This is a genomic window from Prosthecobacter fusiformis (genome assembly GCF_004364345.1).
GTDB lineage: Bacteria > Verrucomicrobiota > Verrucomicrobiia > Verrucomicrobiales > Verrucomicrobiaceae > Prosthecobacter > Prosthecobacter fusiformis.
This window is the reverse complement of the sequence record NZ_SOCA01000016.1, coordinates 1-57,671: the sequence shown is the minus strand read 5'-3', so window position 1 is coordinate 57,671 and position 57,671 is coordinate 1. Positions and strand designations below refer to the sequence as shown.

At 56.6% G+C, this 57,671-nt stretch carries 48 protein-coding genes and 1 rRNA gene; 24 read left to right on the top strand and 25 right to left on the bottom strand.

What is annotated here, in order from left to right; translation table 11 throughout:
• The first annotated feature begins 93 nt into the window (after positions 1 to 93).
• The 4 genes from EI77_RS24045 (at position 94) to EI77_RS22135 (ending at position 5,771) form a co-directional block, all read left to right on the top strand.
• Positions 94 to 858 (top strand): PH domain-containing protein, encoded by a 765-nt coding sequence (locus EI77_RS24045; RefSeq protein ID WP_133797500.1) that lies wholly within the window; start codon positions 94 to 96, stop codon positions 856 to 858.
• Between the two features lie 469 nt (positions 859 to 1,327).
• Positions 1,328 to 2,050, top strand: coding sequence for an RDD family protein (locus EI77_RS22145; RefSeq protein WP_133797499.1), 723 nt, complete (start codon positions 1,328 to 1,330; stop codon positions 2,048 to 2,050).
• 15 nt (positions 2,051 to 2,065) lie between these two features.
• A complete protein-coding gene (locus EI77_RS22140; protein ID WP_133797498.1) occupies positions 2,066 to 3,037 on the top strand; it encodes a stage II sporulation protein M in 972 nt (323 codons plus the stop codon).
• On the top strand, positions 3,027 to 5,771 hold the full coding sequence (locus EI77_RS22135; protein WP_133797497.1) for a DUF4350 domain-containing protein: 2,745 nt from the start codon (positions 3,027 to 3,029) through the stop codon (positions 5,769 to 5,771). The genes EI77_RS22140 and EI77_RS22135 overlap by 11 nt, the downstream gene beginning before the upstream one ends.
• 249 nt (positions 5,772 to 6,020) lie before the next feature.
• Here the strand turns inward: EI77_RS22135 and EI77_RS22130 are convergent, their stop codons facing one another.
• The 4 genes from EI77_RS22130 to frr all read right to left on the bottom strand — a co-directional run bounded on the left by EI77_RS22130 (position 6,021) and on the right by frr (position 10,247).
• Positions 6,021 to 6,656 carry a TPM domain-containing protein gene (locus EI77_RS22130; protein ID WP_133797496.1) on the bottom strand — a complete coding sequence of 212 codons (636 nt, stop codon included), beginning with the start codon at positions 6,654 to 6,656 and terminating at the stop codon, positions 6,021 to 6,023.
• A 91-nt stretch (positions 6,657 to 6,747) separates the two neighbouring features.
• Positions 6,748 to 8,811 carry a carbon starvation CstA family protein gene (locus tag EI77_RS22125; RefSeq protein ID WP_133797495.1) on the bottom strand — a complete coding sequence of 688 codons (2,064 nt, stop codon included), beginning with the start codon at positions 8,809 to 8,811 and terminating at the stop codon, positions 6,748 to 6,750.
• Positions 8,812 to 8,933: 122 nt separating this feature from the next.
• Positions 8,934 to 9,611 (bottom strand): acyltransferase, encoded by a 678-nt coding sequence (locus EI77_RS22120; RefSeq protein ID WP_133797494.1) that lies wholly within the window; start codon positions 9,609 to 9,611, stop codon positions 8,934 to 8,936.
• 63 nt (positions 9,612 to 9,674) lie between these two features.
• Positions 9,675 to 10,247, bottom strand: coding sequence for a ribosome recycling factor (gene frr / locus EI77_RS22115; protein ID WP_243839008.1), 573 nt, complete (start codon positions 10,245 to 10,247; stop codon positions 9,675 to 9,677).
• A gap of 225 nt (positions 10,248 to 10,472) precedes the next feature.
• Here frr and EI77_RS22110 point away from each other — a divergent pair, with 225 nt between their 5' ends.
• Positions 10,473 to 11,480: a TerC/Alx family metal homeostasis membrane protein gene (locus tag EI77_RS22110; protein ID WP_133797493.1), complete on the top strand. Its 1,008-nt coding sequence runs from the start codon at positions 10,473 to 10,475 to the stop codon at positions 11,478 to 11,480.
• A gap of 61 nt (positions 11,481 to 11,541) precedes the next feature.
• On the opposite strand, the gene EI77_RS22105 is transcribed toward EI77_RS22110, so the two are convergent.
• Complete coding sequence (locus EI77_RS22105) at positions 11,542 to 12,831, bottom strand: outer membrane protein assembly factor BamB family protein (protein ID WP_133797492.1); 1,290 nt, start codon at positions 12,829 to 12,831, stop codon at positions 11,542 to 11,544.
• A gap of 280 nt (positions 12,832 to 13,111) precedes the next feature.
• Here EI77_RS22105 and EI77_RS22100 point away from each other — a divergent pair, with 280 nt between their 5' ends.
• The 3 genes from EI77_RS22100 to EI77_RS22090 are packed head-to-tail and all read left to right on the top strand — an operon-like array spanning position 13,112 to position 16,103.
• On the top strand, positions 13,112 to 13,825 hold the full coding sequence (locus tag EI77_RS22100; protein ID WP_133797491.1) for a hypothetical protein: 714 nt from the start codon (positions 13,112 to 13,114) through the stop codon (positions 13,823 to 13,825).
• A gap of 2 nt (positions 13,826 to 13,827) precedes the next feature.
• A complete protein-coding gene (locus tag EI77_RS22095) occupies positions 13,828 to 15,333 on the top strand; it encodes a thermonuclease family protein (protein ID WP_133797490.1) in 1,506 nt (501 codons plus the stop codon).
• Positions 15,330 to 16,103 (top strand): hypothetical protein, encoded by a 774-nt coding sequence (locus EI77_RS22090; protein WP_133797489.1) that lies wholly within the window; start codon positions 15,330 to 15,332, stop codon positions 16,101 to 16,103. Before EI77_RS22095 ends, EI77_RS22090 begins: the two co-directional genes overlap by 4 nt.
• A 20-nt stretch (positions 16,104 to 16,123) precedes the next feature.
• On the opposite strand, the gene EI77_RS22085 is transcribed toward EI77_RS22090, so the two are convergent.
• A complete protein-coding gene (locus tag EI77_RS22085; protein WP_133797488.1) occupies positions 16,124 to 19,348 on the bottom strand; it encodes a UvrD-helicase domain-containing protein in 3,225 nt (1,074 codons plus the stop codon).
• A gap of 204 nt (positions 19,349 to 19,552) precedes the next feature.
• Here EI77_RS22085 and EI77_RS22080 point away from each other — a divergent pair, with 204 nt between their 5' ends.
• The 7 genes from EI77_RS22080 (at position 19,553) to EI77_RS22050 (ending at position 26,101) form a co-directional block, all read left to right on the top strand.
• Positions 19,553 to 20,356, top strand: coding sequence for an alpha/beta fold hydrolase (locus EI77_RS22080; RefSeq protein WP_133797487.1), 804 nt, complete (start codon positions 19,553 to 19,555; stop codon positions 20,354 to 20,356).
• Positions 20,357 to 20,471: 115 nt separating this feature from the next.
• A complete protein-coding gene (locus tag EI77_RS22075; protein ID WP_133797486.1) occupies positions 20,472 to 20,981 on the top strand; it encodes a hypothetical protein in 510 nt (169 codons plus the stop codon).
• Between the two features lie 74 nt (positions 20,982 to 21,055).
• A complete protein-coding gene (locus EI77_RS22070) occupies positions 21,056 to 22,150 on the top strand; it encodes an SPFH and helix-turn-helix domain-containing protein (RefSeq protein WP_133797485.1) in 1,095 nt (364 codons plus the stop codon).
• A 91-nt stretch (positions 22,151 to 22,241) separates the two neighbouring features.
• A complete protein-coding gene (locus EI77_RS22065) occupies positions 22,242 to 23,123 on the top strand; it encodes a sugar phosphate isomerase/epimerase family protein (protein WP_133797484.1) in 882 nt (293 codons plus the stop codon).
• Positions 23,124 to 23,243: 120 nt separating this feature from the next.
• Entirely contained in the window at positions 23,244 to 24,872 is a 1,629-nt protein-coding gene (locus tag EI77_RS22060; protein WP_133797483.1) for a hypothetical protein, read from the top strand.
• A gap of 74 nt (positions 24,873 to 24,946) precedes the next feature.
• On the top strand, positions 24,947 to 25,276 hold the full coding sequence (locus EI77_RS22055) for a hypothetical protein (RefSeq protein WP_133797482.1): 330 nt from the start codon (positions 24,947 to 24,949) through the stop codon (positions 25,274 to 25,276).
• A 141-nt stretch (positions 25,277 to 25,417) separates the two neighbouring features.
• On the top strand, positions 25,418 to 26,101 hold the full coding sequence (locus tag EI77_RS22050) for an ABC transporter ATP-binding protein (RefSeq protein WP_133797481.1): 684 nt from the start codon (positions 25,418 to 25,420) through the stop codon (positions 26,099 to 26,101).
• Between the two features lie 17 nt (positions 26,102 to 26,118).
• Here EI77_RS22050 and EI77_RS22045 read toward each other — a convergent pair whose 3' ends face one another.
• Positions 26,119 to 26,520 carry a peptide chain release factor family protein gene (locus EI77_RS22045; RefSeq protein WP_133797480.1) on the bottom strand — a complete coding sequence of 134 codons (402 nt, stop codon included), beginning with the start codon at positions 26,518 to 26,520 and terminating at the stop codon, positions 26,119 to 26,121.
• 194 nt (positions 26,521 to 26,714) lie between these two features.
• On the opposite strand from EI77_RS22045, the gene EI77_RS22040 reads away from it, so the two are divergent.
• The 5 genes from EI77_RS22040 to EI77_RS22020 all read left to right on the top strand — a co-directional run bounded on the left by EI77_RS22040 (position 26,715) and on the right by EI77_RS22020 (position 32,401).
• Entirely contained in the window at positions 26,715 to 27,428 is a 714-nt protein-coding gene (locus EI77_RS22040) for a succinate dehydrogenase cytochrome b subunit (protein ID WP_133797479.1), read from the top strand.
• A gap of 49 nt (positions 27,429 to 27,477) precedes the next feature.
• Positions 27,478 to 29,394 carry a fumarate reductase/succinate dehydrogenase flavoprotein subunit gene (locus EI77_RS22035; RefSeq protein ID WP_133797478.1) on the top strand — a complete coding sequence of 639 codons (1,917 nt, stop codon included), beginning with the start codon at positions 27,478 to 27,480 and terminating at the stop codon, positions 29,392 to 29,394.
• A 305-nt stretch (positions 29,395 to 29,699) separates the two neighbouring features.
• Entirely contained in the window at positions 29,700 to 30,281 is a 582-nt protein-coding gene (locus EI77_RS22030; RefSeq protein ID WP_133797477.1) for a DUF6036 family nucleotidyltransferase, read from the top strand.
• A gap of 39 nt (positions 30,282 to 30,320) precedes the next feature.
• Positions 30,321 to 31,109: a succinate dehydrogenase/fumarate reductase iron-sulfur subunit gene (locus tag EI77_RS22025; RefSeq protein WP_133797476.1), complete on the top strand. Its 789-nt coding sequence runs from the start codon at positions 30,321 to 30,323 to the stop codon at positions 31,107 to 31,109.
• 164 nt (positions 31,110 to 31,273) lie between these two features.
• Positions 31,274 to 32,401, top strand: a complete 1,128-nt coding sequence (locus EI77_RS22020) for a Gfo/Idh/MocA family protein (RefSeq protein WP_133797475.1) — start codon at positions 31,274 to 31,276, stop codon at positions 32,399 to 32,401.
• Positions 32,402 to 32,429: 28 nt separating this feature from the next.
• Here the strand turns inward: EI77_RS22020 and EI77_RS22015 are convergent, their stop codons facing one another.
• The 4 genes from EI77_RS22015 to EI77_RS22000 all read right to left on the bottom strand — a co-directional run bounded on the left by EI77_RS22015 (position 32,430) and on the right by EI77_RS22000 (position 36,174).
• On the bottom strand, positions 32,430 to 33,491 hold the full coding sequence (locus EI77_RS22015; RefSeq protein ID WP_133797474.1) for a zinc-dependent alcohol dehydrogenase family protein: 1,062 nt from the start codon (positions 33,489 to 33,491) through the stop codon (positions 32,430 to 32,432).
• Between the two features lie 124 nt (positions 33,492 to 33,615).
• Positions 33,616 to 34,296: a response regulator gene (locus EI77_RS22010; RefSeq protein WP_341806125.1), complete on the bottom strand. Its 681-nt coding sequence runs from the start codon at positions 34,294 to 34,296 to the stop codon at positions 33,616 to 33,618.
• The gene (locus EI77_RS22005; protein ID WP_133797473.1) at positions 34,287 to 35,462 is read right to left on the bottom strand and encodes a sensor histidine kinase; all 1,176 of its coding nucleotides are present in this window, start codon (positions 35,460 to 35,462) and stop codon (positions 34,287 to 34,289) included. The genes EI77_RS22010 and EI77_RS22005 overlap by 10 nt, the downstream gene beginning before the upstream one ends.
• Complete coding sequence (locus EI77_RS22000) at positions 35,452 to 36,174, bottom strand: sensor histidine kinase (RefSeq protein WP_133797472.1); 723 nt, start codon at positions 36,172 to 36,174, stop codon at positions 35,452 to 35,454. The genes EI77_RS22005 and EI77_RS22000 overlap by 11 nt, the downstream gene beginning before the upstream one ends.
• A 110-nt stretch (positions 36,175 to 36,284) precedes the next feature.
• Here EI77_RS22000 and EI77_RS21995 point away from each other — a divergent pair, with 110 nt between their 5' ends.
• On the top strand, positions 36,285 to 36,878 hold the full coding sequence (locus EI77_RS21995) for a L,D-transpeptidase family protein (protein ID WP_133797471.1): 594 nt from the start codon (positions 36,285 to 36,287) through the stop codon (positions 36,876 to 36,878).
• A gap of 138 nt (positions 36,879 to 37,016) precedes the next feature.
• Here the strand turns inward: EI77_RS21995 and EI77_RS21990 are convergent, their stop codons facing one another.
• The 5 genes from EI77_RS21990 to EI77_RS21970 all read right to left on the bottom strand — a co-directional run bounded on the left by EI77_RS21990 (position 37,017) and on the right by EI77_RS21970 (position 40,462).
• Positions 37,017 to 37,658 (bottom strand): putative molybdenum carrier protein, encoded by a 642-nt coding sequence (locus EI77_RS21990; protein WP_133797470.1) that lies wholly within the window; start codon positions 37,656 to 37,658, stop codon positions 37,017 to 37,019.
• A 120-nt stretch (positions 37,659 to 37,778) separates the two neighbouring features.
• Positions 37,779 to 38,675, bottom strand: coding sequence for a DUF4328 domain-containing protein (locus EI77_RS21985; protein WP_133797469.1), 897 nt, complete (start codon positions 38,673 to 38,675; stop codon positions 37,779 to 37,781).
• A 106-nt stretch (positions 38,676 to 38,781) separates the two neighbouring features.
• A complete protein-coding gene (locus EI77_RS21980; RefSeq protein ID WP_133797468.1) occupies positions 38,782 to 39,621 on the bottom strand; it encodes a hypothetical protein in 840 nt (279 codons plus the stop codon).
• Between the two features lie 48 nt (positions 39,622 to 39,669).
• Entirely contained in the window at positions 39,670 to 40,071 is a 402-nt protein-coding gene (locus EI77_RS21975) for a VOC family protein (RefSeq protein WP_243839004.1), read from the bottom strand.
• Between the two features lie 58 nt (positions 40,072 to 40,129).
• Complete coding sequence (locus EI77_RS21970) at positions 40,130 to 40,462, bottom strand: hypothetical protein (protein WP_133797467.1); 333 nt, start codon at positions 40,460 to 40,462, stop codon at positions 40,130 to 40,132.
• Positions 40,463 to 41,046: 584 nt separating this feature from the next.
• Here EI77_RS21970 and EI77_RS21965 point away from each other — a divergent pair.
• Positions 41,047 to 41,607: a hypothetical protein gene (locus EI77_RS21965; RefSeq protein ID WP_133797466.1), complete on the top strand. Its 561-nt coding sequence runs from the start codon at positions 41,047 to 41,049 to the stop codon at positions 41,605 to 41,607.
• A 76-nt stretch (positions 41,608 to 41,683) separates the two neighbouring features.
• On the opposite strand, the gene EI77_RS21960 is transcribed toward EI77_RS21965, so the two are convergent.
• Positions 41,684 to 43,201 (bottom strand): amidase, encoded by a 1,518-nt coding sequence (locus tag EI77_RS21960; RefSeq protein WP_133797465.1) that lies wholly within the window; start codon positions 43,199 to 43,201, stop codon positions 41,684 to 41,686.
• Between the two features lie 85 nt (positions 43,202 to 43,286).
• On the bottom strand, positions 43,287 to 43,847 hold the full coding sequence (locus tag EI77_RS21955; protein WP_133797464.1) for a redoxin domain-containing protein: 561 nt from the start codon (positions 43,845 to 43,847) through the stop codon (positions 43,287 to 43,289).
• 222 nt (positions 43,848 to 44,069) lie between these two features.
• Between EI77_RS21955 and gap the strand changes: the two genes are divergently transcribed.
• A complete protein-coding gene (gap, locus tag EI77_RS21950; protein ID WP_133797463.1) occupies positions 44,070 to 45,119 on the top strand; it encodes a type I glyceraldehyde-3-phosphate dehydrogenase in 1,050 nt (349 codons plus the stop codon).
• A gap of 110 nt (positions 45,120 to 45,229) precedes the next feature.
• Here gap and EI77_RS21945 read toward each other — a convergent pair whose 3' ends face one another.
• The 6 genes from EI77_RS21945 to EI77_RS21920 all read right to left on the bottom strand — a co-directional run bounded on the left by EI77_RS21945 (position 45,230) and on the right by EI77_RS21920 (position 54,226).
• Complete coding sequence (locus tag EI77_RS21945; protein WP_133797504.1) at positions 45,230 to 46,270, bottom strand: sugar ABC transporter substrate-binding protein; 1,041 nt, start codon at positions 46,268 to 46,270, stop codon at positions 45,230 to 45,232.
• A gap of 45 nt (positions 46,271 to 46,315) precedes the next feature.
• The gene (locus EI77_RS21940; RefSeq protein ID WP_133797462.1) at positions 46,316 to 46,813 is read right to left on the bottom strand and encodes a low molecular weight protein-tyrosine-phosphatase; all 498 of its coding nucleotides are present in this window, start codon (positions 46,811 to 46,813) and stop codon (positions 46,316 to 46,318) included.
• 112 nt (positions 46,814 to 46,925) lie between these two features.
• Positions 46,926 to 48,884: a threonine--tRNA ligase gene (gene thrS / locus EI77_RS21935; protein ID WP_133797461.1), complete on the bottom strand. Its 1,959-nt coding sequence runs from the start codon at positions 48,882 to 48,884 to the stop codon at positions 46,926 to 46,928.
• A 178-nt stretch (positions 48,885 to 49,062) separates the two neighbouring features.
• A complete protein-coding gene (locus EI77_RS21930; RefSeq protein ID WP_133797460.1) occupies positions 49,063 to 50,529 on the bottom strand; it encodes a glycoside hydrolase family 130 protein in 1,467 nt (488 codons plus the stop codon).
• Complete coding sequence (locus EI77_RS21925) at positions 50,526 to 52,811, bottom strand: glycosyltransferase (protein WP_133797459.1); 2,286 nt, start codon at positions 52,809 to 52,811, stop codon at positions 50,526 to 50,528. The genes EI77_RS21930 and EI77_RS21925 overlap by 4 nt, the downstream gene beginning before the upstream one ends.
• 338 nt (positions 52,812 to 53,149) lie before the next feature.
• On the bottom strand, positions 53,150 to 54,226 hold the full coding sequence (locus tag EI77_RS21920) for a zinc-binding metallopeptidase family protein (RefSeq protein WP_133797458.1): 1,077 nt from the start codon (positions 54,224 to 54,226) through the stop codon (positions 53,150 to 53,152).
• Positions 54,227 to 54,677: 451 nt separating this feature from the next.
• Between EI77_RS21920 and priA the strand changes: the two genes are divergently transcribed.
• Positions 54,678 to 57,113: a replication restart helicase PriA gene (gene priA, locus EI77_RS21915; protein ID WP_133797457.1), complete on the top strand. Its 2,436-nt coding sequence runs from the start codon at positions 54,678 to 54,680 to the stop codon at positions 57,111 to 57,113.
• Positions 57,114 to 57,364: 251 nt separating this feature from the next.
• On the opposite strand, the gene rrf is transcribed toward priA, so the two are convergent.
• Positions 57,365 to 57,480 (bottom strand): 5S ribosomal RNA (rrf, locus tag EI77_RS21910).
• Positions 57,481 to 57,671 lie beyond the last annotated feature (191 nt).

Genomic DNA, 57,671 nt, shown 5'->3' with positions numbered 1-57,671 from the left:
TCAAGCACTGAAGGTTGATGGCTGAGGTGGGAGGAGTACTTTGTGTTTTGCATGTGGGGCGGGGTTCCTCTATGACTGGGGGGCTTTTCAATCATGCGTTATCGTTTGCACGAACATCCGGCGTTTCCGGGGCTGCTTTCTAAGGAGGATTTGTTTCTTCTGGTGGAGAGGGGGTCGCTGGCGCGGGGGGATCTGTGCGCGGATACGGTGACGGGGCGGGATCATACGGTGGGGGATGTGATCGGGGAGATGCGGGAGGCGCGGGCACGGGCGGGGGCGAGGATCGACCGGCCGATGTTTCGGGAGATCCGGGCGGATGATCCGGGGGAGGTGGAGGAGGAACTGCCAGGTGATGATGAGGCTGAGGAGGAGGGGCTGCTGGACCCGGAGGTGTATACCCCTGCGGGGGAGCTGATCCTGCACCGGTCCCACCCTTCGTGGTTGGGGGCGGGGAAGGCGCTGTTTCTGGTGATGCTGCTGTGGATCACCACAGGGATGCTGATGAGGGTGGAGCCTGATTATGCGCCGCTTTCCGCGATGCTGGGGATGGGGGTGCTGGTGGCGGTGTGGGTGGCGCGGGCGACGCGGGTGTATCTGGTGACGGAGGAGCGGGTGGAGGTGGTATGGGGGATTTTGGGGAAGAGCTCGAAGGAGGTGAGGATCTGTGATATCCGCAGCATCGATGTGTATGAGAGCGGGCTGAAGGGGTTGCTGGGCCTGGGCACGGTGGATTTTTCTTCGGCGGCGAATGCGGGGATCGAGGTACAGTTTCGCGATATCCGGGGGGCGCATGCGGTGAAGGAGCTGGTGAGGCAGTTGCAGCGGGGGACGGGGAGGTCGGAGGGAGGAGGGCTGTAGATTTTTTGGGGGAGGAGCGGAGGGACTGGGGGACGCTGTTTTTACAGGATTAACAAGATTGACAGGATTGACAGGATTTTTGGGAGGGGGTGTTGTCGGAGGGCGGGAATTTGGAGGGATGTCGATTAGATTGGCGGCGGAGCCGCGGGGGATGGAGAGGTGATTTGAGAGAAGCGGACGGGGGGTTCAGAACGGTCTTGCGCGGGACGCACAAGACTGCACGCGAGACGCGTGCGCTCCATGGGGGACGGGAGGCGGAGTGAAGGAAGGTGGTTTTTGAATGCCGACGGATCGTCGGCGCTCCATGGTTGAGGGGCGGACGAGGGTTTGAGAACGGTCTTGCGCGGGACGCGCAAGACTGCACGCGAGACGCGTGCGCTCGATGGGGGAGACGGGGATTTTGGGGTGGGGGTGAGTTTAGGTTGTCAAAAGGGGTGCATACGGCTTCATTCGTAGGCGTTCTCGCTGCATGGCTGCTCTTCCCCCCGCTGATACTCTCCAACCTGTGGAACTCGCTGATGGCGTGGAGATCCATCTGCGGGTGGCTGGCCCGGGGCCGCGCAGTGTGGCGTGGCTGGTGGATCTGATCATTTTTATCCTGACCCTCATCGCCATCATCATTGTGCTGGGGGTGCTGACCTCCAGCCTGGGGGATAAGACGGTGCAGGGCATCCTGCTGCTGTGCATGTTTGTGCTGGGGTGGTTTTACAATGTGTTTTTCGAGATGGGGAAACGGGCGGCGACGCCGGGGCAGCGGATGATGAAGCTGAAGGTGGCGAGTGTGTCCGGTGCGCCGGTGCGGCTGCCGCAATCCATCATCCGCAATCTGCTAAGGGTGATCGATTTTATGCCGGGGTTTTACCTTTTCGGGCTGACGTGCTGCCTGTTTACGCAGCGCTTCCAGCGGCTGGGGGATCTGGTGGCGGATACGGTGGTGGTGTATGCGGAGCCAGTGCTGGTGAAAAAGGCGACGCATGCGGTGAATGCACTGCCGCTACCGCCGCCGGTGCCGCTGTCCCGTGTGGAGCAGGCGGCGCTGCTGCAATTTCTGGAGCGGGCACCGCAATGGTCTGATGCACGCAAGACGGAACTGACGGATCTGCTGGAGCCGCTGACGGGGGAGACGGGGATCGCGGGCCTGAGGCAGGCCTGCGGGATGGGCCTGTGGATCCAGAAGGGTGGGCAAGAATAAACGGAGGATGCGATCATGAGCCCGAGCCAATTTGAAAAAGAAAATGAGCAACGCTGGCAGCGGCTGGACAGGCTGCTGACGGAGGTGGAGGCGGGTAAGAATAATGAGGGGGTGGAGGAACTGCCGCAGCTTTTCCGCCAGGCGTGCCATGACCTGAGCGTGGCCCAGCACCGGATGTATGGGGGGCACCTGATCGCGCGGCTGAATACGCTGGCTATTGATGGCTACAGGGCGATCGAGCGGCGGACGAGTGGCGGGGGGGAGAAGATGGTGAAGATGGTTTTCACGGAGTTTCCCCAGGCGGTGCGGCGGGAGCGGGGGCTGTTTTGGTTTTGCATGGCGATGTTTTGGCTGCCGTTTTTGTTTCTGGCGATCTGGTCGCCGTTTGACCCGGAGTGGGCGATGTCCATCCTGGGGCCGGAGGGGATGATCCAGATGGAAATGATGTATGGGAAGGATACCTCGCCGCTGGATTATATGCGGGAGGAGTTCGGATCGAACTTTGGGATGTTCGCTTTTTATATCTTTAACAATGTGGGGATCGACCTGCGGACTTTTGCGGGGGGGCTGCTGGGCGGGGTGGGGTCCATTGTGATCATGGTTTTCAATGGGGCGCATCTGGGTGCGGCGACGGGGTATGTGCACCATGCGTGCAATCCGGAGACGTTTTATTCCTTTGTGGCGGGGCATTCGGCACCGGAGCTGATGGGGGTGGTGATCTCCGGCATGGCGGGGATGCGGCTGGGGCTGTCCCTGGTGAAGCCGGGGGTGTATGACCGGAGGACGGCGCTGGTGCTGGGGGGGAGGAAGGCGCTGGTGCTGATCACGGGGGCGGCGCTGATGACGGCGTTTGCGGCGGTGATCGAGGGGTTTTGGTCGGCGAATCCTTTTCCACCGATGGTGCGCTATGTGGTGGGGGGAATGATGTGGATGCTGACGCTGGGGTATCTTTTTCTGAGCGGGAGGGAGCGGGAAAATGAGGCTTGAGGATCTGACGGTGGCCCTGCGGCCACGACAACCCTGGGAGGCGGTGGACCTGGGCTGCACGCTGGTGCGGCGGGACTATGGGCGCATCCTGCTGCTGTGGATGATCACGGTGGTGCCGGTATGGGCGGTGCTGGCGGTGCTGCTGTGGGAGCACCCGCTGTGGTTTGGCAGCATCGTGTGGTGGCTGAAGCCGCTGTATGACCGGCTGCCGCTGTATCACCTGAGCCGGGCGGCCTTTGGCGCGCGGCCGACGCTGAAGGAGACGCTGCGTGCGTGGCCGGGGCTGTGGTCGCGCTTTTTGTTATCCGCGCTGATTTTTCGCAGATTGTCTTTTATCCGCAGCTTTGCCCTGCCGGTGTGGATGCTGGAGGGGCAGCGGGGGAAGGCTGTGGGGAAGAGGCTGACGGCGCTGGCGACGGATGGTGGCAGCAGCGGTGCGATGCTGACGTGGGTTTTCGTGAAACTGGAAATCGCGGTCTGGCTGGGGCTGGGGGTCCTGGTGAGCACTTTTGGCCCGGCATCAGGCCTGCCTGAATGGAATGAATTTTTCCTCAACCCGGAAGCGATGATGGAGACTTCCAAGTCGCAGTTCTGGTTTAGCAACCTTCTGTACCTGGGGGCGGTGACGATGATGGAGCCGTTTTATGTGGGCGGGGGTTTTGGGCTGTACCTGAATTCGCGCATCAAGATCGAGGGCTGGGACATTGAGCTGACTTTTCGTCGGCTGGCGGCGAGGCTGCGGCCAGTGATGACGGCGGTGATCCTGGCGTGCGGGCTGCTGGGTGCGCTGGTGGGGAATGCGCAGGAGGGGGAGCCGAAGGAGGAGGTGAAGACAGCGCTGGAGGAGATCCTGGCGAAACCGGAATTTAAGGAGCATACACGCACGCAGCGGGTGTGGGTGCCGGAGGAAGTGGACCTGGGCGATGGACCGACAATAGGCGCGGGGGCTGGCTATGTGCTGGGGTATTTGTTTTACGGGGTGGTGATCCTGGTGGTGGCGGTGCTGCTCTTCCTGGCGGTGCGGTGGCTGGTGCTGAACCAGCATTTGTTCGGCTTTGCCAGACGGGTGAAGCGGGTGGCGGAACCGGCGGGGCCGCGTGTGGTGATGGGCATGGACATCGCCAGTGAGAGCCTGCCGGATGACATCACGGCGGCGGCGCGGGCGGCCTGGGCGGCGGGCAGGCTGAGGGAGGCGCTGAGCCTGCTGTACCGTGGGGCACTATCCCGACTGGTGGAGCAGCAGCGGCTGCCGATCCGTGACAGTGATACGGAAGATGACTGCCTGATGAAGGTGGCGGACCTGGGGGATGCGCCGGTGACGGAATTCTTCCGCGCGCTGACGATGATCTGGGTGCGCGCGGCGTATGCGGGCGAGGAGGCGAGGGAGGGCGAGTTCGAAAATTTATGCCGTACGTGGCCGTTCCTGGCAGGGGCTACGCGGGGGGCTAAACGGCCGGGTTTATTCCCGAGCACGGCGCTGCTTTTCATCCTGCTGCTGCCGTGGCTGGGGGCGTGCTCCAAGGGGGAGTGGGAGGATGTGACGCTGGATCTGGGCTATAAGGGGAAGGCGCGGACGGACCCATTTTTGGCGGCGCAGCAGCTGCTGGAGGAGTATGGGCATGAGACGGAGAGGAAGCCTTCTTTCAAAGAACTGCCGGAGGCTGAGGGGGTGGTCTTTGTATCGGGTGAATCCGGGATGCCGGAGGCGCGGGCGACGCAGCTCCTGGACTGGGTGGCGGATGGAGGTCATGCGGTGTATTTCCTGGCGGGATGTGCGCCGTACAATGACTGGAGCTATTTTGACGGGATGAGCACTTTTGGTTATGCTGGCAATGAGGACCGGGCGGACCCGATGCTGGAGAAGCTGGGGATCGAGGTGAAAGCGGAGATGGAGGAGGAGGACCTGAAGGAGATGTTCAAGAACAAGCTGCTGGAGGAGACCCGGCCTAAGAAGAAGAAAAAGGAGGAGGCCAAAGAAGCAGCGCCAGAAGGTGAGAAAAAGAAGATCGAGCAGCCGGAGGAGGTGCCGACGACGAACAGCATGATCCAACTGGACGGGGAGAGCTACGAGGTGGAATTCCCCAGCCTGCATACGATGGCCCTATCCCGGGAACTGGAGTATGGGGAGAGCCTGAGCGGGAGCCTGAAGCAGGCGACGATGCTGGACCTGAATTACGGCATCGGCCGGGTGACGGTGATCTCTCATGCGCGGCCTTTTAGAAACCGGTATGTGGATGAGAATGATCACGCGAGATGGCTGCTGGCGCTGGTGGGGGAGAGGGCGCAGGAGGTGCATTTCATCACCACTTTGCAGAGCAGCTTTTGGAATCTGCTGTGGAACCGAGCGTGGATGCCGCTGGTGGGGCTGGCGCTGGTGACGGTGGTGTGGCTGTGGCTGAACATGCCGCGCTTTGGCCCGCTGCGGCAGGTGCAACTGCATGATACGAAGCACTTTGCGGAGCACATCGGTGCGCTGGGGCAGTTTTTCTACCGGCTGAAGAGGCCGGATGTGCTGCTTTCCGCTGCGGCGGATGCGGTGCGCGTGAAGGCTGCGCGGAGGCACCCTTACCTGCTGCAGCAGGATGATGAGGCGATGATCCAGTTTCTGGTGGAGGCGACGGAGATGCCGGTGGAGCGCATCCGGTCAGCTTTCATGAGCGGTGGCAAACCGGCGGCGCATGAGATGGTGCGGCGTTTGCAGGATCTGCAGAGTTTGAAGACGGCGCTGGGGTGAGGGGGGACTTTTTTACAGGATTAACAGGATTGCAGGATTTACAAGATTTTGGGCGGGGTGGGTTGGATAGGTCCTGTGGCTGAATTGAGGGGCGTTCATTCTGAGGACTGTGTACTGAGGACTGAGCACTTGTTTTTGAATGCCGACGGGGCGTCGGCGCTCCAGGGTGGCGGACGGGGGCGCTAGAACGGTCTTGCGCGGGACGCACAAGACGGCACGCGAGACGCGCGCGCTCCAGGGCGGACGGGCTCAATAGAGATCCTCGGTGCCGATGTGGGCGGGGAGGGAGGGATCGGGGGTGCGGGTGGCGGAATCGGCCCAAAGGGTGTCTTCGGAATAACCAAAGGTGCGGGGTAGCGGGTGCAGGAGGGTGGTGAGCTGGCGCTCGAGCTCACGAACGAAGGCTTCGATGGCGGCTCCGTAGCGGGATTTGGCCAAGGATAATGAGGCGGCGGTGAGGCAGACTTCGAGGGTCAGCTCGCTGACGAAGGGCTCGAGGCCGTAACCGATCATGGCGACGGCGCGGTCACGCGGGGTATCGATGAGGAGCAGGACGCCATGGTTGTCCCCTGCCCTTTCGACGGCGCTGAAAAGGCTGCCGCGGTTGAAGAGCCAGAAGGCATGGACGGCGGGTGCGACCTCGGGTGTGAGGTCAAAGAGCACGGCGGCGAAACTGACCTGCGGAAAGCGCTGGTGGAGGATGTGGATGGTGCTGAGGGCGGCGCGGCGCTCGCTGGCGGAAAGCACATTGGACAGGTCGGCCAGCGGGGCCTCCAGCATGGGTGGGATGCCCATGGTGGGTGCGATGGCCTCCAGGGAGAATCCGCACCGGGAGCAGGCTGGATCATGCTCCAGCGCGGGATGTCGGCAGGCAGGGCAGCGCATGGCGGATAAGGAAGGGCGGGACGGGGATGCCGCAACGTCTTTCTAACGCCGGACGCGCCCGGACGGGGCCGGGACACGCAAGAAGGATGGATCAGGCGATTTCGCCAGTCACGGGGATGTAAGGATCTTCGTGGAGAACGGCGCGCTTGGAGCCGCTGAGCAACTTGATCCACTCGATGAGGCAACCGAGGAAAATGATCCCCACGGCCACCAGGAAGAAGCCGGTTACCCAGGAGTTCACAATGCCATCATAGCGCTTCTGCGTCCACAGGGCTATCTCTGCAGCCGTGCCGCCACCAGCCGCCAACTGAGCTCCAGCAGCCTTGGCCTGAGCCAGGAAGCCCATTTTTGGATCAGCATCAAACAGCTTTATGTAGCCGGCTGTAAAGGTGGCGCTCATGAGCAGTGCCAAGGGAAGCAGCGTTACCAGTAAGAAACGCGCTTTACCCATCTTGATCAGAAGCGTAGTACCAAGACAGAAGGCGATCACCGCCAGCAACTGGTTGGCGATTCCAAACAGCGGCCAGAGGGAATTGATGCCGCCCATTGGGTCCACCACACCTTGATAGAGGAAGTAACCCCACATGGCCACAAGGAGGGCGCTGGCGAAGACGTTGGCGGGGAGACTTTGGGTATTGCCCAGCGGTTTCCACATGTTCCCCATGAAATCCTGCAAAATGAAGCGTCCCACACGCGTGCCAGCATCAATCGTGGTCAGAATAAACAACGCCTCAAACATGATGGCAAAGTGGTACCAGAAGCTCATCCAGCCTGGGCCAAAAGCGCGGGAGAAAAGCTCGGCCATGCCCACGGCAAACGTGGGCGCACCGCCGGTGCGGCCGAACATGGTGTCCTCCTTGATGTTTTTGGCCAGCAGGGCCATGTGCTCTGCTGTGACCGGGAAACCAGCGTCTGTAATGGTCTTCGTCACCGCAGCAGCCTGACTCGGGTCAGTCTGCACGATCTTGGCCGCACCAGAGTTAATGGCGAAGTATTCACCGGGAGCGATTGTGCAGGCGGCAACCAGGGCCATCAGCGCTACCAGCATTTCCGTCACCATGGCGCCATAAGCCACACTGCGGATGGAGTCTTCACGATCCAAAATCTTCGAGGTAGTACCACTTGAAATCAGAGCATGGAAACCGGAGATGGCACCGCAGGCAATGGTGATGAAGAGGAATGGAAAGACTTTGCCTAATACTACTGGGCCAGTGCCGTCGATGTAGCGGGTCAGCTTCGGCATCTGCAACTCAGGTGCCACCCAGAGCACTACTAACGCCAGCACGGCCACCGTGCCGATTTTCATGAAAGTGCTCAAGTAGTCACGCGGAGCCAGCAACATCCACACCGGCAGTACGGAAGCCGTAAAACCATAAACCATGATGGCCCAAGCCACGTGGGTATCCTTCCATCGAAACGCTGCCTCCATGCCCCAGTCCGCCAGGTAATTGCCACCCCAGACACTGGCAATCAGGCCTACGATGCCAAAAATGGTCACGGTGCGCACACTTACCTTAAAGATAGTATGGCCGACGCCCATGATGAAGGCCAGGGGGATGGTCATGGCGATGGTGAACAGACCCCAAGGGCTATGGGCCAGGGCCTTCACCACCACCAAGCTCAACACGGCGAGCAGAATGGTCATGATGAGCAGCACGGAGATCATGGTCACGAAGCCGACGACTGAATTGACTTCATCCTTCAGCATCTGGCCGATGGATTTTCCACCGCGGCGGATGGAGGCGAACATCACGATGGCATCATGGACGCCACCGCCCAGGGTGGCACCGACCAGGATCCAGAGCATGCCAGGGAGATAACCGAACTGGGCTGCGAGCACGGGGCCGACCAGGGGGCCAGGGCCTGCAATGGCAGCAAAGTGGTGGCCGAAGACGACCCACTTGTTCGTAGGCACAAAGTCTTTGCCATCCTGTTTGGTATGGGCTGGCGTGGCGCGCTCTGCATCCAGGACCAGCACTTTGGTGATGAGCCACTTGCTGTAAAAGCGGTAGGCAACGGCAAAGGAGCACACCCCTGCGACCACCAGCCAGAGGGCATTGATGGTTTCACCTTCATGAAAGGCGGAAAATGCCACGGCTCCTGCGCCCAGCGCAGAGATGGCGGTCCAGAGGAGAATGCGAAGAACTTTTGGCATGGTGGGGCGTGGAGATTAGCTGGCCGATGGGATTTGAGCAAGGGCGAAGGCCGGGGGAAATGACGGGATGGACAGAAAGATCGCACCGGGCAGGGCGGCTCTTTCGCGATCTTCTAGACGGTCTAAACAGTGCGTTTGACGATGACCTGCTGCTGTCGGGTCTTGAGGATGCTGTCGTTGGGCAGAATGCCGCTGAAGCTGCTGAGGGGATAGATGATGCTGCGACGGCCGATCAGGGAGCCGGGATTGATGACGCTGTTGCAGCCAATCTCAGCATGGTCGCCAATGATGGCTCCAAATTTCCGCAAGCCGGTGGAGATGGGCTTTTTGGAATCTGCAATGGTGACTTCCCCGCGATCCAGGCGGACATTGGAAAGGACGACGCCGGCACCGAGATGGGCTTTGTATCCGAGCACGGAATCGCCTACGTAGTTATAATGGGGGACTTCGCAGTGGTCGAAAATGACGCAGTTTTTGAATTCGCAGGAGTTTCCGAGGACGCAGGCATTGCCGACGATGACGTTTTCCCGGATGTAACATCCGGCGCGGATCATGCAGTTTTTACCAATCCAGGCGGGGCCTTTGATGACGGCGCCGGGCTCGATGGTGGTGCCTTCATCAATGAATACATCCTCGCCAATGAATGCGCCCTGGGGGATGCTGCAGCGCATTTCCCGCTGGAGGCGGAAGTCCAGGTAAGAGACGATTTTGGTCAGGGCGGCCCACACCGGTTCATTGGCCGGGAAGAGGATGCTGTGCTGGGTGTGGTTGAGATCGAGAAAATCTGCGGGAGCGTGCATGGCAAAAAAGCGGGAGGTTTTTGAGGTGCAGGATTGGAGCCATGTAGCCCTCAACCTGAGGATTTACACCGTCAGGACTTCCTTTTCCTTGGAGGCCATGTGCTGGTCCAGATCGGCGATTTTTTTATCCGTCATGGCCTGTACTTCTTTTTCCAGGCGGTGCAGATCGTCCTCAGTGATGATGCTATCCTTTTCGCCTTTTTTGAGTTCTTCGATGGCATTGCGGCGGGCGGCACGGACGCGGACCTTGGCCTCCTCCCCCATTTGCTTGACGAGTTTTACCATCTGCTCACGGCGCTCCTGGGAGAGGGCGGGAATGGGCAGGCGGATGACTTTTCCTTCGATGCTGCCATTGAGACCGAGGCGGGATTCGCGGATGGCGCGGTCGATGTCATGAAGGGTGGCGGAGTCAAAGGGCTCAATGCGGATGAGGCGGGAATCCGGCGTGGTGATCATGGCGAGCTGCTTCAGCTTCATGTGGGAGCCGTAGCTATGGACGTGTACGTCCAGCCCTTCGACCAGGCCTGGGGAGGCTTTGCCGGTGCGCACGGCTGCAAATTCATGAATGGCGAATTCGACCGCTTTGGTCATCGAGTCTTCGCATTCCAGCATCGTCATTTCAGGGTCCATGGACATAGCAGTGTGAGGGGGTAAAGAGGGGAAATATGGGGTGAAGGATGCCCGCCAGAGCGGCGTGTGTCCACTGCGGAGTTGATGCAGTTCAACTTCCTGGGAGCTATGAGCGGGCGGTAGGTACCCTGACGAATCGTTTGCAATGATAAAATTGAGCGGCAGTTCTAATCGCCGACGGGGTCATTCCTGCTTTGGAATCCGTATTCATTGTCAGCCAAATCATTGTTTATGTTTGAAGATTCCCTCAGCGCATTCAAAGCCATCACCGCCCTGGACATCTTGGCTTTCCTGATTCCATTTGTGGTGGCTGTCTTGGTGGACCTGCTCACTCACAAAAAGGGTGAAAAAATCACCATGGGCAACGCGCTCAAGTGGTCATTGATCTGGGTGGGCTGTGCAGCGGCATTCGCCGGCTATGTGTGGTGGAGCTTTGAAAACAATCCACGTGAAGAAAACTTCGGCGGGATGACGCGGATGCTGGATGGATCTGGTGCCGTGAGCCTATACGCGACGGGGTATGTACTGGAGAAGGCGCTAGCGCTGGACAACCTGTTTGCTTTTTATCTGATCTTTAAATCCTTCGGGCTGACGTTGGAAAAGAACCAGCACTACCAGCACCGTATTCTGTATTGGGGTATTTTAGGAGCCATCGTGTTCCGGGTGTTTTTCCTGGGCCTGGGGGCTTTCATTGCTAATACGAGCCCGTATGTGCTCATCGCCTTCGCGCTTATCGTTCTGTGGACGGTGCGGAAGATGTGGAAGAGCTCCGGCCATGCAGTGGAGATCGACTATACGAACCACTGGTCAGTGAACCTGATGCGCAAGGTGACGAAAACGAATCCTTCCATCGAAAGCGGCCATTTCTTTTCCCATGGGGTGACGCCTTTGTTCCTGTGCCTATTCTGCATTGAGATCTGCGATGTGGTCTTCGCCTTTGATTCCATGCCGGTCATCGTGGCCGTGGTGCGGGACCCGTATCTGATGATCACCTCCAGCCTGTGGGCCACGGCTGGTCTGCGCAGTCTTTATTTCCTCCTCGTGGCCGCGCAGAGCCGGCTGTGGGCGCTGGACAAGGCGATCATGATCCTGCTCATCTTTGTTTCCTTCAAGCTCATCGCCAGTGCCTTTGGTTACCATCTGGATCCGGCCGTAAGCGTTTCCATCGTGGCCTTCATCCTCACCGCAGGCGTGATTATGTCCATGGCGGTGCCTGATCCGAAGGTTTTGAAGGAGTAATGGCTAGCCCGTTACGAGGAAGTCCAACTCATCTGGGTGCTTTGGTCATGAGATGCAGAGCTTACTTGGCGCGGATGCAGTAGATGGCTTTCTCGCTGCGGAGGATGAGGGAATCGTTGGCGATGGCGGGGGTGCCGTGGAATTGGGTGTCATCGCCAGCAATGACATTGTGGGCGAGTTTTTCAAAGGTGGGCTTGGCCGCAATGACGTAAGTACCACCGCGACGGGAGACGCAATAAAGGCGGTCGCCGATGAGCACGGGGGAGGCATAGAAAGGCTTGCCACGGCCGCGTCCGCCGCCGGAATCAATGGCGCGCTCGCGGTAAATATCTTCTCCGGTTTTGGCATCCATGCAGAGGGCGAAACCCTGGTCATTGATGACGTAGAGACGGCCCGCGTGAAGGATGGGGGTGGGGACATAGGAACTGCTTTTGCTAGTCCATAGAATGTGGCTGGAGGTGACATCCCCCTCGCCACCAAGGCGGATGGCGGCGCTGCCCTGAGTGGGATAACCGCCATATAGATAGAGGCGGTCATTGTCCTGAATGAGGCATGGAGAAATGTTACCGGGGAGGTTATGCGTGGCAAACCAGCGCATCTTGCCAGTCTCTGGGTTCATTCCCCAAATCTCGTCAGCGATGGCGAAGACGAGATCCGTCCGGCCTCCAGATTCCATGATGGAAGGGGTGCCATAGGCGAGGTCAATTTTGTCCCCACCGGCTTTCCAGATTTGTTTACCGGTCTTTTTATCCAGAGCATAGAGCGCCTTGCTTTCATCGGTAGCATTGACGATGACGGTATCCTTATAAAGAATGGGGCTGCCACCGGAACCCCAATGGCGGCTACCAGAACCCGTGCCCAAGGGAGTATGCCAGAGCTGGCGACCTTCCAGATCAAAAGCATAAGCACCGCTTTTGCCAAAGAAAGCATAGATGCGCTCCCCATCGCTGACAGGAGTATGGGTGGCGTAGCCATGCTCTGTAATGAATCCCTCATAAGGATCCTCCGTGGCATTGGAGGCAATGATGGCTTCCCAGTTTTTTTTGCCATCGGCCAGATTCAGGCAGATGAGGTGGCGTTGGAGTTTCGAGGGGTCTTTAGCCTCCGCTTTATCCCCATAACCGGTCCAGCAGGTGAAAAAGACTTTGTCCCCGACAACGATGGGGCTGGAGGAACCTGGGCCTGGGGACTCAAATTTCCATGCCATGTTTTCGGTCTCGGACCAAGTCAACGGTACGGCGGATTCCTTCACGATGGCTGCCCCTGTGGGTCCGAGGAAGCGGGGCCAGTCTGCTGCCTGAATGGCTGCGGTAGAAGCAAGGAGAAGGGCGGGCAGGAGAGGGATTTTCATGGAGCTGGAGCTGAAACCAAGGGAATGGGGAGAAGTTGCTGCGGGGATACGCAGGACTGAAGTGGGAGGGAACGGGTCTTTGTGCCAAGCGCAGATTGTTTTCTCAATCCTGCTTTAAACCGAGGCATAAACTTATGAATTCAGCCAAAATACTCTTATTCAAATTATCAAGAGCAGGACTGAGCGCATAAGCCCCTTGCCACAGGGCTGAGCATGGCTAACTTCAAAAAGGCCGATCCTGAGTTGGGAACGGCAATATTTCTGATCTATTCTCATTTTTGTGAATCTCGCGCTCGTCTCCGGCTGTTGGTTGTGGCTTGGCGGGCTGGCGTTGCTAGCCCCAGCGAGAGCCGTACCTGCTGCCGAGCCAGATGCGAAGCATACGCTGGATGTGACGAGGCTGGCTTTTCAGCGAAGCATCCTGGAAAGCAGTCTTGCACCATTGAAGAAGCATCTATCTGAGCTCATCCTACTGGAAAAGAGCCGGGTGGAGGCCAGAGATTACGCGGGAGCCATCGAAGCACGAGATCTGCGCAAGCGCTTGGAAATGGAGCTGGAACGACTGGACAAGGAACTGCTGCTGCTGCAAACGCGGGAGCAATCCATCGCGGCGAGCCTGCTGCCTGACCGTATCCGCCTGCCGATTGATGCGGCTGTGCTCAAAGACATACGGAGAGAAGGCGGAGCGCTGACCGGCTGGTCCAAGCCGGGTGCGGCGGCAGAATGGAAGCTGGGAAACCTGCCGCCGGGAGGCTACGAGGTGATTTTGCGCTACCGATGCAGCCCCTTGGAAGGCGGTGTTTTGACTGTGGAAGAAACTCGCTTCAGTTTGAAAGCCGAGGTGGAAACGACGTTAAAGGGTCCGCAGGAAAAGAATCTGGGCACATTGAAGATCACTGAGGGATCCGGCCCATTAAAAATCACTGCCCAGACGGTGTTGAAAGACAACCTGATGCACCTGCTTTCCGTAGAACTGGTGCCTGCCAGCAAATGATCATGTCTTCCCTGACCTCCAGATTTGATTCCCTTTGGCGAGCCATTACCATGGCAGGTATCGTCATGGGCATCGTGGGAGTGGGAGGGGCACAGACCCCAGATCCGGCACCACTGGCGGTGGCGCGAGCAGGGTTTCTGAGATCTGTCATGACGGATTCGCAGACGCTGACGGACCAATATGAAAGGGCGCTGGCGAAGATCGAGCAGGAGCTGGCGGAGACTGCGGACTATGAAGAGGCGCGTCTAGTGCAGCAGAGGCGCGCGGAGCTGAAAGCGCTTTACCTAACCAATGATACCACACTGGCACAAAACCTGTCGTTTCCTCTCCTGCCATCGCAGGCAAGGTTGATCGGCTCGGCAGAAACTCGTGGGGACCTGATCACAGGTTGGCGGACCAGCGGCAGCGGGGCGGAGTGGGCCAACCTGCGGCTTTCTCCTGGTAAATATTATTTGGAACTGGAAGCCAATTTGGTGGAACTGCCTTCCCTGCCCGGAACGCTGGTACCGGGGAGGTCGCAACCGCAAGAGAGTGCGGCATTTGATTTCTTCGAGGTGTCCTTGCTGCCGGGAGCGGCGGAAAACCGGCGATCCTTTGAACTGAGGCTCAGCCATGATGACACAACTTTTGAATCGCTTAAAATCGGGCCGGTCAACTTTACTCGAAGTCTGGTGACCCTGCGGCTGATGGCGGCCTCAGGATATCCGGGCAATCTGCTGAGGCTGCGCAATCTGAGGCTGGTCCCCGCTACCGTGGAGGCTCCGACGATCACAAGCCCGGCGGCAGCAGGCCCCTCGCTGGAGGATTTGAAAAAATCCATGAACGAGACACTGGCGGCCGTACAGAAGCCGATTCTGGACAGCTATCTGGAGAGTCTTCGGCAGTTTTCGACGGGGAATTCAGCCTTGAAGGATGCCGCCGAAGCTGAATCCAAAAGACTTTTGAAGCTGATGGAAAACAGCCGAGGGCAGGCGGCGGGACCGTTAAGGATCTTGGTCAACAATGGGGGGCTGAATGGCTTTGAGGATCTGGATGGTGCGCGCTTTGTCGCGGATGCAGGCAATCGTGGGGATCGATTTCTCATTGAGCATGAGGGTCGCACTCTGAATATTCGCCTGATGTGGGTGCAATGTGCTCCTGTGGATGATCTGGCTGCGGGGCGGCAATTTTCCAAGCACTTTGATCTTGGGGAAAGTGATGTGACGCCGCTGGGCCGTGCAGCCCAGGAATTCACCGCCGGGTATCTGGAGGGCAAGGCCCTGCGAGTGCTGGTGAGGCCTGGCAAAGACAAGGATGGAATCGCCCACGCACTGGTCTTTCTGCCTGAGATTGGCCTTTTCCAAAACGTGCTCGTTGATCAGGGACTGGCTGCGGTCATGCCTCCAAAGGAGCGGCGGGGGATGATGGAAAATGGCCTGTACGATTCTTTGTTAGAACGAGAGCAAGCTGCCAGACGACAGAAACCAGCCCCTGGAGCCTGGGGAATATCGGAGGCGGCCAACCGATGAAACTGCCTTACTTTGTTTTCTGCCTGCTGGCCTCTGCCTTTCCTGCTATAGGAATGGCGCAAGTGGCGCTGCCTGTGAATTCCGCCCCTGTTGCAGCGAGTGCTGAAAACTCGCGCCTGCGGCAGATGGAAACGATCTACCAGCTCCAACTGCGGGCCAAGCATGTGCCGCTGCTGAGCAAGTACATCACGGATCTGCAAAAGCTGGCGGCCCAGGCCAAAGACCCAGCACCGTACCAATTGGAAATCACGCGCATCCAGGGAATCATCAGCAGTGGCGGGGTCGTGGATCTATCGGCGGCGGTGCAATCCCTGAAAACGCCTGCAGAAATGCCGGTGACTCCGCCCCCGCCAGTCGTTCCCCGCATAGGCCGTGCCTTCATCGCGCTAACTCCTGCCCTGGCACGTAGCATCACCCCCACGCCTGATGGTAGTGCAAGCCCCGAAGCGGCTGCCATCGGAGAGATTGACTGGAGAATCGAGGCACTGCCAGCGGGCAGTTATGACATTGTCCTGAATTACGCCTGCCCGGCTTTGACGAAGCCCATGCCTCTCCGAGTTACTCTGGGCGGTCAGCGATTGGAGGCAACTCTGGATGAGAGCAAGACGACTCCGGGTGCAAACACGTATGGACTGCTGCGGTTGGGGCAGATCACCCTCCACGCAGATACCCTGGGCGATACCCTGAGGCTCAGTGCTGGAGACAAAGACAGCAACGAACTTCTGCTGCGGCAGCTCGTCATCACACGGACCCAGTCAAGAGCTGACTGAGCAGATACGCTGGAGAAAAATCACAGGTCAACCAGCCGCTGGAGCCGGGTGAAGAGGAGGCTGCAACGGACGGCACTTTCAGGGACTGCGGAAAGCCTAGAGATGGCATTGCGATAAAGCGCGATCTGGGGGGCATAACCCGCCAGTTTTTCCTGCAAAGAGGCATCATCGGAAACCACATCGGTTTTAAAATCCACGATCCAGGCACTCGTACACTGGCCACTGGCATCGCGGTCCAGGATAACACGGTCAAAGGTGCCGGAGATCCATTCCTTGTCCAAAACGAGATCAAAGGCGCGCTCACGCCAGACTTGAGCATGGGGGCTTGGCCGGGTAAAAGCGGGAGCGCAAGCTGCTGAGGAGATGACTGACCGAACCATGCCCAGCGCATTGGCGACGGGACCTTCGGCAGCACTGAAATCATCGGGAGTGAGCAGGCCCTTGGCCAACCATTTTTGCTCCAGGGCAACGGGATCTGGGGTCCATTCGATTTCGGCGAAGAGTTCATGAACGAGAGTCCCCAAGCGGCGGCCGGGCTCGCGACCTTCACCAAAAAGAACGCTGCCTTTGACTTCGAAACTCTCCTCCCCGGAGGGAGTGCGGCGGCGAGGCATAGGCTGGGTTTCGCGCAGCAAAGCGCCTAACGGAGAGTGTAACAAGACTGGTTCTGGCAAAGGAGCCGGGACAAAGGGCTGTACTGCAAACCAATTTGCGTCCCCGGTTTCCCATTCGACGATGCCCTGGCTCTCTTGAGAAAAAGGACGGCTGCTTTCGCGCCCCAGGGTTTCACGGAGGAGCTTGGATTCCTTGAGAGCGCGACCGGATTTCGGAGGCAGTTCGGTGATGAAATAAAGGCCACGCTTGGCACGGGTCATTGCCACATAAAGGCGGCAGAGAGATTCAAAAGCGGTCCGGCGTCTCGTTTCCTGCAAACCGGCGCTGAGCGTGGGATCCAGTTGTGAATAGACTTTGGGCGGAGTTTCCAGGACCCAATTCACCCCTTCCGCACTGCGGCTGACGAGGTAGTCCTCCCGCCGGGGTGTGTCCATGGCGGTGCCGTCCAGACTGGGCAGAATGACGACATCAAACTCAAGGCCTTTGGATGCATGAACGGTCATGACCTGGACGGCCTGGGCACCACCACGGATGCGTAAAGGATACTCGCGTGCAAACTCGATGAACGCATCCACATCGCGGCTACCGAGGGTATCGAATTCAGCAGCGATATCGGCCATCTGGGCGAGACGGCGCGCATGAAAGGCATCCATCTGAGGATGTACCAACCAGATGCGCGGGGTCCATTCTTCCATGAAGGCAGCGAAGCCTTTTTCAAAGACCAGGCCCTGGACCTTGGCGATGGTGTAGGGGCTGGATTCTGTGGTGGTCTCTACCTGCGGCCAGAGGGGAGTCATGCGCAGATGTTCCAGGGCCTGTTTATCCCCTGGATGCGCAGCCAGAGTGAGCAAGGAAAGCAGAGCCAGGGTTATCGCATTATCGGTGCAGGGATGCTGGTCTGATTCACACACCACTTCCATGCCAGTGGTGGCACGAAGAGCTTCTGTCATTTGACGAGCCTCTTGGTTAGACCTGACGAGGATGGCGCATGAAAGGCCACGCTCCAGGGGCTGGATGTGCTTTAATAAATCCGCTGTCAAATGCGCGACGGGGTCTTCTACATCCAAGTCTGGAGCGGGAGAAATCAGGGCCGCGTGGCCAGTAAGGCCCTTTTGTGCAGCCGTGTGATTTTCGAAGGCAAAGCCTTTGAGCGATCCTTCAGGCAATAGAGCATCCAGAGCAGTACGGTCACCAAACACAGCATTGACCGTATCCAGCACGGGCTGGGCGCTGCGGAAGGATTGGCTAAGCAGACCAGTATGCAGACCGCGGCCGCCGCTGGCAGGATAAGCCGAGAGGATGTCATCAAAGAGGTCCGGCTCCGCCTGCCGCCAGAGGTAGATGGACTGCTTGGGATCCCCCACGGAAAAGAAGCTGCGGTCCCCGCAGTCATCCTGAATGACTTCATCCACCAGGCCACCAATCACACGCCACTGCACCCGGCTGGTGTCCTGAAACTCATCCAGCAGCCAGTGCTGATGACGGCCGTCCAGACGGTACCACAAATCCCCCTTCCCTGTCACCCAGGGGGATTCCTGCTGGGCAGCCAGGGAGAGAAGACGCTGCACATCCGAGAAGGAAAGGCGACCACGTGCCCGCACACGCTGGGCATATTCGCCCGCCAGCATCGTCATCACTGCAGCCAGTCCACTGGTGCGATTGGCGCGGACGAGAAATTCCCGGGCCATGAGAGTGCGGACGAGCTTAACCACAGCACGCGCAGCCGCACCGGTGACGGGCGTTTTTTTGCGCATCCACATCAGTTCCGCATCCCCGGCGAGGAGGTCGCTCCAGTTCTCCTGTGCTTTTTCTAGCAACTCTTTCACACGCTTGGGCAGCGTCATGCCGGGCATGGTTTCGAGAGCTTCTGTAAGCGTCTCTTCCAGCAATTCAGCCCCAGGTCCGCTCAGGGGAGTGAACGTCGCACGGACATCGGCGATGGCATCTTGAATGGAACCCATTTCCAGCCGTTGGGACCAGATGCGCCCGATATCGCCCCAGCCACGCGAATCCGCACCGCTGCTGCCTGAGGGGCCAGGAGTGGAATCATCCCACAAGGTAAGACCGCTGGTCAGCCAGTCCTGGAGGGCGCTGTCCGCCGTCTTTTCTTCCGCGCCAAAGGTGGCCTGCTTATAGGCCTCCATGAGGGTGGTCTGGGCGGAGTCATCGGATTCCTGGTAGAGACGATCCAGAAGACTGTCCAGGGCCTCGCGGCGGGCTTGGCGGGTTTCATCTTCATCCATCACTCGGGCACCTGCGGGCAGGCCCAGCTCCATGGGAAAGCAGGCGGCCACTTTTGCAAAAAAGCTGTCCATGGTGCCCAGTTGCAGGCGGTGCATGCGCCGGGTGATGCGCCGTAGCATCAGGCTGAAATCCTGAGCGGAGGCGACCGGCGGTGCGCTGTCCTGGAAAAAAGCGGCGGCTCTTTCCGGGTGCTCTGCCATTTCCGCCAGCCTTTGCAGGATACGGCTGAAGAATTCCCCTGCCGCCTTGCGGGTGAAGGTCATGGCGGCAATGCCCTCCGCCTCCTGACCGAGGGCAAGCAGATGCAGATAACGGCGGACAAGCTGATAAGTCTTCCCCGAACCTGCGGAGGCGGAAATGAGCAGGTGCTGGAGGGGGGAGGACATGAGGTATGGAGAAAGGAGTGCTCAGTTCACCGTGAGCAGAGCTCAGTATTCAAAAATGCAGCGGAGAGCCAATGTGAAATTCAGCCGCCTGAATTCTCAGCGAGACTTTTGCTTGGCGCATCGTTTCATTTCCGCTAAATCCAGGGAGCCTTTCAGGGGTGAACCCTGAATCCTGCTTACCTGAACACTTTATCCTCCATATCCATGCCCCACGTCAGCACCAACGGAATCCAGATGTATTATGAAGAACGCGGCAGCGGGGAACCGCTGGTCTGCATCATGGGTGTGACAGCTCCGGGCGGGGTCTGGGAAGCGCATGCGGCGGAATGGTCTAAGCATTTCCGTTGTATCCTGGGGGATAACCGCGGGGTGGGGCTGACGGACAAGCCTGAAGGGCCGTATTCCTCGGCCATGATGGCGGATGATTACGCCGGGCTGATGGATCAACTGGGCATCAAGCAGGCACGCATCGTCGGTTGCTCTCTGGGTTCGGTCATTGCCCAGCAACTGGCCATCCGGCATCCTGCGAAAGTGAAGAGCATGATCCTCATGTGTACTTGGGCACGGCAGGACCGCTTCGGCCTTTATACCTGGCAGCACATGATGAAGTGCAAGGCGACAATGCGGCCGGAAGATTTCATGCACTATGTGCAGATGCTCATCTTCACGAAGCCCTGGTTCGACAATGATGACTGCTGGAACAACATGCAGCAAGGTCTGAAGGATGCGGCCACCAATGCGGCACCGCAACCTGTGCACGCCATGGAAGCGCAGGCCGCAGCTGCCATCACACATAACACCATCAGCGAACTGAAGAACGTGAAGTGCCCGACGCTGGTCATCGGTGGCAAGGACGATGTGTTCACGCCAAAATGGATGGGCGAGGAAGTGGCGGCGGCGATCCCTGGAGCTGATCTCCATCTTTATGACAATGCCGGTCATGCTTTCCACTGGGAATGCCTAGCAGATTTCAATCCGCGCACGACGGACTGGCTTTTGAAGCATTGAGTGGAAAGTCGGTGTGGAATCGTAACGGACAGACACTAAAGCGCGTTTTGTCTATGCAGTCTTGATTCCACACCGGTGTCCTTCAACAACATCCCCTTCAGCTCCTAGCAAATCCATGAGAACTCTTTTTTCACTTCCGCTTTGTCTGGCCCTGATGTTGGGAACTCTAAACATTCAGGCACAAACGCCGGAAAAGGCGAAGGCACGTGAACTGGAGGATGTGCTGGAGGACATCCCCTCAAAAGACATCCTTAAACTGCGCGGCAGCACGAAGCAGGTGGCTGCCACAGAGATCTCCAGCAAACTGGTGGCGGCAGAAGTGACCAAGGAAACCACGTTCAAACTGAAGGTGGATAAGGTCATCCCATGGTCCTTCCCGCAGCAGGGGAACGTCCAGGGTTGGAGAGCCAACTCCAACAGTGAACGCATCCGCTGCGGTAGCGTCATGTTCGATACGAACATCCAGCTCTACATCAAACAAGATCCTAAAGGACTTCTGGAAAAGATGCGTCCTGGCACGGAGTTGGTGGTCACGGGCAAGGTTTCCCGCTGCGACATCACGGTGCCCGGCAAAGTATTCCTCAACATGGATATCCAAGTTTCTGATTTCGCCGAAGCCAATTAAGACGATAGGTTTCAGCATTCATTCTGACTGTAAGAGTTCGCTATTTTTAACCCTCAAAACATACTTATACGACTATGGGCCTCATGGATTACCTCAAGGGACAGTTTCTGGAAATCATCCAGTGGACGGACGACTCACGCGATACGCTCTCTTGGCGTTTCCCGGATGAGGACAAGGAAATCAAGCGCGGAGCGCAGCTCATCGTGCGTGAATCGCAGATCGCTCAGTTTGTTTATCTGGGGCAGTTTGGGGATACCTTCATGCCTGGGAAGCATGATCTGGTGACAGATAACATCCCGATCCTTTCCACGCTGAAGGGCTGGAAGTATGGTTTTGAATCCCCTTTCAAGGCGGACATCTATTACGTTACCACCCGACTTTTTACCGGTAACAAGTGGGGGACTAGCAACCCCATCATGATGCGGGACCAGGACTTCGGGATCGTCCGTGTCCGCGCCTTTGGCACATTTGATTTTCGCATCATTGAGCCCCGAATCTTCCTCAAGGAAGTGGCCGGATCTGACCATCATTTCCGCCTGGATGAATTTGCCGACACGATGCGCAGCCGCATCATCAGCGTCTTCACTGATGCACTGGCCTCGGCCAAGGTGCCGGTGCTGGACCTGGCCACACGCTACAGTGAAATGGGGGAGGCATTGCTGCCACTGATCAACCCAGCGATGATGGGCAAGTATGGCATCGAGATCACCAGCTTCCTTTTGGAAAATGCCAGCGTGCCGCCAGAGGTGGAGGCAGCCATCGACAAGCGCAGCAGTATGAGCGCTGTGGGGAATCTAAACGATTATGTGAAGTTCCAGATGGCCGAAGGAATGGCCAAAGGCGGCGGCGGACCAGCCGGAGCTGCGGCTGAAATCGCCATGGGGTTTGGCATGGCCAACCAGATGTTCGCTCAAGGCGCTTTCAACGCCAACGGGCCTCAGGCCACGCCGGCCGCAGGTGGAGCCACACCGCCACAGCTTCCCAACTCTGCACCGGCCGCAGCAGTGGCTAATGCAGGCATCCTCACCCCCACGCAGGTGGCAGAGGTGCTGGGCGTAAGCGAGGGAGACGTTATCGCCAGCATTGAGGCTGGCGACATCAAGGGTAAAAAGATCGGCACGCAATATCGCATCACCCAGGCGGCGCTGGATGAATTCCTGGCGCATTGATCCAGAAGACAGGCCACACTTAAGCCGTATAAAGTCATGGAAGCCGGACCGCGTGTCCGGCTTCTTTTTACCACCCTCATTATCTCTTCCCATGAATACCCGCCGTCATTTCCTCACCACTCTGCTGGGCACTAGCGCCACTGGTTTCCTCGCTGCGCAGGAAGCCGGGCTGAGCTACAAAGGGGAGAACATTCAATTTGGCCTAGTGACGTATATGTGGGGAGCGGAATGGGATCTGCCAACACTCATCACCAACTGCGAAGCTGCGGATGTGCTGGGGGTGGAACTGCGAGTACAGCATGCTCATAAAGTGGAACCGGCGCTGAATGCTGAGCAGAGGAAAGAAGTCCGCCTGCGGTTTGAAAACTCTTCCGTCAAAGTGCTCGGCATGGGCACGAATGCCATGTTTCACAGCCCGGACGCGGCGGAACTCCAGAAAAACATCGCCAGCGCCAAGGAGTACATCAAGCTCAGCCATGATATCGGTGGCAGCGGAGTGAAGGTAAAACCGAATAATCTGCCCAAGGATGTACCGGTGGAAAAAACGCTGGAGCAGATTGGCAAGGCCCTGGCGGAGCTGGGGGATTACGCGCTGGGGTTTGGCCAGGAAATCCGCCTGGAAGTGCATGGCGATGTGTGTGACCTGGGCCAGAACAAGACCATTATGGAAGTGGCTGCGCGGGATAATGTGCGCGTGTGCTGGAACTCGAATCCAGATGATCTCAAAGGAGAAGGAATTGAGGCGAACTTCGCGAAAGTGCTGCCTTACTTGGGCAAAACGGCGCATATCCGCGAAGTCAATCAAGGCAGCTACCCCTATGACAAACTGACCCAACTGCTGGTGGAAGCAGACTATGAAGGCTGGGTGCTGCTGGAAGCACGCGGCAAACCTGTGGACCTTGTCAGCGCCCTGGCAGAGCAAAAGAAGCTCTTCATGAGCCTGGTCACGGCAGCACGTAAAGCAGCAGCATAGAGACCGCTTTCATGGAAGAAGCGAGTGGGGGTCATTTGTTTGAAATAGGTACTCCTGTAGTTGCTTACTCTTTAACCGACTCCGCCACTAGCGAGGTCGGTGCCAGCATCTGCAGATGCCATGAAAACCGCCCCCTTTTTTCTCCTCCTTTCCCTGGCCCCACTGCTCCACGCTGAGCCGCCCAAGCTGGATTCCCTCTTCCCAGCTGGCGGGCAGTCTGGGACCAGCTTCACCCTTACAACGGGAGGCAAACTGGATGACAAGGTGAGCCTGTGGACAGAGGCAAGCGGGGTCCATTTTATACCGACTGGCAAGAAGGGTGAATGGCAGTCCACAGTGACCGCACGGGCCCAGTCCGGCATTCATCTGGTGTATGCCTACAATAACGAGGGCGTTTCTGAGCCGCGCCCCTTCAGCATCGGCCATTTCCCGGAACTGGCGGAGACGGAGCCTAACAATGAAGCTGGCAAAGGGCAGGTCATCACCAAACTGCCCGTCTGCATCAATGCCCGCCTGGGCGAGCGCGGAGATGTGGATGGATACAGTGTTCAACTCAAAAAAGGACAGACACTCGTCGCAATCGTAGAGGCCTATGCGTTGGGATCTCCCGTGGATGTGATGGCGCACATCCTTGATCCCGAGGGTAGGCGTGTCCTCACGGTGAGTGATGGGCGCAATCTGGATCCCATGCTCGCTTTCCAGGCGGAAAAGGACGGACTGTTTACTGTCCAGCTTGCTGGGTTCATTCACCCTCCGGCGGCGGACATCAAGTTTACAGGCAGCAGCAACACCATTTATCGTCTGCACCTGAGCACAGGCCCCGTCGTTACCCAGGTTTATCCTGCGGCTATAGCCCGCCAGGGGAAAACGGAGGTGGAGTTGTTAGGCTACAATCTTGATCCAAAGAAAGCCCACTTAACTATCGATGCATCCACAATTAGACACAGTGGCAATGATACCCTGATAGATCCCAAGAACTGCATCCAGCCGATCCAGGTCATTACCACAGAGAAGCCACCCCTCCTGGAAAAGGAGCCCAATAACTCTGCACCTGAGGCCACGCCCGTCCAATCTGGCACGGTGGCCGCTGGACGGATCCTTGATAAGACGGATGTGGACCGCTATATGCTGATCCAAAAGAAAGGTGAAAAAATGCAGGCACGGATCAAAGCGAAGCAATTGGGCCTGCCTTTGGATGCCACACTGAAAGTAGAAGGGCCGGATGGCCAGATTATCGTTACCTCTATCGACCAAGGGGACCAGGCGGATCCCACTGTGGCATGGACGGCAACCGCAGAGGGGGCGCATCAGCTCATTGTCGAAGACCAGTTTCACCGTGGTGGACCTAACCACCATTATATCATGGAAATTGGCCTACCTAAGCCCACTTATTCCGTGACTCTGCCGGAAAGAAAACCGGTGATCCTGGAGTGTGGGAAAACCCTTGGTGTAAAAATGAATGTCAAGATGCTGAACGGTTTTAAAGAACCGCTTATTGCCCGGGCCTCAGGCTTACCCGCCGGGGTGCATGCTCCGGATGTGGAGGTGCCCGTGAAGGGTGGTGAAGTCGTGCTGAAACTCGTGGCTGCCAGTAATGCCACGCCAGCGACCCAGCCCATCACCTTTCAGGTCTGGACCACAAAAGAACCCGCCAGCCAGATCACCGCAGACTATCCGCTAATGAGTGAAGATATGCGTGGCACGACGCTGAAAGATCGCACCTCATGGTTTTGGCTGATTGTTCGTTAACTATTGAGCGACGTGTCTAGTCTACTTTCAGGCTAGACAGGGCTGCTCCATCATCTGACAGTCCATAGTCCGTCATGAAAGCATTTCCTTTTCTAAGCACCGCGTTCTTCCTGGCTTTCCTCGCGATCATCGCAGGGTCGAAGTCTAGATACTATCCCAATCCAGATGCATCTGAGATCGCGGTGGCCACTCAAGAAGGCACCGCGCAGGCCGTAGTTAGCCAGCCCTGGTTAACAGGCTTGATGTGGGAGCGTGCCAGCAATGTCTTGCTGGTCCTGTGTTTCATCTGCTTCCTTGGCTGGGTTCTGCAACGTGCCCGCACCCGTCAAGCGCGATTCATCGCCCAAGCAGAAAAGCGTGCGGCGATGCCCAGAGGACAGATACGGCACCCTCGCAAACGCTGATGTAGGCCGGCGAGTGCAGTGTGGCGGTATAATGGAGATGCGCCGATTGGACTCAGCACTGCATTTGCCTTGCATCACCCGGCTGTTCCGGGACGTTTCCTCTTTCCACAGTCCTGCCATGCTTCTATCCTGAGTGCGCCCATGTCTCTGATTTCCCTTTCCCACATATCGAAGTCCTATCGCGAACCCGGAAGCGGCAACGTGGTGCCCGTTTTGCGTGATGTTTCCCTGACCATTCAGGCGGGGGAATCGGTGGCTATCGTCGGCCCTTCTGGCTGCGGTAAAAGCACACTGCTCAACATCCTCGGCACACTGGATGTGCCGGACGAGGGGGATTACGTCTTTGATGGAACCAGTATCGCTGGCAGCAGCCCAGTACAACTGGCGGCGCTGCGCAGTGAAAAGGTGGGTTTCATCTTCCAACTCCACCATCTCATGCCGCAGTGCACGGTGCTGGAAAATGTACTGCTGCCGACCCTGGCACTGAAGACAAAACCGGATGCGGCCACACTCCAGAAGCGGGCAGAGTCTCTCTTAAAATCCGTGGGCTTGCAGGACCGTCTCAATTGGAAACCCGCCCAGCTTTCTGGCGGCGAGCGCCAGCGAGTGGCGGTGGTGCGTGCCTTGATCAACCAGCCCAAGGTGATCCTGGCGGATGAGCCGACCGGAGCGCTCGATGAAAAGAACGCTGAATCTCTGACCAGCCTGCTTTTAGAACTGCAGCAAACTACGGGTACAACCCTTGTTATGGTTACCCATCACCCCGCCCAGGCTGCCCGTATGGGGAGAACGCTGAAGTTGCATGAAGGGATGCTGGTGGGCTAAGTTTAAGCTTGCTCCTTTCAATCATCCCCACTCACGCGGCCGCGATTCTTTTTCACGCCAGAGCGGTTTTTCTTCGTCTTTAGAATGCGGTTTTTGAGGCCACGGGGACGAGGACGGTTTTGGCGGCGGGTTTTTTCGCGTTCGTTTTGCAGAGACATTTTAGCCTCGGCCTGGATGGTCTCCATGCGGTCGCACAGCTCCATGCGAGCCCAGTAACGGTTCATGACCTGAGAACGCTCGCGCTGACAGCGCACTTCCAGACCACTGGGCACATGCCTCAAGACGACGGTGGATGATGTCTTGTTGATCTTTTGCCCGCCGGGTCCGCTGCCACGGACAAAATCCTCCTGCAAGTCCTCCTCACGAATGCGGAGCTTGGTCAGGCGCTTTTGAAGAAGTTCCTCATTCGGCAGAGACATGAGTAAAAATGCCAGGGGTGGATTCAAAGGAAAGCCTTCAAATCGGATACTTTTAAACAATATCCCCCATCACATATGAGGAAACCTGCTGAAACGCAGGATAATGACATCGTTTCGCAAGATCAGAAGTAACGAAAATTTGATGTGCGGCTTGCACGAATGGCTCGTATTGCCAAGGTGAAAAGATACCACCCATGAGCGCCGTTTTTGACACCTTATCCCGATTTTACAGCTCCTCCATTGGCAAGAAAATCCTTGTCGCCCTGACAGGCATCATTCTTGTCGCCTTTATTCTCGGGCACATGATTGGAAATCTGCTCGTTTTTGCCGGTCCGGAGGCCATCAATGAATACGGCCATATGCTGCAAACCTCCCTCCATGGAGCCGGGGTATGGATCGCCCGTATTGGCCTGCTGGTGGCAGTGGTCATTCACGTTGTCGCGACCATCCAACTGACGGTCGCCAACCGGGCTGCCCGCAAGGAAGCGTATGGAAAGCAGAAGTTTCAGGTCTCTAGCACTGCCTCACGCACCATGATCTGGAGCGGCCTGACCATCCTGGCCTTCATCATTTACCACCTGATGCACTTCACCGTGCGGGTGGGCAATGAATACAACAACCCGGCGCTCTACAGCTATGACCTCAATGGCCACAGCGTCCACAATGTTTACAAGATGGTCATTGATGGCTTCTCCTGGTGGCCAGCCTCCGTCTTTTACGTGATCGCCATGGTGCTTCTTTGCAGCCACCTCGGTCATGGCGTGGCCAGCATTTTCCAGACTCTCGGCCTTACCACGCATCGCACTTGGCCGTTGATCAAGAAAGCCGGCATGGCTTTCGCCTTGCTCATCCTGGTGGGCAACTGCTCCATCCCTATTGCCATCCTGGTCTTTGGCTACGGCAGATAATCCTGGCATCCATCACCCGCCCCACTCGTTCTTTTCCCCTTCCCTCGCCATGCCTCTCGACTCTAAGATCCCCTCCGGCCCGATGGCTCAAAAGTGGTCCAATCACAAGCAGGACTCCAAGCTGATCAACCCGAAGAACAAGCGCAAATATACCGTGCTCGTCGTCGGCAGCGGTCTGGCCGGGGCCTCCGCAGCGGCCACGCTTTCTGAGCTGGGTTACCAGGTGAAGTGCTTCTGCTTCCAGGACAGCCCCCGCCGTGCCCACTCCATCGCCGCCCAGGGCGGGATCAATGCCGCGAAGAATTACCAGAACGACGGCGACAGCGTTCACCGCCTGTTCTACGACACCGTCAAAGGCGGCGATTTCCGCGCCCGCGAGGCCAACGTCCATCGTCTGGCGGAAGAGAGCGTCAATATCATCGATCAATGTGCTGCCCAGGGTGTGCCCTTCGCCCGTGAATATGGTGGCGGCCTCGCCAACCGCTCATTCGGCGGTGCCCAGGTGAGTCGTACGTTTTATGCTCGTGGCCAGACTGGGCAGCAGCTCCTCCTGGGTGCTTATTCGGCACTCAACAAAGAGATCGCTCGTGGTGGCGTGAAGATGTACTCGCGCATGGAAATGCTGGAGGTCGTCGTCGTCGAAGGCCACGCCAAGGGCATCATCACTCGTGACTTGGTCACCGGCAAGATTGAGGCTCATTCTGGCGATACCGTGCTGCTGTGCACTGGTGGTTATGGCAACGTTTTTTATCTGTCCACGAATGCGATGGGTTGCAATGTTACATCCACCTGGCGTGCACATAAGAAGGGCGCGTATTTTGCAAACCCTTGTTATACCCAGATCCACCCGACCTGCATTCCAGTCAGTGGCGAGTATCAGAGCAAGCTGACGCTCATGTCAGAATCCCTGCGCAATGACGGACGTGTGTGGGTGCCGAAAAATCCTGCCGACATCGGCAAGTCCCCATCCCAGATACCTGAGGCTGACCGTGATTATTACCTGGAGCGCAAGTACCCTAGCTTTGGCAACTTGGCCCCGCGTGACATCTCTAGCCGTGCGGCCAAAGAAGCCTGCGATGACGGTCGCGGTGTAGGCCCAGGCGGACGTGGTGTCTATCTGGACTTCGCCGAGGCCATTGGCCAGTTTGGACAGAAGACCATCGCCGAGCGGTACGGCAACCTCTTTGAAATGTATCAGCGCATCACAGGTGAAAGCGCTTATACGCAGCCGATGCGTATCTACCCTGCTGTGCACTATACCATGGGTGGCCTGTGGGTGGACTATAACCTGATGAGCAACCTGCCCGGCCTGCATGTGCTGGGCGAGGCCAATTTCTCTGACCACGGTGCCAACCGCCTCGGTGCCAGCGCCCTCATGCAGGGGCTTGCCGACGGTTATTTCGTTATCCCAACCACCATCGCTCCGTATCTGGTCACCCAGAGCCCCGGCTCCGTGACCACCAGCCATCCTGAGTTCAAAAAAGCTCTGGAAGACTGCCAGAACCAGACCAACCGTTTTCTCAACAGCAAGGGCAAACGTAGTGTGGACAGCTTCCACCGTGAACTTGGCCTCCTCGTCTGGGATAAGTGCGGCATGGCCCGCGACAAGGCCGGTCTGGCCGAAGCTCTCAAGCGCATCCCTGAACTGCGTGAAGAGTTTTGGGCCAACGTCACAGTCCCCGGCTCCGGTGCCGCAGCCAACCCTGAGCTGGAAAAAGCCGGGCGCGTGGCCGATTTCATGGAGTTCGCCGAACTCCTCTGCCTGGACGCCAGTCATCGTGAAGAAAGCTGCGGCGGACACTTCCGCTCCGAATACCAGTATCCGGATGGCGAAGCCAAACGCGACGACGAAAACTTCTGCTACGCCGCCGCCTGGGAATACACGGGCGACTTCTCCAAGCCGATCCTCAACAAAGAGCAGCTCACCTTCGAAGAAGTCCATCTCTCGGTCCGCAGCTACAAGTGATTTAATTCCTCCTACCGATCTTGCAATGACCCGCGATTCCGAAGCCAGCCTTCTCGATTTCTGTGCGCGCCAGAAGAGTGCGTTTCAGGAATCTTCTTGGTTGGATTCACGGCTTGTGAGCGCTGAAGAGATGGCCACCGTCTGCCTATTCCTCGCTGGCGTGGATTGGTATGGACACAAACAATCTCTGATTCGTCTGGCTCAGAGTTTTCTTCCGAGTCCGCTTCCTTCTTTTGAATCCTTGGTGCAGTCCGTCCATTTTGACTGCCTTCGTTTTTCCAACATGCTTAAAAGGAGGCTGCTCCATGCATAACCTGCATCCCGAACTCACGGAAGCCCTTGGGGAAATGCTAGATCGTCTGGACAGCATTCTTCGCCGGGGAGGTTATGAAGGCGAACCAGTACAAATGTACCTGGCTGGAGGAATGGCCGTTCATTACTACTGCGGTTCACGTTATACAGACGACGTGGATGCCACCTTCTCCAAACGGCTGCTACTCCCTTATGACCAACTGGCCGTCAGTTACATGAGACAGGATAACACGGCTTCCAGCATTTATCTCGATCCCACTTACAACGATACCTTTGCTCTGCTCCATCCAGATCACCGTGAACTTAGTGTCGAATGGGAAAACATCGGTAACGAACATCGGTTAATTCATCTGCGAGTATTTAGCGCCCTGGATTTGGCCGTTTCAAAAATCGCCCGCTTTTCGCCTTCTGATCAGTCTGATATCCTGGCCCTTGCTTCACGTCGTCTGTTTAATTCTGAACAGCTGCAGGAACATGCTGATGAAGCCCTCGGGTATTACGTTGGCGACACCCGATGGATTCACCTGAATCTAATTCAGATTTGCCAGGACATTGACCTAGCCCTCAGTGCCTGACCAGAACTTACTTTTTTAAAATCCCCCACCGTCCCGTTTATGTCCCTACTCAATCTTCACCTCAAAATCTGGCGTCAGAACCAAGGCAAGCCTGGCCACTTCCAGGACATCGAAGCGCCAGAGATCCCCGATCATGCTTCTTTTTTGGAGATGATGGACATCGTTAACGAACGTCTCATTCAGAAGGGCGAAGAGCCAGTGGCCTTTGACCACGACTGCCGTGAAGGCATCTGCGGGGCCTGTTCCATGACCATCAATGGCATGCCTCATGGTCCAGAAAAAGCCACCACGACCTGTCAGCTCCACATGCGGAAGTTCCGCACTGGGGACACCATCTGGATCGAGCCCTTCCGCGCCCGCGCATTCCCGGTCATCAAGGACCTCATCGTGGACCGGACTCCCTTTGACCGCATCCAGCAGGCAGGCGGATACATCAGCGTCCGCACAGGCGCTGCCCCGGATGCGAATAGCATCCTCATTGGCAAAGAAGTCGCTGACTCGGCCATGGACGCGGCGGAGTGCATCGGCTGTGGTGCCTGCGTGGCTGCGTGTAAAAACGCCAGTGCCATGCTGTTCGTTTCCGCCAAAGCTGGCCAGCTCAATTCCCTGCCCCAGGGCCAACCTGAAAAGGCCCGCCGCACCCTCGGCATGGTCCGCCAGATGGACAAGGAAGGCTTTGGAAACTGCACCAACCAATACGAGTGCGAAGCTGCGTGCCCGAAGGAGATCAGCGTGCGCTGGATCACCAAACTGAATCGCGACTATCAGGTCGCGGCAGTCAAAGAAGCTTTTGGTGGTGGCATTGAGCGTGCCGAAAGCGGGGACTGATCTCCAACGTCAACCGGTGAAACCCCGGCGATTTTAAGGAGCAGCATGCGAGAGCGTGCTGCTCTTTTTGTTATCGGGGCCGAGAGCTCTGTTCAGCCACGTCCGATAGGGCCTAAAATTTGTCCTTTCATGCTACTGCTTCAACCCGTTATAACGGGCACCCCATGGCCACCAAGAAGAAGCTCAACATCGCCGTCGTCGGCCTCGGATTCGGGGCTGAATTTATCCCCATCTGGCAGCGCCATCCCAACACGGTTTGTTACGCCATTTGCCAGCGTGATCCCAAGAAGCTTAACAACATCGGTGATGCCTTCGGCGTGGACGTCCGTTACACTGACTACCGCGAGATGCTCAAGGATCCGGCGATTGATGCCGTCCATATCAATTCCCCCATTCCAGATCACGGGTGGATGTCTATCGAAGCCCTCCAGGCAGGCAAGCACGTTGCCTGCACGGTGCCCATGGCCACCAACATTGAGGACTGCAAAAAAATCTGTGACCTCGTCAAAAAAACAGGTCTCAGCTACATGATGATGGAGACAGTGGTGTATGCCCGCGAGTTTCTTTACATGAAGGAGCAGTATGAAAAAGGCGTCCTGGGCAAGCTTCAGTTCCTTCAAGCCAGCCATCAGCAGGACATGGATGGCTGGCCTAACTACTGGCCCGGCCTGCCCCCCATGTGGTATGCCACTCATTGTGTGGGACCCGTGGCTGCCCTCGCCGGCACCCCTGCAGAATACGTGAGCTGTTTTGGCTCCGGCACCATCCGTCCAGAGCTGGTCAAAGAATACGGCTCCCCTTTTGCTGTCGAAACCGCCCATGTGAAATTTAAGGACAGCGACCTCAGTGCTCGCGTGATCCGCAGCCTCTTCGATACCGCCCGCCAATACCGGGAGAGCATTGATGTCTATGGTGACAAGGCATCTATCGAGTGGCCACTCATCGAACACGAGCCGCTGGTCCTTCATACGGCCAAGCTTCCGGAACACAAAATCCCCAAACTTGTCAAAGCGCCCGACTACGCTAAGCGCCTGCCAAAAGCCATTCGCGACTTCACCACTAAGGGCGTTTATGACCTGGGCAAAAAGACCCATCTCAGCTTCGTGCAAGGGAGCGGGCATGGCGGCAGTCACCCCCACTTAGCCCACGAATTCGCCAGTGCGCTCATTGAAGGCCGCGCCCCCTTCCCCAATGCCAAACAATCCGCCAACTGGACATGCGTAGGTCTCTGCGCCCATGAATCCGCACTGGCCGGAGGCAAGATCGTGAAACTGCCTGCCTTCACGGTTTAACACCCCTGAACATGTCGGCAGGTCATTTTTATCCTGCCGACATTTCTGGAAAGCTATTGGTTAAGATGATCTTCAGAGCTTTCTCATGAGACGGTTTAGCGAAGATGTCGTAGGCGCTAAGTATCTCGCCAAATGGAAAGCGGTGAGTGATGAGTTGCCGAGGAAGGAGCCTTCCTGACACCACCGATTTGAGCAACAGCGCGGTGGTTGTCGCATCCACCAGCCGGGTGGTGATGGTGATGTTCTGGTTCCATAGCCGCTCCAGATGCAAGGGCACGCTTTGTCCATGCACGCCGATGTTGGCGATGTGCCCGCCGGGGGCGATGATGCTTTGACAGATTTCAAATGTCTCCGGCAGTCCCACCGCCTCAATGGCCACATCAACACCCCGGCCCATGGTCATCGCCATGGCCTTTTCCACTGTCCCTCGATTACTGCTATTCACCAGCCTAGTGGCACCAAGTTTTTTGGCCACATCCAGCCGATGCTCGTCATGATCTATCACGATGATATCCGCAGGTGAATAGAATTGGGCTGTCAACAAAGCTGCCAATCCGATGGGGCCAGCGCCAATGATGGCCACACTGTCTCCAGGCCTTACACAACCGCTGAGCACCCCGCATTCATAACCGGTGGGGAGGATGTCACTGAGCATCACCATCGCTTCCTCATTCGCATTTTCGGGGATAGGGTGCAGGCTGTTATCAGCAAAAGGGATGCGGACAAATTCAGCCTGGGTACCATCAATGGTATTTCCTAACATCCATCCACCCTTTTCACAGTGGGAGCACATCCCTCGGCGACAAAACTCACAGTGACCACAGGCGGTGATGCAGGAAATAACGACAAGGTCTCCGCTTTTAAACCTCACGACGCCAGATCCTGCCTGCACTACCACGCCGATGCCTTCATGCCCGAGGACCCGGCCTTCTGCCACGGTTGGCACATTGCCTTTGAGGATGTGCAGATCGGTACCGCAAAGAGTCGTTTTTGTTATACGTACGATGGCGTCCGTGGCTTCCTGGAGGACTGGTTGAGGCACATCCCCCAGAGATTTTTTTCCCGGCCCTTGATAAACGAGTGCTTTCATACAGTGTATCTCACTTATGAAATTTCGTTGTGGTTGAGCTTTGTTTTCATGATCATCTGATAGCTTCTGGCCACTAGATTCCGCAATGGGGTGAACACCCCACCTAGGCAGTTGTAACGGTTGCTCAAATGATTGTTACCTGCACACTGCTCTCAATGATGCCTGTGGCGATGGCGTAACGAGTCAGCCTGGCCGTGTCATGAATGTTGAGCTTATGCATGAGGGACTGCCGATGTTTTTCTACCGTCTTGATGCTGATATTCAGTTCTTCTGCCGTTTCTTTATTCGCATTCCCCTCGGCGATGAGTTGAAGCACCTCCATTTCACGGGAGGTCAATGGTGAGGCTGTTTTTCTAACATTCGGGTCTCCTCGCTGTGATGATTTCTGCTGTAGCAGTCGTCGTGAGATGCTGGGACTAAAGAAGGAATGGCCTTGATGAATCTTACGTATCGCTTCCGGCAGGACGCGTGCCGCTGTTTGTTTGATGAGGTAACCAGAGGCACCCAGGGTCATAACCAGATTTACATAGGCATCATCACTGTGAGCGGAGAGGATGAGTATTTTGGTGGCAGGTTTCTCCGCAAGAATTTGGCGTGTGGCTTCAAGACCGTTTAGCAGAGGCATCGCGATGTCCATCACCACCAAAGCCGGGGAAAGTTTGCGAGTCAGTTCCACCGCTTGGCGTCCGTTTTCAGCCTCGCCGATGACTCGCATGTCACCTTCCAGTTCCAGAAGCGCCCGTAGTCCTTGCCGGACGATGGTGTGGTCTTCTGCCAGCAACACGGTTATTCGTTCTATGGGCATTTGAGGGAAAGGTTAGGGGTTTTCTTTTTCGCGATCCTGCCAGCACGAATGCTGTGAGGAATCTCCACCAACAGTGTGGTTTCTTTTCCCAGTTCCGACTTTACACAAAAGGTACCTCCGACCATTTCCACCCGCTCTCGCATGCCTAACAAACCCAGCCCCTTGCTGCTCCGGGCGAATACGGCGCCTTCCACCTTGAAGCCCTGGCCGTTATCATGAATCTCCATCTGAATGCTGTGCCTGGCTTTGCGAATGATAACCGTTGCGCGACTAGCTTTCGAGTGGCGGGCTATGTTAGCCAGAGCTTCCTGAGCCACCCGGTACAGCATAGTACGGGTGACGCTGCTGAGCTGTTCTACCCCGGCGAAGGTTGTGAGTTCTACGCGGATCCCAGTCCTTTCCATGAAGCCTTTCATGGATGACTGAAGGGCAGGGATGAGGCCAAGATCATCCAACATTGCCGGGCGCAAATCACGGGCGAAGCGATGCACGATGTCCACGGATTTGGCCACCAGCCGCTGGGTCACCACAATCTTCTGGCGCATCTCTTTAATGTTAGCCGTATTCAGAGTTTGCAGGCCGGCCAGCCGGAGGTTGATGCTGGCGAGGGTCTGCGCCACGACATCATGCAACTCGCGGCTGATCCTTTTTCGCTCTTGCTCTTGGGCAGACAAAAGCTGGCGTGAGAGATGCCGCAGTTCCTCCTGAAGATGACGCGATTTTTCCAACAATTGGCTGGAGGTCTTTTCACTAGTGCGAAGGGAATCCTCCACCGCTCTCCGCTGAATGATTTCTTTTTTTAATTCCTGGTTAGTATTGGCCAATTCTACCGTCCGCAGGGTCAGGGTTTCGATAGTGCGTTTTAGCTGAGCATTGGCATCACGTGCACCACGATGCGTTTCTTCAATGGGGGCAATGGCCTCAGCAAAAAAAGCGCCTGCACGTTTCGACCTTTGGTCCAGATTCCGAGCAGAGGCTTTCGGGAGAACGAGGCTGATCAATGCGTCTTCATGGATCCTGGCCAAATCCAGGGTTTCCAGGCCGAGCTTAACAGCGCGCAATCCCTGCCTCCGCGCGGACTCAAGGCTATGAGCTTGCGTTTCTACCAGATGCTTGCGCAAGGCGGGCAGATATCCTGGCAGTCGGGAATGAGGTTTAGTTTTCATACACGACGCCGTATTCCCGGACAAAACGGTTAATGATGGTGACCGAGTCCTTCACCAATCCTTGGGTCACAGACATGGCTTTCTCAAACTCCTCGTCATTGATGGAAAGTTCTTTGTCTAGAGACAGCAGCCGGACGTGAATGGAAAGCAGGGTCTGGGCAATTTCGCTCTGCAGTCCCTTGCTCATCTTGTGACGTTCTTCCTCGTCGGAAGCAAGAATCTGCCGGACAAGATCCTGCAGATGTTCTTGCAAGGCCTGGGATTCCTTGAGCAGCCTTGCCGCCAGGATGCGGCTCGTCTTCAATTCTCTCTCTGCCGCCTTGCGCTGCTGCACGCCTTCCTTCAGTTGCAACTTGGAGGTAGCAAGGTTCAGGATGCACTGTGCCAGTTCCCCATTCAGGTCTTTCAAGTCGGCATTACTCTTCTGCGCAGCCGGATGTGTACTCTCAATCCCGCGAATAGCCTCCGCAAAAAAAAGTTCCGCGCGATTAGTCATTATTTGGCGCTTTGTAGCCTGCCAGTCAGGCAGAAGCAGGGCCTGGAGCGCATCATTATGCACCTTCACCATGCCAAGAGTCTCCATCTTTAAAATGACCGCCAGCTTGCCGACTTCGCCCGCAGCCAAGAACCCAGCCTGGGGACCTTTGGACAAATGAGTGTGCAAGGCCGCCAAATACTTTTCAGCAAGCCCGCCAGCGGGGGAAGGTTTCATGGTTAGAAGAATGAAAATCAGAATCCTAACTAGAAACGAGTATGCCACGCATTTTGGCCCTGGGGTGTTTACCCCATCGGCACCTGCTGCTCGGGCCACGATGATAAGGTATGAAACTCCATCTCCTCAAATATGGCTCCCTCCCGCTTTTCTTCGCCATAGGACTTCTTGGCAGCAGTTGCGCTGTCAACCCGCAGCCTTATGCAGATTTGAAAAAAGCTCAGCAATCTCAGCCTGCACCGCCGGATTATGTTTCCTTTTGGATCGGTGACAGCCTGGAAGGGAGCCCGTCCGTGCGAATCAGCCTCGCCAAGAAAAGGGCCTATCTTTACAAAGGTGATGAACTGGCAGGCGTATCCCTTATTTCAACCGGGCGTGAATGGACGTCACCTGCGACCGGAAATTTTCGCATTTTGGAAAAGGACGCCAAGCACCGCTCCTCCTTGTACGGTGATTATGTGAATGGAGCTGGAAGCATTGTACACAAAAACGTGGATACCCGACGGGATCCTCGGCCTAAAGGAACTCGCTTTGTGGGGGCCAGCATGCCTAGATTCATGCGCATCGGTAACGGTATTGGATTGCATGAAGGATTCCTGCCCGGTTACCCGGATACGCACGCCAGCATCGGTATGCCTGCTTACATGGCCGCGGCATTCTTCCGCACGGTATCCGTTGGTACACCCGTCAGTATTGAGCCCTAACGCCATCCCATGGCTATCTTCTACCAGGACGGCCCGAAAGAATAATCACAACCAGCACCGAATAAGATCGCACCGCTGAATTAAAAATCACATCTTGTCATAGTTATGAAATTCACTTCCAATCTCGGTTTATCTCTTCTAGCCATTTACCTCATCATCGTTGGTATCACTGGCACCTTCGGATTGAGCTTGGGTTCTGCCAGTATTCTGGTCCCAGTGCTTGCCCTCATCGCTGGGATACTCATCCTGATGCGCAAGTAAGGCCTTTGCGGGCAACCGGCCGGATACGCTTTCATTCAGTGCAGGTGGGGGATTCAATAATCCTTTCACCAAAGAATAAGCATAGGCATAACCTTCCGGCCGACGGCTGGCGCGTGGACCTGCGATGTTTAAACTCCGCAGACGTCGGCGTTGCACAAACTCGCGGGCGACCACGGCTGCGCGCTCTGGGGAGATCTCGCACCCGTTGATCAGGCGGTAAGGCTTTCTTATTTTTATGCAGTGGGAAGCTGTCAATTCCGTCCCGCCTTCCAGGTCACCAAAATAGATTATGAGGGTGCCATCTGCGGTGCATAAATTCCGGATCGTGCGCGCTTTGTAACCGCCGAGCGTCAGTTCACGCAATGGAAAGCGTGCAGGGATAATTCCGTCCTCATCCACACGCCCAGCGGGGCACCAACCACCACATGGACTGCCGAGATCCAAGGCCGCATCCAGGGCCCCTTGGTCCACGCCAGTTTGGCCGCCGGAAATGATGGTTAAGGTGGTGTTGATCCGCATAAATTGCACTTTTGAAGCTGATCTGACGGCGGATTTCCACAGTCTGATCAAGATCCAAAAGTGATGCGGATCAGGATGAATATCAACTGTTCAATTGAACTTATTTATCAACCCTTTCGGTCACACTCTCTGCGTAAGAGCATGCTGCTTTTTGTAGATCCGGCTGACGAGGGTGATGGCCACCAGAGTCAGGGGAACATCCACAAGGTTGGATGCAATGGAGGCTGATGTAGCCACCTCCAGAGAAGGAAGATCGTTCACCGCCATGCTGGTGCGAAAAGTGATCTGACCCGTGATGTTGGAAAGGATCCACAACGTCCACCACAGTGTCAAAATGCCAGCGCTCTGCTGCATCTGCCAGCGTTGAGGATCGGTGCTGACCTTCCAGATCTCCTTCATCGCCTGGAACGGCCTAACAAGGTTTAAAAATGGAATGAAGTACCAACCTACCGACCAGCCGGGTGTGAACTCCATGTTTTGGGCACCAAATCCGCGACAATTCACATTGGCACGATAAATCCATTTTAGGAAAGTGATGCCGGTGATGATGAACACAACCAAATAAGCGACACCTATCATGGCCTGCCGCTGGTCATTGGCCTCTGCCTCAGCGTCTGTAAAACCACCAGACTTGATCATGGACATCTGTGCAAAGTCGCTCAACAAACTGACAACGACGACGGCAAGCTCCAGCCAGAGCAAGACCTTTAACACTTTGGTCAAGGTCGTGGGATCTTTGGCGAACCGATAAGGCCCTTGATTGGGAGCCCCGAAAACGGAGTTTGCACCTTGGTTCGGGTCCAAAGGAAGAGGCGGCATACCGGGACGATAGGCCGGTGTGGGTTGGTAAACAGCCGTGGGTGGGAAAAGAATAGCTATTGGCTGCCACTCAGCCATCCCTTCACGCCAGAAAAGCGTCCCTTCTCCAAAATGCCCTTCCATCCAAAGTGCCCGGGCCTGATCCTCCTCATAGATTTTTGACTGCCCGCTCCCTGTGGTGATGTGAATAGCGCTCATGCTGGCGGCGATTATTGAGCGGGAACGATTCCTGTCGAGAAATTTCCTAAATCAACTCATCGTCCTACAAATGCCCTTTTCTTGATGGATCATTAGTATCGTTGGCTCAAGAAAACGTCTCTTCCCGTGCCACAAAAGTCTCTGTTCCACCGCTGGTCTGGCGTGTACTGTAATGCTGACGTTTGCGAAGTATCCCTTCTTCATACAATTCGCGGTAATGCATCTTTTTTTCCACTTTCACCTGCCGTTCCCTCAGAGTGAAATCCGCATTGAGCCAGATGCTCTCCGATTCCTTCCCTGGGCCGGTGATCGTCCCCACATGATAAAACTTGCCGTCGCTGCCCTTTGTCCCCTGGGTTAACTGTAAAAGTGTTCCATCTTCCATCGGTGGCAACTCCCGCCCAACAAAGAGCAGACGGTCCTGCAGGTCGAATTGCAGCCCTTTATATAGGGTTTCATTCACAATTACCTCCTCAAGCCCAAGCATCGCAGGAGCGACCAAAAAATCCTGTGACATCCAGACCGTAATCTTCATCTCTGGTTTTATCCTCTCATCCATCATTAAGCTCCGGGATGTGCTCCCGCCCGTACCCGTGGAGAGCCCAGAATCCTTCAATTGCAGTTCATCCAGATGTGCGATTGGGGATCCCACTTCCAAATATTTCCGCAAAAAAGCCGCCCGCTGAGGCTGTAAGTTACCGAAGCGAGCATCCGCTTCTGCCACTGCCTGATCCCAGGTCAAGCCTACCTTTTTGGCCACGCTACAATTGAGTGCTACCGTCTCTAATTCCGTTGTTTGCAGCGGCAGGTCCCGAGCCATTTCCTGCAACAGACGGATGACTTCTTTATCATGTCTGCCGGGCACATAATCCTGAGCGTGTAGCGCCCATGAATAAAACATCAGGCCTAACAGAAGCGTGCAAGATTTCATCACTAAATTCTCCATTAGGCAGCCCTGCAGGTCAAGGCTGGAACTCTGCCACCCTCTGAATACTTAAATCCTGACCCGATGGCAGGCTTCAAATCGGTTTCCACATGGATCTTCAAAAAAGACTGCGTAGTATCCTGGCTCATATTCCATGGGCCCCTCCATGTGACGTGCACCGGCGTGCTTTGCGACCTCTGCGATCTGGTCCACATCCACGCTGCTGCTGGCCCAAAAGGCAATGCAGTTTTGATTAGCCACATGGGCTGGATCCTCTGTCACGCCAAAGAACGCGGTCACGCCAGGGTCCGAACCTTCAAATTGCAGCCAGCCCTGGATTTCCACACGCTGATCGAATCCCAGAGCGGGCAGAAGCATTTCGTAAAAAGGAGTCGCCTCTTGGAGATTCGGGACACGTAAATCGATGTGATCATACAACCGGGTCATGAAGTAAAATCGCAGCAACGACAAACTATAGGCTTACAAAAAGGCAAGCTCACGAAAATCGAAGTGGCAAATCAAGTGAGCCTTAGCGCGGGCTTTCGTAGAAAATGTAATTTGTCGAATAATCACTGAACTCGAAGTACACGCGCTTCTCGCCGTTGTTCTTCACGCCGTCCAGGTTTTCATCCAGCACACCGTAGCCAAAACGGTAGGGGCGCGACACGACATCCGTGGTGGCAGTGGCTGTGGTCAGTTTATCCACCTGGATGAATTTCCGCACCAGTTTCTCCCCGGCATAAACCTCCAGGACTCCATTGACTCCCGTCCAATTCTGAATAGAGCGGCTCATCTGGTTTTGCGATTCCTGGGTGCAGGCGGAGAGCAGGGCGAGCACACCAAAAAGTATAAGGGCTTTCATGCTCTTATGTTGCACTCAGCCAGGGATGGATGCGACTGCAAATGAAGGCGCGTTTTATAGGCCGTCACATTCTGGCCAGGCAGGAAATACAGGGGCAATAAAATACTTTTAATTCCTATTGACACGGTATGATATTAAGCCATAATTGCCGCATCGACCGACTCATTGCCGTGGGAGGTGTGAAGAAATTCATCCTTGTCACTCCATGACCACGCTCCCTACCGCCACTACAGGCAAATTCCAGGCACGGCCAGCCAGCCCTGCCGTCCTCGCGCAGCGAAGCTGCCCGCACCGGTCTCCAACGAGCCATCCCGGCTACACGGCGATTTCGCCTTTCCATCTTTTGTCTGGTGCGGGCGTTAGACAAGCGCCCTGCAATGCAGGGCCTTGACCAGGCAAAGGCCATAGGGGAAGCAGCCCCTCATCTGGGGATGAGGGGCTGCAACTTCTTCAGGGTCCTCATCAATTCCCGCAGTCCAGCGCATCCACTGCCCGGCCATGTAACGCTGAGGCTCCTCCCGTGGCGGAACTGTGGCAATGAAAACATCGCCCATAATCTTTGGCTACCCAACTTCCCCCGAATCATGTCCACCGTGCGAATCTCCTGCTTCGGCATTCTTTTGAAACATCATCTGCTCCGTCACTATGAGGATACAGTGGCGCCGAAACGACGCATGCGTCCTGACATTGAAATGGCGCTTGCCAGCCTGCCAGCCGATTTTCAGATTTCAGCAGAGATGCCTCCCGTCATGCCATCAAGTGCCGGTGGCGAGGAGCAGCACATCACTCTCCAGATTGATGTTAAGAGCGACCAGGGCCACAACGGTCCTTTCAGACTGGATGTGCAGGGCATCCTCGCACGCCGGGCCAGCACCCAGGAAGTTCATCTCATGCCCTTTGGAATGGCGTTGGTGGCCGATAGCTGCATCACCCTGGTCCAGCTTCATCAGGTGCTGAGGAAGCTGGGGCAACAGACGCTGCGAGCCACTGCACATCGGCAGATCCGTATAGGCAGCCTGCATTTTCAGCCGCAGACGCCCCGAAACCTGCCGACACACCATCCGTTATACCCCTCCCGTCATCAGACTGGTTTGCATGGGCAAAGAGGACGGCTGGCACGGAATGAGCTTGCCGCGACGGCGTAGTATTGAGGGCGTCGCCCATGTCTCCCGATGGCCCGCTCATTTGCCCGCCCGCTGGACCTAACAAAGAGATATATCTTTATCCAAAGAGCTTTACCGGCTCAAACTCACGCACCTGTTCATAAGCGTGGCCCAGTTGCAAAAGCAGGGCCTCTGACCAGGCGCTACCGATGAAGGAGAGGCCGATGGGTAAATCTGCTACCATGCCCATCGGCACGGTGAGGTGGGGATACCCGGACACGGCGGCAGTGGAGCCAAAGACACGGTCATTGGCATCCCCCATGCCCAGATCAATGCGACCCGAAGGATCATTGGTGGGGCAGATGAGGGCATCCAGGGAATCTTTTTTCAGCGCGGCATCCAGGCCTTCCGGTCCTGCCAGACGAAGGGCCAGCTTGCGCAGTTCTTCAGCTTTGGCCAGATGCTCGGGAGTTCCGCGGGTTTCGGCCTCGATGAAAAACTCCTGGTTAAAATGCACCATCTCCTGCTCACGAAACTCTTCGTTATACGCGATGAGTTCCGCCAATGACTTCACCACACCACCGCGCCCCGCTAGATACTGGTTCAGGTCCTGGCGAAACTCCGTGAGCATGGCCACCCAGGCTGCGGAGTCGGATTCACGATGATGAGGGATGGTGACGCCTTCAACCAGGATAGCTCCTGCGGCAGAGAGCTTTTCTAAAGTCTGCGCGAAGAGCTTCTTCACCTTGCGGTTTTTACCACTGTGAGAATGCAGCACGCCGAGACGCTTCCCTTTCAAGCCATCTGGAATGAGGTTAAACGTATAGTCATTTTCCACCTGAGCCTTGGCGGTGTAGGGATCCCGGTCATCCTTCCCGGCCAGGACATTCAGCAGCAGGGCCGCATCCCACACGGTCTGGGTCATGGGGCCAGGGGTATCCTGCCAACGGGTAATAGGGATGATGCCTGCACGGCTGATGAGACCGACCGTGGGCTTCAGCCCGACGATGCCACAGGCGCTGGCGGGACTGACGATGGAACCGTTCGTCTCCGTGCCAATCGCGGCTGCACAAAGCCCAGCCGCCACCGCCACGGCGGAGCCGCTGCTGGATCCGCTGGCACTGTGTGCCAAGTTATGCGGATTCATGGTTAGACCGCCGCGCGCGCTCCAGCCGCTGGTGGAATTTGGGGAGCGGATGTTGGCCCACTCGCTCAGATTCGTCTTGCCCAGAAGGGTGGCTCCAGCCTGACGCAGACGTTTGACCACCGTGGCATCCTGCTTAGGCTTTGGGGCACCTAAAAGAGCCAGAGAGCCTGCGGTGGTTTCCATGGCATCTGCCGTCTCGATGTTGTCCTTGATCAAGATGGGGATGCCCTGAAGGGGACCTTTGCCCGTTGCGGCACCCACATCTGGATTGAGCTCGATGATTGACCGCAATCGAGGTCCGCTTTGGTCCAGGGTTTTGATGCGGTGCAGATAATGCTTCAAGACGCTGTCCGCGCTGAGGCTGCCCTGATGAATTTGCTGCGACAGCTCAGCAATGGTGAATTGCTGACCGCTGGGAATGGCCTCGTCTCGACGGCAGCCTGTCAGAACAGCCAGGCCTGAGCCGATGAATACGCGCCGGTTAATCATGTTTGTTAACCCAGCATCTCAAATTCCAGTCAGGGACGTCAAGCCTGACGCACACTTTTAAAACGTCCCGAATATACGCCCCAGGCTATTTGAGGCCGCCGATTTTGCATCCCTGGGCTTCAGGATGGGGAGTTGTCACCTCTGTTCCTGCCAGCACGGCGTCCAGAGCATCACGGAGCTCCTTCGTTGAGGCGGCACGCTGGCGCTTGGTCGGTCCCAAGTACAGATCGTTGATGCGGCCTTTATAAAGCACGGTGCCTGCGGGGGAAAGGATGACCGCCTCTGGCGTGACGGTAGCCTGCACCTGCCTGGCCAGCCGCTGATCCTTGTCCACAAGTACGGTCGTTTTCACCGCAGCCATATCCGCATGCTGGAGGGCCACTTCCACGGTGATTTCAGAATCCGAGTGCACCAGATACGACGCCGCGCGGTCCGAGTAATCCGCAGCTATGGCATTGATCTCCGGCATGAAAGGACGGGTGGTGGAGCAAAACGGAGAGACGAAAAACAGTACGATGGCCTTTTTATCACCTGCGGCCAAGGGTGTGTGCATCTTCCCGTCGGTACCCTGGAGTTCCAGCGGTGGCTCAGCCGCAAAAAGGCCGAACGAATAGAACAGACACAGCAGGGAGGTGAGGAGCTTCATTGGGACGGGTAAAACGGTGGCAGCAAAGCGCAATCTTTCCGAGTGCCTTCACCAGCAGTCCGTGAGGAGGAAAATTCAGACTTTTCCCCCTCCTGCCGGCTCAACCACTGTTCCGGAGTTCCAAACCCGCCAGTTGACGGTCCCCCTCTCCTGCACTATGCAAACCATATCGGCGCGCTTCCTGCTGCATCGAGTTAACGCAAATCCCACTCTCTCACTAAAATGGTCAAAATCGGCATCAATGGTTTCGGGCGCATCGGCCGCCTCGTTTTTCGCGCAATCTGTGATCAGGGCCTCCTGGGCAAGGAGATCGAAGTCGTCGCCGTCAACGACCTCGTGCCTGCGGACAACCTTGCTTACTTGGTGAAGTATGACTCCACCCAGGGCAAGGCCAAGGAAGAAGTGTCCTCCAAGAAGTCCAGCCCAGACCTCGCTGAAGACGACATCCTTGTTGTTGACGGTCACGAAATCAAGTGCCTAGCCGTCCGTGCAGGCCCATCCGCCCTGCCTTGGAAAGAACTCGGCGTGGACATCGTCATCGAATCCACCGGCCTCTTCACTGAACGCAGCAAGGCTCAGGGTCATATCGACGCCGGTGCCAAGAAGGTCATCATTTCCGCTCCTGGCAAGGAAGAGGACATCACCATCGTCATGGGCGTGAACCATGAGAAGTATGATCCGGCCAACCACCACGTCATCTCCAACGCTTCCTGCACCACGAACTGCCTGGCTCCGGTCGTGCACGTGCTGCTGAAAGAAGGTTTCGGCGTCGCCGAAGGCCTCATGACCACCATCCACAGCTACACCGCCACACAGAAGACTGTGGACGGCCCAAGCGCCAAGGATTGGAAAGGTGGCCGCTCTGCTGCCATCAACATCATCCCGAGCGGCACTGGCGCAGCCAAGGCTGTCGGTCTGGCCATTCCAGAAGTGAAAGGCAAGCTGACCGGCATGTCCTTCCGCGTGCCAACCCCAACCGTCTCCGTCGTTGACCTCACCGTCAAGACTGAGAAGGAAACCAGCTATGCTGAGATCTCCGCCGCCATGAAGAAGGCCAGCGAAACCTACCTCAAAGGCATCCTGAACTGGACAAAGGACGAAGTGGTCAGCACCGACTTCATCCACGACCAGCACAGCTCCATCTTTGACGCTGGTTCCGGCATTGAGCTTAACAGCAAGTTCTTCAAGCTGGTAAGCTGGTATGACAACGAGTGGGGTTACTCCAACCGCGTCGTTGACCTTGTGAAGTACATCGTCAGCAAAGGCCTGTAATTTCGAAAGAAACAGTTCCTGTTCATTTTAACGGGCCGACTCGCAAGAGTTCGGCCCGTTTTCTTTGGCCCGCATGAGGCCTGAGTGCGGACAGAGATGGGCGGATACTTTTACTTTCCGTAAACATCCTTCTCCGCGCGGAAACCATCCTTCACGACGGTCTCGCGCAGATTCTCCTTGGTCACCGCGATGATGGGCAGAAACACGGAGGGCACCTGGACCTTGCCATTGTCACTCACTTCCTGAGCGATGATTGGCCGACCGGATGCCAGCTTGACCGCCAGCGCCGCCGCTTGGGTGGCCAGGAGGGTGAGAGGCTTGTAAACCGTCATCGTCTGCGTGCCGGCGACGATGCGCTGGCACCCAGCCAGATCCGCATCCTGGCCTGTGACGATGACCTTGCCCGCAAGACCTTCCTCGATCAAGGCCTGGATGGCGCCACCTGCGGTACCGTCATTGCTGGCCAGGATGGCATCGATCCCCTGCCCGGCTTTGGTGATGGCTGCGTTGGTGATTTTCTTGGCATTCTCCGGCTTCCAGTCCTCCGCCCAGTCCTCGAAGACGACTTCGATGCGACCGGATTCAATGAGAGGATGGAGGATGTTGTCCTGGCCTTGTTTAAACAGCACTGCGTTGTTATCCGTCTTCGCGCCATAGATGCGGATAAGCCGCAGTTTTCCCTGGGCAGGCAGACGGTCTGCGATGAATTGGGCCTGAGCTTCCCCCACCTTGACGTTATCAAAGGTGATGTACAGATCTGTCTCAGCACCGGTGATCAGCCGGTCATAAGACAGCACGGGGATGCCTTCGGCGTGGGCCATCTCCACCGCGCGGGCCATGGCGGCACCATTGTGAGGGATGATGACGAGGGCATCCACGCCGCGTGTAATGAGGCTCTCAACATCCCGGAGTTGGCGGGTGTCATCACTGTTGGCAGATTCCACCAGCACCTCCGCACCCAGCTCCTTTGCTTTGGCTAAAAACAGGTCGCGATCACCGATCCAGCGCTCTTCCTTCAGTGTGTCCATGCTGAGGCCGATGACCAATCCTTCTCGTCGGGCTTCCGGACTCCCTTTCCCACGTGAAATGACCAAGCCCGAGGCAATACTGAGGATACAGGAGAGAAGAACCAGGGCGATGCGGGCATTCATGACAGGCATGGTTTAGTCAATCTCGCTGCCGATGGCGAGCACAAATCACTTCACCGAGGCCACGGCCATCTGGACATGCTTCAACACCCCTGCGCAGCCATCTTCCAGTAGGTCCAGCACCTTTTCAAAACCATCTGGACCGCCATAGTATGGATCCGGCACCTCCGTCTCTTCATGGCGACTGCAAAATTCGCAAAACAGCCGCACTTTAGTCCCATGCAGGCTTTCCCGGTCAAAGGCGCGCAGATCCTGGTGATTGCTCTGGTCCATCACAAGGATGAGATCGTATTCACCCAGGTCCGTATCTCGCACTTGCCTGGCAAAACTGGTGAGCTCAAAACCCCGCGCTGTGGCAGCAACCATCATCCGCTGGTCCGCTCTCTTGCCCGTGTGCCAGCCGGCCGTGCCTGCGGAATCAATGTGCACCAAATCACCTAAACCTGCCTCCGTGATGACCCGGCGCATCACTCCCTCCGCCGCTGGCGACCGGCAAATGTTGCCGAGGCAGACGAAGAGGAGTTTAAAAGACGGAGAGGGGGACATGGCGGAAGCGTGACACTTGCATCACACGGGATCCAAGCTCAAGCGACAGAAAAGTGACGAGTTACCTCTGCCCGCCAGATGATGGCAGGCAGGGGTGCACGCATCACTTGTTTTACAGCTTCCGTTCCTTCACTTCGGCAGTCACGTCGGCAAGGAAATCGGCCACGGATTTGACACCGAGGTCGCCGCGCTTGGAATGGCGAACGGCGACGCTATTGGCGGCAGCTTCCTTCTCGCCGAGGACGAGCATGTAGGGGACCTTGTCGAGCTGGGCGTTGCGGATCTTGGCACCGATTTTGTCAGCGTCATTGTTCAGCGTCACGCGCAGACCGGCATCGCGGAGCTGGGCATAAATCTCATCGGCAAAGGCGTCCACCTTTTCACTGATGGTGAGGATGCGTACCTGCTCAGGAGCCAGCCAGGTCGGGAAATGACCGGCGAAGTGCTCAATGAGCACGCCACAGAAACGCTCCATGCTGCCGAAGGGAGCACGGTGAATCATCACCGGGCGGTGCGGTTTGTTATCAGGACCGTTATAGCTGAGATCGAAGCGGACCGGCAGCACATAGTCCACCTGCACCGTGCCAAGCTGCCATTCGCGGCCGATGACGTCCTTGATGACGAAGTCGATTTTCGGGCCGTAGAAGGCGGCTTCCCCGGGCTCCTCAGTGAAGGGCACACCTAGGGTGGCGGCGGCTTCGCGGCAGGCGGCTTCGGCCTTATCCCACTGGGCAGGATTGCCAGTGAATTTGGTGCTGTCCGGATCACGCAGGCCCACACGCACGCGGTAGTCTGTCATGCCCAGAGTGTTGAGAACGATCTTGACCAAGCTAAGGCAACCGAGGACCTCGGCAGCCACTTGGTCTTCGGTGCAGAAAAGATGGGCGTCATCCTGGGTGAAACCACGAACGCGGGTGAGTCCGTTCAGTTCACCACTCTGCTCCCAACGATAAACCGTGCCGAACTCCGCCAAGCGGACCGGGAGGTCGCGATAACTGCGGGGCTGGCTGCCGAATATCTTGATGTGGTGCGGGCAGTTCATCGGTTTCAGGAGGAAACCGTCCAGCAACTTTTCAGGATCCATGATGCGGTCCGGACCGATCACCTCGGTGCCAGTACGCTCGTTGAGCTGGCTGGCAAACTGGGCGGAGACTGCATCCAGTCGCGCGGTCATTTCCGCGCAGCCACAGCCTTCGTGGGCGATCTGCTCAAGCTGGTTTTGCTCAACGATAGCCGGGAACTGAGCATCTTTGTAATAAGGAAAGTGACCGCTGGTTTTATAAAGTGCCAGCTTGCCGATATGCGGCGTGAAGACCTGGCTGTAACCCTGCTTCCGAAGCTCTTCGCCGATGAAGTTTTGCAATTCCTGGCGCAGCACTGCCCCGTTGGGAGTCCACAGGATGAGGCCCTGGCCGACGTCTTCATCAATGTGGAAAAGCTTCAGCTCCTTGCCCAGCTTGCGGTGGTCGCGCTTTTTGGCCTCTTCCAGGTTCACAAAGTACGTGTCCAGTTCTTCCTTGCTTGGGAAGGCGGTGCCGTAGAGGCGCTGGAGCTGGCCTTTGGACTCATCACCCAGGTAAAAGGAGGACGAGACGGAAGTGAGCTTGACGTTTTTGCACTTGCCGCTGTAGCCGACATGAGGGCCGGCGCAGAGGTCAATGAAATCGCCGTTCTGGAAGCAGGAGATTTCTTCGCCCTCTGGAATTTTATCAATGAGGTCCAGCTTGAAGACGCTCGGATTGCCAGGGCGCTCAGAAAGTCCACCGAGACGGCCGCTTTCGGCCATGGCCTTGGCTTCATCACGGGAGACGCCCTTCCATTCGAACTTTTGGTTCTCCTTGGCAATCTTCTTCATCTCCGCTTCGATCTTCTCGAAATCATCCGGCGTCACACGGTGAGCCATCTTGAAGTCGTAATAAAAGCCGTTTTCAATCGGCGGGCCGTAGGCGAACTGGGCGTCCGGCCACAGGCGCAGGATCGCTGTGGCCATGATGTGGGCACAGGAGTGGCGCAGGCGCTCGATGTCGGACATCTGGGCGCGTTCTTCAAGGGTCTTGCGTTCGGTTGACATGGGAAAGGGGTGGGCAGTCTGGCGCATGTCGCGAAATTTGCGACATGAGATTTTAGGAAGGTGTACGTAGAAGCCCGTGGCGGAGGCACAGCTGAGCTTAACTTTTCATTCAAGAAAGTCACAAAAATGGAGCTGATAGCCCGCCAACGATAACCCAAGGGTGCTTGGCAGCACTCTCTCAGTTTTGACCTGCCAGCAGGGCCGCAAGAATAGTCTCCACAGGAATGCTGGCGATGGCACTGGCTTTGTCGCTCATGGCATAGGGCAGGAAGAGTTGCTTTCCATGGATGAGCGAGCCGCAGCTATAGACGACATTCGGCACGTAACCTTCACGCTCATGGCCCTCAGGGCTAAGTAGGGGCGCACTCAGGCGACCGATAACGCGAGTGGGGTCGTGAAGGTCCAGCAGGGCGGCGCCGATGCAGTACTTGCGCATGGCACCGACGCCATGGGTAATCACCAGCCAGCCTGCCTCCGTTTCGATGGGGGAGCCGCAGTTACCGATCTTGACGGATTCCCATGCGGCGGCGGGCCGCAGCAGCATCTGCGGGTCATTCCAATAATGGGAGTTATCAGAAAACATGATGAACAAATTTTCATCATCCTGACGCGACAGCATGGCGTACCTTCCATTGATGCGACGGGGAAAAAGGGCCATGCCTTTATTTTGCACCGCATTCCCATTCAGGGTGAGAATGCGAAAGTGCAGGAAATCCTGGGTTTCAATAAGCTGAGGCAGGATGGCACGTCCATTATAGGCTGTGTATGTAGCACAGTAAGTGACCGTGCCGTCATCTTCCGTAAAGCGGACAAAGCGCGCATCTTCGATGCCGTTGCTTTCATTTTTAGACACCGGAAAGATGATGCGCTCACTCAAGGCCAGCTTGGGCGAAAACTGCAGCTCGTAATTGGAATCCGCCAGCCACTGGATACACTCCAAGGTGCTCTGACAATCATGACTGGAGGACTGTGTTTCGCATTGGATACGCGCCACAGAGGTGGCGAGATCCGTGCGAGAAAACTGCTCCCCCAACGGATTCATGACGGCAGTGGCGCTTTCGTTGTTAAAGCCCATTTCATTCAGCTTGATGAGAAAGCGGTCTTTGCGGTACGTGGGGTTGGTCACCACCTGTGGCACAGTGACGTACCGTGAAACTCCGGCGAAGCTGATGTCTCCCTGCGGAGAAATGAGGCCATCGCGAAACTCAATGGAGGAGATGTGCCCTTCCCCAGTGGCGCGCAGGCTCATGATGAAACGCAGCCCACCCACCTCCACACCATTTTGATCGGGATGAGGCACGATGGATGGATTGAATAGAGCAGCAGATTCCAGAGCATATTCCCCAGAGAACAATGCACCGATGAGCAACTGCCTTTCACGTGAAAGGGGCCGCTGGGTGAAGATGTGCTCCTGCACCCGGTGGTAATGATCCATCAGCGGTTCTTCAATATCATAATGTCGGGCATCGAACTCCTCATGCACAGCCTGCAGTTCCTGGATGACCTCCTCTTCCGTCAGGGCCAGAGCGCGGCCAATGACAGTGGCGATGCGCTGGGCATCCGAAGAAATAAAAGGCCGGATGATAACTCGCGCGCTTTCAGGCAGCAGAGTGATTTCATGCCGACGCATGCGAAGGGAATTCATGGGCGAGGAGTGTAGGAAAGAGCGTTGAGGGATTCAGCGTGACTCATTTCAGCAAGTGACAGGTGGAAGGCGAGTGAAGACTCCGCTCCCTGGTTTTCATTCACGCGGTCGCTATGCAGACCGTCGTAGCAGCCGCCATTGCCAGAGTCATAAAGAGGGAGCCCCAGGTCATTGCGGCCCAGGAACCATTCAAAGGCACGTTTGGCCTCACGCGCCCAAATGGCATCCTGGGTGGCACGGAATGCCTCCAGGCAGGCAGACACCATAGCCTGTGCCTCCACTGGTTGCTGGTCGAAGTCTGCACGGGCACCGTCTTTGACATAAAAACCATTGCTGCCGATGGGGCGGAAGTGCCCCGCTTGAGTTTTCTGGATGGATGCCAGCCAGCCCAGGGACTTTAAGCCGATGTCCAGGGCCTCCGCATCGGGGATGTTCTGACCGCTGAGGATGAGTGCCTGGCTGAGGCGGGCATTGTCATAAGTGGCGCTGTTTTCAAACCAAGGCCAGTCATCAGTGGAATAGGCCTTCCATAACATCACCAGCCTGGCCGTCAGCTCGGCACGCAGTGATAGGGCCAGAGTATCCAACGGAAACTCGCGAAGGTATTCATGGAGGCCTAACAAAGTGAATGCCCACGTCCGTGGTGAGGTGAAGGCGTCCACGGCAGCAAGACCATGTTGAAAAAGATACGCGGACAACCGCCGACGACCTTCACTGCGGGACCTGGCAGCACCGATGCCCAGAGCCCACAGGGCGCGACCATGGCTATCCTCGCTGCCCGCTTCCTCCAGCCATACGCGGCTATGGCTCATGAAATTACGGAAGCGACCCGTATCCCTGTTCAAGGCGGAGGCGAGAAAGGCCAGGTAAGTGGTGGCCATACCCTCCAGTTTTTCATGGACGGATTCTGCCCCCAATTCATCCAGAAGGTTGCACAGGATAAAGGCACGAGCGGTGTCATCCGTGCAGTAGCCATGATGAAAATCCGGCACGTTGTAAATGGCGTGCTGAAAGATGCCAGTGCCATCACTCATGTGGATGATGTGGTCCAGCCGAAGCGGTGGCAGCGCATAGGGCCGACTGCCCAGAGTCCAACCTGCAAAGGCTGTACGCGGAACGGTTTTACGATCCGCACGTGCATGCTGAAAAGACTCAATGTAACGCTTCGCCACGGCAGGCCAGATCATCTCACGGCCCATTTCATAAGCTTTAACACGCGTTTTTTCCAGTCGTGCCGGATCGTTAAAATAGGCGCAGACACCGCCTGCAATGGCTCCGGAATCATGAAACGGGACGAGGCTGCCGCGATCATCCGCCAGCAGTTCCTGGGCATGCCAGTAAGGCGTGGAGACGACGGCCTTCCCGGCACCAAAAACGTAAGCCAGCGTGCCGGAGGTGATCTGCGCCTCATTGAGATACGGAGTGAGATAAATGTCAGTGGCTCCGATGAATTCCGTCAAGTCTTCAGGGGAGACAAAGCGGTTGTAAAAAATGACGTGCTCCTTCACCCCGCGTTCCTCAGCCAGTCGCTCCAGGCTCAGGCGATAGCGCTCACCCTCTTTGGCGATGAGATGCGGATGCGTGGCCCCTAGGATGAGATAGACCACATTAGGATGCTGGCGGACGATCTCCGGCAATGCTTCAATGGCGTATTCGATGCCCTTGCCCGGCCCCAGCAGGCCAAAGGTGAGGAGTACCTTACGACCTTCGACTCCGAACTGAGCCTTGGAAAGGCTGGAATCCATGAAAGGAATGTCCGGAATGCCATGTGGGATGATGTCGATCTTGGCTTCCGGTACGGCATACGTTTCTCGCAAAATTTCCGCACCTTTGCGGGCCATGACCACCAGGCGGTCACTGCGCTGTACGAGCTCATTCATGACCTTGCGCTGAGCAGGATTTGGCGAACTCAGAATCGTATGCAGGGTCGTCACTACCGGCATACGCACCTCTTTGAGCAATGCCAGAAGATGGCTGCCCGCAGGGCCACCATAGATGCCGAATTCATGCTGCACACACAGCACATCGGCGTTGTTAAAATTCAGGTAGTCAGCGGCGCGACGGTAGGAATCCAGATCCTTTTCCTGCAATTCAAATCGAACACGTGGAGGATACTTATATCCTTCGGCACGGTCATTAACTGCCCCAGTATAGCATTCCGTTGCGGGTGCGGCAGAACTGACCGCTTCACAGAGATCATGCGTGAATGTGGCGATCCCGCACAGCCTCGGCAAATAGTCGCCTAAAAAAGCGATCCGAGCTGGGAGAGCAGAACTGCTCAGGAGAAACCTTTCAAGTGCTGCAACATACCGTCACTTACACTGTCAGGAGAGCTAAGCAATGGGGTATTCAACCCACATCGCCCAGCTCAAGGACTTTCTGTAAAACCCACCTACCGAATAAGCAGAGCTTAAGGTTTGCGCGACGTTGGTGCCGGCTTTGGCTTTTCCTTTTTCGGCTTTTTAACTTCTTTTTTGTGAGCGTTGTTGCCTTTGGCCATATAATCAGGGGTTGTTTGTCGGACGTTGATCGATACGCCAAATAATGTCCTCTGTAAACAGGGACCCGAGCCGTAGAGCAGTTTTCAGCGCCAACCTTTCACCCGGATTTGGCGGGGCTGCTAAACCTTCGTGCCCTTGCTCTTGTCGAGCCCCCAAACTTTCGCATAATGGTGGGCAAGTCTCAGTTTTTGCGCGACTTTCACCGGAATGGCGTAGGGGTAAAGTTCGGATTCGCCGATGCTATTGGAGACTTCATTGAGAACTTTGGACAGGCAGATCCACCGCTGCAACCAGGCGAGGAACTCGTCATTGGCCGCGGGTTCATGCTTGAGGATGGTTGGAAGAAATCCGGCCTCTACTGGCAGCATAACGAGGGGCAGAGCCATGTGCCTGACCTGGATGCCCATGCTCTCGCAAGTTTCCAGCCCGTCGGTGATCTGAAGATAATGCGCCCATGTCTCCGCCCAGTCTTCCCAGGGATGTGAGGCTGCATAGCCAGTGATGAAACTGGTCTCCCACCCTGCGACGGGTCCCTTTTGATAATGATTTCCCAAGGCGACGGCGTAATCCACCCACTCATCCCCAAAACGCTCACGAAAGGCCATGCGCAGTGGATCCTCCCAGGACAGTTCAGAGAGGAAACGCTGCCAGAGGTAGTGGGCGCTCTCATGGCGGAAATGGCCAAGGAGGGTGCGGCTGTTTTCACCCAGCTGCTGGCGGTTGATCTGGCGATAGGTATCGTCTGCCTCCTCTAGATTCACTGTGATCACGCCGTTGAGATGGCCAGTGGTAACCGTGGGATTGGACAGCGTGCTGACAATGTCAAAAGCCAAGCCGGCTTTCGGATTCATCGCCTTTGAAGGCAGGGTGATGCCGATGCGACGAAGAGTGTAAATGAGTCGCCGTTTAGCCATCTCCATCTTGCCCCAGAGCATCAGATTGCGGCCCCAGTTCAAGTCGGGGATGGTGCGGTTCATCCGGCAGGCCAGGCATAGTTTCTCCGGCGCGGCGGCGGACAGTAGCCAGTTACACACCTTGTGTTTGACGCCGTTTTCACAGAGCTTCATGCCGCCTTTCGGCTCCAACCGCACCATGACGCCGCGATCTGGGTCATAACCGACATCGTGGTCACACTTCGGGCAATGCGTACTGCCGAAGACAAGGATATGACCACAAGCGCAGGTGAATCTTTGCATGAGAAAAAAGCAACTCCAGGTGAAGTCACAGTCCTTCCCTTCGCCTCATTTTAATCGTCTGTCATGCACTGGTTGATGCCCTGCCCCATGCCAACAATGCGAATCATTTTCCACCGCTAATTTAGGCATCCAAAGACTGACATCGAGACGATTATTTATCCTGTTCCACAAGGCCTTGCCGTCGTTGTTGGGGAAGGGATGGTCTCGGCATGGAGTTCGGTATTATTGGACGCCTAACAAATGATACATTTTCCACCAGGCATCTGGTCCACAGTTTTTTGTCGGAAGCACTGTAGAAGGTGCCACGCTTCACGCCACGGCCTGCCAGAAAGGGCGGTGTTAAAAGCATGATGACACCTTCGCGGAGCCTGGAAAATTTCCAAGACCTCGACTCCCCCCAAACATCCTCCGTGCAATCGCGTCGGAAACGTGGTTCAGAAAGAGGCTACGAATGTCCGACCGACCTGCCAACTCCACCCCACCTGCTGCCCAGTCGCTTTTTGACCTGGGCATGCCTAGCGCAGAGGGAGAGCATTCCCCTGCCCTGGCGGAAGGGCAACGCATCGCGCGGGTGCAGATCGAGACGGCTGCAGCACTGGAGCTGGATTACGTCATACCGGAGAAGCTGGAGCGGCACATCGGCATAGGCACGCGGGTGATGGTTCCGCTGCAAAACCAACGGGTGGCAGCGGTGGTGATCGAGCTTTTGGAATCTTCCAGCTACAACGCGCGGCTGAAGGAAATCGCTTCGCTGGTAGGCACGCGCCCCATGTTTACCCCGGGACTGCTGAAGCTGGCGCACTGGATCTCCGACTATTATGTGGTGCCGGTGAACCGGGTGCTGAGGACGATGCTGCCACAGGCGGTACGGGAAAAACCGGAAACCTTTCTCACTGACAGCCATCTGAAACTGGCCAAGGAACCGCCGCCGGACATCTTCGAAAAAATGCACGCCAATGCGCCCATGCAGGCCCGCATCCTGGAGAAACTGCGCAGTAACGGCGGGGAAGCCACGCTCAGCGAGCTGCGCCGGGAGCTGCCCCGAGCCACCGCCATCATCAAGCCGCTCCTGAAGGCGGGCTGGATCACCCGCAGTGAGGTGAGGGTGGAGCGGGATCCGTTTCAAACAGAGGAGTTTCTTCCCAGCCAGCCGCTTACACTGACGGAGGAGCAGCAGGTGGCGTATGTAGCCGTGATGAAGGCGATTCACCGCGAGGCGGGCACTGCTGCCAGCGTTGGAGAATCAGTCGAGGCCGGTAAGATCGCAGCAATCGCGGGACAGGCCGAGCGCTCCACGTCCGAGCAGCGCCCGCCCTCCACCCTGCTGCTGCATGGGGTAACTGGCAGCGGCAAGACAGAGGTGTATCTGCAAGCCATCGCACAGGTGTTGGATATGGGCAAAACAGCCCTTGTGTTGGTGCCAGAAATCAGCCTGACTCCGCAGACGATCGAACGTTTCAAAGCACGCTTTTCGGAAAAGTCCGACGCAATCGCCGTGCTGCACAGCCACCTGAGTGATGGGGAGCGGCATGATGAATGGTTCAAGGTACATGAAGGCCGGGCAAAGATCGTCATCGGAGCACGCAGCGCCATTTTTGCACCTTTGGAAAACATGGGCCTTATCATCGTGGATGAGGAGCATGAGCCGTCTTATAAGCAGGAAGATGCACCGCGATACCATGCGCGGGATGTAGCCGTGGTGCGAGGCAGGATCGAGCACTGCGCGGTGCTGCTAGGCTCCGCCACTCCCAGCCTGGAGTCTTTTCAAAACGCCACACTGGGCAAGTATGAACTACTGAACATGACCCGGCGGACGGATGGCAAATCCATGCCCTTGATCCGCATCGTGGACATGCGGCTGGAGCGGCGCAAGGGCACCGAAGTGTCCTTCACCAACACGGGCATCCTTTCACAGAGGCTGCGCATGGCCATCCAGGACCGGCTGACCAAAAAGGAACAGACGATCCTGTTTCTGAACCGGCGCGGCTTTAATACCAGCCTGTCCTGCGTAGCATGCGGGGAGACGGTGCAGTGCCAGGAATGCGCCATCCCGATGACCCTGCATAAAAAGGATAACCGGCTGGTCTGCCACATCTGCGGAGCCCGGCGGGTGCCGCCCAGCAAGTGCCCGAGTTGCAAGGAACCGGGGCTAAAGTATGCCGGCTTTGGCACAGAACGGGTGGAGCAGGCAGTGCGCGAGGTCTTCCCCCAGGCCCGGATGGCCCGCGTGGATACCGATACGATGCAACGGAAGAATCAGCTCCGGGATACTCTGAAGGACTTCCGTGCCCAAAAGCTGGACATCCTCATCGGCACCCAGATGATCGCCAAAGGGCTGGATTTTCCCAACGTGACTCTAGTTGGCGTACTGAATGCGGATACCGCCCTCAACATTCCAGATTTCCGCGCTGCCGAACGCACTTTTCAGCTGCTGGTCCAGGTGGCTGGCCGCTCCGGCCGCGGGGAGGTCAAAGGGGAGGTCTTTGTGCAGACCCACGCTCCGCACAGCCCGGCCATCCAGTTTAGCCGCCACACGGATTACGATGGTTATGCGTTGCAGGAACTGGAGCACAGACTAGCTTTCAAGTATCCGCCTTACACTCATGTGGTGCTGGTGAGCGCACGTGGAAAACACGAAACGCAGGCAGAATTCACCCTGCAGACCCTTTATAAACGCCTGGAGCAGGGGCTGCCCGCCGGCACTATTATGGGTGAACCGACTCCAGCTTCCCTAGCCAAGGCTCACGGCCAGCACCGCTTTCAATTACTGCTGCGCAGTGAGAAAATCCGTGTGCTCTGTGCCCATATCAAGCGTGTGGTGGATGGTCTGACAGTCCCCGCTGATATCTATGTGAGCTGGGATGTGGACCCGATGAATGTGGGGTAACCCGCATGATCAGTTAAAAACAGCCAAATCACGTTCCTGAACAACACGGCTTTGGCGCGTGCTCAGATATTGCACAACCATGAAAAAGCAGCCGAATTGAGACCAAGATTTCCGTGTGTCTGGCTGCCGGGTGATCTGGGCTGCTAGATGAACTTGGAGCTTGATCCAAATGGTGTGATTAAAGCAGTGATTTGCCTCTGAAGTGTGGGCATAAAAAACCCCCTCGCTTCATTGCTGAAGGAGGGGGTATAAACTGGCAGCGACCTACTTTCGCAGGGCCTATCGCCCAACTATCATCGGCGCAACAGCGTTTCACTTCCGTGTTCGGAATGGGAACGGGTGGTGCCACTGTGCCATGACCACCAGACTTCTGATCAGAGGTCATCCAAGCTTGCGCTTGTTTGAACTGGTCAGGTGTCTGAAGGCAAGGAACTCCAAGTTCCCTGACAACTGCATACAGGATAAAAAACAATTTCGGTCAAGGCAGACGGTGTGTCTGATTTGAAATGGAAGCAATGTAAGACAAACGGATGATTAGTATCTCTAAGCTGAACACAT

Excerpts from the sequence above, each read along its gene's own strand:
- EI77_RS22045 (WP_133797480.1), bottom strand. The coding sequence starts at position 26,520 with ATGTCTCTGCCGAATGAGGAACTTCTTCAAAAGCGCCTGACCAAGCTC.
- EI77_RS22015 (WP_133797474.1), bottom strand. The coding sequence starts at position 33,491 with ATGAAAGCACTCGTTTATCAAGGGCCGGGAAAAAAATCTCTGGGGGAT.
- EI77_RS22075 (WP_133797486.1), top strand. The coding sequence starts at position 20,472 with ATGAGAACTCTTTTTTCACTTCCGCTTTGTCTGGCCCTGATGTTGGGA.
- EI77_RS22035 (WP_133797478.1), top strand. The coding sequence starts at position 27,478 with ATGCCTCTCGACTCTAAGATCCCCTCCGGCCCGATGGCTCAAAAGTGG.
- EI77_RS21955 (WP_133797464.1), bottom strand. The coding sequence starts at position 43,847 with ATGAAGCTCCTCACCTCCCTGCTGTGTCTGTTCTATTCGTTCGGCCTT.
- priA (WP_133797457.1), top strand. The coding sequence starts at position 54,678 with ATGTCCGACCGACCTGCCAACTCCACCCCACCTGCTGCCCAGTCGCTT.
- EI77_RS21940 (WP_133797462.1), bottom strand. The coding sequence starts at position 46,813 with ATGTCCCCCTCTCCGTCTTTTAAACTCCTCTTCGTCTGCCTCGGCAAC.
- EI77_RS21930 (WP_133797460.1), bottom strand. The coding sequence starts at position 50,529 with ATGAATTCCCTTCGCATGCGTCGGCATGAAATCACTCTGCTGCCTGAA.
- EI77_RS21945 (WP_133797504.1), bottom strand. The coding sequence starts at position 46,270 with ATGAATGCCCGCATCGCCCTGGTTCTTCTCTCCTGTATCCTCAGTATT.
- frr (WP_243839008.1), bottom strand. The coding sequence starts at position 10,247 with ATGTCCATGGACCCTGAAATGACGATGCTGGAATGCGAAGACTCGATG.
- EI77_RS21960 (WP_133797465.1), bottom strand. The coding sequence starts at position 43,201 with ATGATTAACCGGCGCGTATTCATCGGCTCAGGCCTGGCTGTTCTGACA.
- gap (WP_133797463.1), top strand. The coding sequence starts at position 44,070 with ATGGTCAAAATCGGCATCAATGGTTTCGGGCGCATCGGCCGCCTCGTT.
- EI77_RS21920 (WP_133797458.1), bottom strand. The coding sequence starts at position 54,226 with ATGCAAAGATTCACCTGCGCTTGTGGTCATATCCTTGTCTTCGGCAGT.
- EI77_RS22050 (WP_133797481.1), top strand. The coding sequence starts at position 25,418 with ATGTCTCTGATTTCCCTTTCCCACATATCGAAGTCCTATCGCGAACCC.
- thrS (WP_133797461.1), bottom strand. The coding sequence starts at position 48,884 with ATGTCAACCGAACGCAAGACCCTTGAAGAACGCGCCCAGATGTCCGAC.
- EI77_RS22020 (WP_133797475.1), top strand. The coding sequence starts at position 31,274 with ATGGCCACCAAGAAGAAGCTCAACATCGCCGTCGTCGGCCTCGGATTC.
- EI77_RS21965 (WP_133797466.1), top strand. The coding sequence starts at position 41,047 with ATGTCCACCGTGCGAATCTCCTGCTTCGGCATTCTTTTGAAACATCAT.
- EI77_RS22025 (WP_133797476.1), top strand. The coding sequence starts at position 30,321 with ATGTCCCTACTCAATCTTCACCTCAAAATCTGGCGTCAGAACCAAGGC.
- EI77_RS21980 (WP_133797468.1), bottom strand. The coding sequence starts at position 39,621 with ATGGAGAATTTAGTGATGAAATCTTGCACGCTTCTGTTAGGCCTGATG.
- EI77_RS21995 (WP_133797471.1), top strand. The coding sequence starts at position 36,285 with ATGAAACTCCATCTCCTCAAATATGGCTCCCTCCCGCTTTTCTTCGCC.
- EI77_RS24045 (WP_133797500.1), top strand. The coding sequence starts at position 94 with ATGCGTTATCGTTTGCACGAACATCCGGCGTTTCCGGGGCTGCTTTCT.
- EI77_RS21970 (WP_133797467.1), bottom strand. The coding sequence starts at position 40,462 with ATGAAAGCCCTTATACTTTTTGGTGTGCTCGCCCTGCTCTCCGCCTGC.
- EI77_RS22000 (WP_133797472.1), bottom strand. The coding sequence starts at position 36,174 with ATGAAACCTTCCCCCGCTGGCGGGCTTGCTGAAAAGTATTTGGCGGCC.
- EI77_RS22080 (WP_133797487.1), top strand. The coding sequence starts at position 19,553 with ATGCCCCACGTCAGCACCAACGGAATCCAGATGTATTATGAAGAACGC.
- EI77_RS21985 (WP_133797469.1), bottom strand. The coding sequence starts at position 38,675 with ATGAGCGCTATTCACATCACCACAGGGAGCGGGCAGTCAAAAATCTAT.
- EI77_RS22085 (WP_133797488.1), bottom strand. The coding sequence starts at position 19,348 with ATGTCCTCCCCCCTCCAGCACCTGCTCATTTCCGCCTCCGCAGGTTCG.
- EI77_RS22040 (WP_133797479.1), top strand. The coding sequence starts at position 26,715 with ATGAGCGCCGTTTTTGACACCTTATCCCGATTTTACAGCTCCTCCATT.
- EI77_RS22010 (WP_341806125.1), bottom strand. The coding sequence starts at position 34,296 with ATGCCCATAGAACGAATAACCGTGTTGCTGGCAGAAGACCACACCATC.
- EI77_RS22135 (WP_133797497.1), top strand. The coding sequence starts at position 3,027 with ATGAGGCTTGAGGATCTGACGGTGGCCCTGCGGCCACGACAACCCTGG.
- EI77_RS22130 (WP_133797496.1), bottom strand. The coding sequence starts at position 6,656 with ATGCGCTGCCCTGCCTGCCGACATCCCGCGCTGGAGCATGATCCAGCC.
- EI77_RS22090 (WP_133797489.1), top strand. The coding sequence starts at position 15,330 with ATGAAACTGCCTTACTTTGTTTTCTGCCTGCTGGCCTCTGCCTTTCCT.
- EI77_RS21990 (WP_133797470.1), bottom strand. The coding sequence starts at position 37,658 with ATGCGGATCAACACCACCTTAACCATCATTTCCGGCGGCCAAACTGGC.
- EI77_RS22055 (WP_133797482.1), top strand. The coding sequence starts at position 24,947 with ATGAAAGCATTTCCTTTTCTAAGCACCGCGTTCTTCCTGGCTTTCCTC.
- EI77_RS22105 (WP_133797492.1), bottom strand. The coding sequence starts at position 12,831 with ATGAAAATCCCTCTCCTGCCCGCCCTTCTCCTTGCTTCTACCGCAGCC.
- EI77_RS22070 (WP_133797485.1), top strand. The coding sequence starts at position 21,056 with ATGGGCCTCATGGATTACCTCAAGGGACAGTTTCTGGAAATCATCCAG.
- EI77_RS22030 (WP_133797477.1), top strand. The coding sequence starts at position 29,700 with ATGCATAACCTGCATCCCGAACTCACGGAAGCCCTTGGGGAAATGCTA.
- EI77_RS22120 (WP_133797494.1), bottom strand. The coding sequence starts at position 9,611 with ATGCACGCTCCCGCAGATTTTCTCGATCTCAACCACACCCAGCACAGC.
- EI77_RS22110 (WP_133797493.1), top strand. The coding sequence starts at position 10,473 with ATGTTTGAAGATTCCCTCAGCGCATTCAAAGCCATCACCGCCCTGGAC.
- EI77_RS22125 (WP_133797495.1), bottom strand. The coding sequence starts at position 8,811 with ATGCCAAAAGTTCTTCGCATTCTCCTCTGGACCGCCATCTCTGCGCTG.
- EI77_RS22095 (WP_133797490.1), top strand. The coding sequence starts at position 13,828 with ATGTCTTCCCTGACCTCCAGATTTGATTCCCTTTGGCGAGCCATTACC.
- EI77_RS22140 (WP_133797498.1), top strand. The coding sequence starts at position 2,066 with ATGAGCCCGAGCCAATTTGAAAAAGAAAATGAGCAACGCTGGCAGCGG.
- EI77_RS22145 (WP_133797499.1), top strand. The coding sequence starts at position 1,328 with ATGGCTGCTCTTCCCCCCGCTGATACTCTCCAACCTGTGGAACTCGCT.
- EI77_RS22065 (WP_133797484.1), top strand. The coding sequence starts at position 22,242 with ATGAATACCCGCCGTCATTTCCTCACCACTCTGCTGGGCACTAGCGCC.
- EI77_RS22005 (WP_133797473.1), bottom strand. The coding sequence starts at position 35,462 with ATGAAAACTAAACCTCATTCCCGACTGCCAGGATATCTGCCCGCCTTG.
- EI77_RS22060 (WP_133797483.1), top strand. The coding sequence starts at position 23,244 with ATGAAAACCGCCCCCTTTTTTCTCCTCCTTTCCCTGGCCCCACTGCTC.